The following is a 57,671-nucleotide window of genomic DNA, read 5'->3' as shown; positions in this document are numbered from 1 at the left end:
GCTTCTCGCGCATGATACCGTCTTCCCCGCGATGTGCCCAGAAGCGGCCGAGTTGCGGATCGGCCCGCAGCCTTGGCAGCAGATCATTCACCACCGCCGTGATGGCGTCACACCCACCTAGGCGCTCGTAAAGGGTCTTCGTCTCGCTGTTCATTTGCGTCCTCCTACCGTAGCAGGCCAACTACGCCTTTGGGTTGCCTATACCGACCGAACTTTTCATTGGAATCAACCCGGGTCATCCACGCTGATTCCGCGCTCTGCAGGGGACGTCTGGTGTTGCTTCGATTGCTGCCGTAAGCGGCATCCGCACTGCAACAAACAGCGCCGGGCACAACCCCTTTAGGCTCAATTGAGTACAACGCGATCACCAATCCGAACCGTTCCCGGCGCCGCGACCACGGCGTACACACCAGCGCAAGGGAACTGGCCGAGATCGCCAACTTGCATCCGATTGTTGCGAACGAGTGCCCGGAGCACATCCGTATCCTGCGGTAGACCGTCCTGAGCAAGCGTCGTCATCACACATCGCGGGTCGAGGAGTGCCACCTTGAGGCGCGCCCCCTTACCGAGCCCGAGTTCGTGACCGACCCAGTCATTCTCAGCAAATCCGGGGCGCTCGGTATTGACAATCACGTTCATGCGGAACCTGCGCTGGTCGAAGCGGCTCTGGGGCTGAACCTCGTCTAGTTGCGCTAGCGTCGACGTCGTCAGGACGGAGAGCGGAAACACATCGAAGAAAGAACCGACAGGGACCGGGGACTCCATTCCAAGCTCGGCAAAAAGAGCTGCTCCAAGCTTCTGCGCGACAACCGTATCTCTGTTGCCCGCGGGGTCTGCGCCCTCTACGTCGGGGTAGTACTGGTCGATGGTAAAGTCATCTGGCGCTACCCGCCCAAGCGTAACGTTACGTTTGAAGTACGCTGACAGCACGCGGTCAACCTCACCTGAGTCGCTCCTTACGGTCGTGCTGTCCGGAAACTGAATTTGCACCGGTGGTAAATCGCCGCCCCGGATTGGTGGCTCGACGAAGACTGCTTTGCAGTCGAGTAGCTTGGGGAAGAGCCTCACGCTCTTCGCGCTCACAACCTTGCCCGTGTCCCTGTCGATGAGCGCATATGCGCGGTCACCCAAGACTCCTCGTTCCGTCACTTCCACGTCATTGAGTTGTTCGCCCCCCATGGACTTTACCGGAAACCTCCACAGCGTTGCTACCGAGCCAACGTCTTCAACTATTGCACCGATTGCCATGTGATCCTCCTAAACCGGGATTGAGGACAACAATTTCGCTCTGACATCGAAAGTGGACGCCGCTTACGTCTTGGGGCGGATGCCAGGCTGCAATTCAACGCCCTAAGCTGAGGGCTCTAATCATGCGCTACGGCGTAGTTTACCTTGATGCCTTTTTCGGCTCGATAGTGTTGACATAGAAAGAACACGCGATGACGTTGCTCGGCCCGCCTAGGGCGTATAGCACCAAATTGCCCAAGTGGGGGCGATTAGTTGCGGAGGTTATAAAGATCGGGAACGTCGAATAAGCCCACTCAAATGATTCGGGGGCGCCCCGCGATGTCTCTTGTGGGTCATTCGCGTCGATTTGCTCGCGTCTTCCCGATGTCCGGTCTAGCCTCGACGGCTCCCGTGACGCCCTTGAAACGGGAATGTCTGTATTACCTCCGAGAGCAGACATCGATCAGACACGCTGCCGATTGCGATGTCATCGCCTGCTACGGCGGAGCGAAGTTCACCGACAAGCGCCTCGCCTCCAAAGATCCGCGCGGCGTGAGCAACGGCGTAGGGGGAAAGCAGCCATCGTCACGCTGCAGCGCGATAGATAATCCAGATTACGACGAGAGCCGCTAGAACGAGTATCCAATTGGAAATTTGGGTACCCGCTATCGATGTTTTCTGGCTGAACCATTCCATGGCCTTCCTCCCAGCTTAGACCACCTCACTTGGGCGGCCTCCCACGCTTTCAACACCTCGACGATATCACCGATTTCCCAAAGCCGCTCGGTCCGTTGCGGCCATGGCCTCGCATTCTGTCAGTGGCTACAGAGTTCGATCCCTGCGCGGTGTAAATCCGCAAATCCCATAGTCTGGTGACTTGGCCGGGACGATATCGCCGTTCAACTCGGCGCGATCCATTAGAAAAACGGCTTGACCGTTAGGCCCTTCGCTCGGGCGTCCTGAATGAAGGTATGCGCTTCCTCATTCGACAAGGTCAGCTCGGGACCACCAAGAAACTCCTCTCCCTGAGGAGTATTGGCGCGAAAGGTCGTCTCTCCTTGATTCACATGGACCGTATAATCAATATCGCCATGGGGCTCTGGCATGTTGGCCTCCTTATCCCCACCGGTGCATATTGCGTCGATTTCAACCCGTGAGACAAGGCGCTGATCGTCGCCAACCACTATCTCGAAACCGATCTGGAGAAACTAAAGGCAGCGGTCTCGATGGGTTATGCGCGAGGGAAGTTGTTCGAGGAGGCCAGGACGCTGCCGCGTGATCGTTAGGATTGGTATGATTGAGCCGGGTTGATTAGTCAGCGATTCTGACAGGAGCACAAGATGGCTCTCCTAAAGCGCGAATTATATCGTCATGTGACAGGCCCTGAGGTCACCCACGCGGATCGTTGCACACTCGTTTTCGATACCGACGCAAAGAATTTATACGTCGAGCGCGAGGTGGCGCATTTTGATGCCAGCGTTGTTGGCACGATTGAGATCCAATCATCAACGATGGATATCGCTGACTACCTCAAGCAGGGCGGTCAAACTGCTGGTCACCGCGAGCTATGGCGCTTGCTGCAAACGATCTTCAAAGAGGACAACAATTCGGAAGAGATGTAAGTTGGATCAGGGTTCAAATTTCCTCGTTGGCATCCCCCACATAGTGTCCGTGACCCAATGCAACCACCTAAACGCCCCCCAAAGACCAAGGCCGAGCTTCGCGAGATGTTGACCGGAGGCTGTCCGCAAAACGCAACTTGAGCCGAAGCGCCCGCCGCAGGCCAAGAGAGATGGCAGCGAAAAGGCGGCCTAACTCGTATCTGAGTGCAAGACCACAGGTGCCGTTTCTTGCGCTCTGGCCACACGCAAAAAGCCGCCAAGGTCTCCCTCGGCGGTTCGTGCCGTTGCATTTGCGTAGAGGTACTGCGTCGAGCGGTGCTCGAACGCAGCCCGTGCTCGCTCTTATTTGGACGCACGCGACCTTCAATGAGGCGGTGGGTGCGTTGCCAGTGTATCGGGCCAACGATCCCCGATCCTCATAACATGTGATAACATGTGACTGGCGGCGATGCTCTTCAAGCCAGCACTGCTGCCCCGTTCGATGAAATGGCAATGCAGGTTTTCGATTGAGCGCCCTTCACCGATTAAGGTCAGCAACTGATCCACCACAACCCGGATACGCGTTTCGAAACTCGTATCGGTGATGATTTCGCCGCGCTCGACGGGCCATTGCCAGATCGCCGACAAGCAGGATTGTGCGGCGAGCTCCAGACGCTGCCGGGGGCATCCTTCGTGGTCAACGGCGCGGCGCAGGTCGCCGATTCCGCGCTCACCACGGCCTCGGTCGAGATGAAGTGGAAGAACGGCTGGTCTGCGGCAGGCACTTTCGAGGGCGAGTTCTCCGACGTCACCCGCTCCTACGCCGGCAAGGGTGTGGTCAGGTACGCCTGGTGAGCCACGCGATGCACCAGGATTTCGCGTCGCCGGCTGCTTGCAGTCACTTTTCGAGAAAAGGATGCCAAGACCCATCACTCGCGCACGCGGTGAGTTGTCTGCTCTGGGTCAAAACGCGAAAAACTCAACGCGAGCAAATTCAGTCCGCTATGCTTCATTGAACGGACCTCGATGCGGCGTGCTGCCACTTCGCTGATGGGCCACAAGCGGAATTGTCGGCGCCGGATGCACGAGGCCCGCCAACTGAGGTGGCCTCAATCTTCCCCAATACGCTGCCCGCAGCACACGTCATTTTGAGACCGGCCCACTGCCGACCTCTGGGGTGCAGCCGCGATGGTATTCCTGCTGACATTTAGCGTAGTCGTCGTACAGAAAGTAAGCTCCGACCGCGATTATGATGACCATGCACGTGAGAGCAATTTTCTGCTTCATTGACCGATACCTGTCCATTCCCGCCCCCACAGCGGGCGTCGCGGCGATATTCATCCTTGGTCCGTTCGTACCCAGCAAGCCGAACCCAGAGCCTAAAGACAGAGAGGTAGCTCAGGGCCAACAACGGAAGTCAGGAGGTCAAGCATTATGAGACTGCTATGGCGTCACCCCGAGCTGGGCGGCCGTCAGCTTAAAGCTAAGGCACCGCGCCGCAGCTTCAAACGCACGTAGTTCTGCAAGTAGAGGAAGCTTCCGCATTCGCGAGGTGTAGATGAATTTGGTTCATCTGAACTGAGAATCTTCGACATTGCATCGACCCTGCGCCATCGCCGATTATCGCCTCGCTTCGCCCTCTCGCCGCGGGACAGGATCACATGTTGGCCATAACACCCTCCCGGATTGCAGGACACCTCGACGCCATCGAGAAGCTTGCCCCGTTGGTGGAGGAGCACCGTGCGTCCTTTGATCGCGACCGCAGGCTTCCGGAAGTCGTCTTTCGAGCGATGACGGACGCCGGGCTGTTTCGTCTGTGGTTGCCGGCGGCGATGGGAGGCCCCGAATTATCCCCCGTAGAGTTCATGAAAGTGGTTGAGGCCGCCTCGGCGCTCGAAGGTTCGATCGGTTGGATCGTGGCAAATGGCGGCGGCATGAGCCGCATCGCCGGATATCTGCCCGAGCCCATTGCGCGTGAATGGTTTGCGGACCCTTGCGCATTCGTCGTCAGCGCCACTGGCGCGGTTGGTTCGGCTACACCCGTCGCGGGCGGCTATAGCGTTACCGGACGGTGGCCGTTCGGCAGCGGGGCCAGTCATGCCACCCGATTCATGGGGCTGGCTGCCGTGAGTGACGGCAACAACATTAGCCGCCCCCCGAGATGCTACTACTTCTCGCGCGACCAAGTGACAATTCATGACACTTGGCATGTTTCCGGGCTTCGCGGCACCGGGAGTAGTGACTTCGAGGTGAATGACGCCTTCGTAGCCGCCGAGCATACCCACGACTTCATCGCGCCCGCGCCCACGCAGCCGGGGACAATTTACCGGATACCGGGCCTGTCGATCTTTCCATGGTCGATTACCGGCGCACCGCTCGGGATCGCGAGTGGTGTGATGGCGGCGTTCACGAAGTCGGCCACGCAGAAAAGGGCCCGACAGGGTATCCTGCTGATGGATCGCGAGATGGTGCAGTCGGCGCTTGGTCGGGCAGAAGCCATTCTCGGTGCTGCCCGGGCATTCCTTGCCGAAGCAATGACTGGGCTACTTGCCGTTCTGGACGACGATCGCGACCACCTCCAGCGAGCCCGCGCGCGCTTGCGGATCGCTTGCGCATACGCCGCGGAAGGATCCTCAAGCATCGTGCAAATGCTCACTTCGGAAGCCGGTGCAAGCGCAATCTTCGAAAACAGCGCATTGGAACGCGCCGGACGCGACATCAATGCCGCCGTGAAACATATCGCTGTAAGCCCTCAGAGCTACATCGTCGCTGGCCGATTGCATCTCGGTCTTGATCCAGGTGCCATGCGATTTTAGGGGGCCGTCGCTAAAGCCGAACGGTGTCCGCATGTCCGTTCTGGGTCATTCGCGTCGAATTGGCCGCGCCTCTGCAACGTCCGGTCTCACCTCGACAACCGACGTGCGAGACGCTATCGCGATCTTCGCCTTCGGGCCAAACTCAGACCTTCCCGTTCATGACGCGCCACTGGCAAAGTAAGTGACGTAGAACAGGAGGATGGCGCACCATTGTTCCGTCCGGAACTTGATTTAGCGCAAAGAGCTGAGGCGACTTGGGGCTAAGCTTTCTGAACCTCTCAATCGGTCGCCTGAGAATCGCAGCAATGATCATTGAGCGCTTAAGCCAAGAGCACCGCAATATTGAGAAACTGCTCGCCATCCTTGAGCGGGAACTTCAGGTTTTCGACCGGGGCGACCGCCCCGACTATGAGGTTATTGGCGCGGTTATTAGCTACTTCGAGCTTTATCCGGAGGTTTACCACCACCCTCAGGAAGACCTGGTCTTCGCTGAGCTAAAGATTCGCGATCCCGGTGCGGCAGCGAAGATCGGTGATCTCGCTCGCGAACACCAAAGAGGGGCCGAACGTTTGCGCCGCGTCGCTCATGCGGTCGACAGTGTTCTCGCGGGTCGCGAACTCCTTCGGCAGGAAGTGCATGCCATCGTTCGTGACTTCATAGAGCACGAGCGGCGCCACATCATGATGGAAGATCGCGATTTTTTTCCTGCCGCCCTGAAGGCTCTCGAGCCCCAAGATTGGACGGAGATCGCTTCGGCTATGACCAATCCTGAGGATCCGCTGTTCAGCGAGGCAGCCGAAGAGACGTTCGACGCGCTACGCGAGCGCATCTTGCAGTTGGAACAAGAAGCCGAAGCCGAACGACACTAGTCGAGCTCATCTGCATTGCGCTGATCGGGCTCAATATCCGAAAGGGGTCAGAGGCGTCGTTCTCGTCGCCGCTGGTAACTTCCGGTGTGCCACGATAGACGGACGATTGGGTGGGCCGGCCCGCCCATGAGCGTTGGGGTTGGATCTTGGGGCAGTCCAATCGCGTACCGCCTATTTTCATGTGTGCTACCTAGTTGGATAAAAAAGGTAGCAGGAGAAGCCAATCATGACTGACGATCAGGTCAATCTCGTCGTTCAGCACCTTTGCGAGCAATTGCACTTGGCGCTCCGATTGAAAGACACCGAAGCACATCCACCAAACGCCAAGGATATTGGATTTGATCGTGCCTCTGTGAGAACTGTATTGCTGACCGGGTTGCGTTCGGCGGGTGTCACGATCAACCACGAGGCACCCGGGGCGAGCGAAGAGCCGCCGTGGTCCTAAACGCAAAACGCGAGACAGAAGCTCGCGCAATGAACGTTGGCGTCATCTTGGCGCAAGCGACGCCGTTTCACCGGGTGAGGGGATGCTCCATCGTTCCCAATTGTCACGGGCGGACTTCAGCTTGCTGATCCCCTTGGCGGTTCATATCGGAAATCTGAGATGCCTGGGTTGGAGGTGGAAGCCATCGGCCATCCATGCGCTGCGATGATGGCATCCTGCCACTGTTTTGCCCGACGGATCAACCTGATTTCGTAAAATCCGCAGTTGCCGGGCGTTAAGCCATTGATATCGCTGTCACCGGCTACTGTGCATGGGGTTGTTTTCGCTCTTTTTATTGTGAGGCTCGCCGAGCCTGATCCAAACCGATTTTAGTGGCCGCCGAGATAGGCCGTGATCAACCGGGGATCGTGGATGAGGTCCTTGGCAGGGCCTGACTGCACGATCTCGCCGGTCTCGAGAACGTAGCCGTAGTCCGCCGTCTCCAGCGCGGCGCGGGCGTTCTGCTCGACCAGCAGGATCGACACGCCGAGATCGCGCAGCGACGCTATGGTGCGAAAAATCTCGCGCACGATCAATGGTGCGAGGCCGAGACTGGGCTCATCCAGCATGAGAAGTTTCGGCTTGGCCATCAGCGCGCGTCCGAGTGCGAGCATCTGGCGTTCGCCGCCGGAGAGCGTGCCGGCGGCTTGGCGCTGCCGCTCCTTCAGCCGGGGGAAGCGGCCATAGACCTCATCGAGCGTCTTCTGAACTCCGGAGCGGTCGCGCAGGCTGTAGGAGCCCAGCAGGAGATTGTCGGCAACCGACATGTCGGAGAACAGTTCGCGCTTCTCCGGGACCAGGCACAATCTGCGTTCGACGCGATCCTCGACCGACATCTTGCCGATGTCGCTGCCCTGAAACACCATGCGGCCTTTCGAAGAGAGCAGTCCGATTGCGGCCATCAGCAGCGTGGTCTTGCCGGCACCGTTCGGGCCGATGACGGTGACGATTTGTCCCTCCTCGACCGACAACGACACATTGCGGACCGCATCGACATTGTCGTAGCAGACGGTCACGTCCGACAGGGAAAACATCGAGCTCACGCGACGCCTCCGAGATATGCTTCTTGCACCCGTGCGTCGCTGCGGATTGCAGCCGGCGCGCCCTCGCACAGCTTCGAGCCGAAATCCAGCACGACGATGCGGTCGACCAGCGACATCACGAACTCCATGTCGTGCTCGACGATCAGGATGGTCAGGTGATCCGCCCGCAGCGAGCGCAGCAGCTCGGCCAGCCTGAGCTTCTCCTGGCGGCGCAGGCCTGCAGCGGGCTCGTCGAGCACCAGCAGGGTCGGATCCGCGGCGAGCGCGCGCGCGATCTCCAGGATGCGTTGATTTCCGAGCGGCAGGTTGCCGGCGAGCTCGAACGGCTTCTCGCCGAGCCCAACGCGTTCGAGCTGCATCAGCGCCTCGTGACGGACGCTGGCCTCCTCGCGCCGGTTGATGCGGAAAGCTCCGGCGAACAGGCCGGCGCGGGTCCGGGCATAAGTGCCGAGCATCACGTTTTCAAGAAGGCTCATGCGCGGCCTGAGCTTCACGTGCTGGAAGGTTCTCGCGATCCCGGCCCTGGCGATGCGCGATTGCGCCTCGCGCGTGATCGGGCGTCCGGCGAAGACGATATCGCCCTTGTTGACCCGGAGTGCACCGGTGAGGCAATTGAACATCGTGCTCTTGCCGGCGCCGTTCGGGCCGATCACGGCGAGGATTTCACCTGACCGCACCTCGAAGCTGACATTGTTGACGGCGACCAGGCCGCCGAACCGGCGCTCGGCGCCGTCCACCTTCAGGAGGAGTTCGCCCGGCGCGGGTTGCGCGCGGCGGGGCAGCGGCGGCGCGGGCTGCGGCCGTGCGCGCCTTGTTTTCGGCAAGGAGCGCGCAACGAACGGCACGATGCCTTGCCGCGCCCATTGCAGGAACAGGATGAACAGTGCGGAGAAGGCGACGATCTCGAGCTGCCCGGACGCGCCCTTGGCGATCAGCGGCAGATAGTCCTGCACGCTGTTCTTGAGCAGGGTAACGACCGCGGCCCCTACGACGCCGCCAAGAAGGCTGCCGGCGCCGCCGACCATCGACATCATCAGATATTCGATGCCCATGCCGGCGTCGAACGGGCCGGGGCTGATGAAGCGGCTCATGTGGGCGTACAGCCATCCGGAGAGCGAGGCCAGGAAGGCCGCGATCACGAAGGTCACGAGCTTGATTCGGAAGGCGTTGATGCCGAGGCTTTCGACCAGCGTATTGCCGCCGCGCAGCGCGCGCATGGCGCGGCCAAGCCGGGAGTCCAGCAGGTTATAGCCAAGGAAGAGGACGACGGTAACGATGCCCCAGATCAGGAAATAGATCTGCTTGCTGGAAACGAGGGCAAGCGATCCGAGGCTGATCGGCGGAATCGACGAGATCCCATTGAACCGGCCAAGCCCCTCGACATTGCCGAACAGGAAGCCGATCGCGAGGCCCCAGGCCACGGTAGAGAGCGAGAGGAAGTGCCCCTGAAGCCGCAGGGTGACGAGACCGAGAATGGTCGCAACGCCGCAGGTCAAAGCCACGCCGAACAGCAGGCCGAGCCAGGGCGAATGCCCGTTCAGCGCCGAGACCCACGCTGTCGCATAGGCCGCAACCCCGACGAATGCCGCCTGTCCGAACGACACGATGCCGCCGACGCCGGTGAGCAGCGCGAGCCCAATGGCGACCAGGGAATAGATGCCGATGTAGTTCATCAACGTGATGCTGAACGGGCTGAGGACGAAGGGAGCCACCGCGAGGCACAACACCGCCGCGGCGGCGGCTAACTGAACGTGAAGGCGCGTCATTCCTCGATCTCCTCCTCGGAATGCAGCGATGCGAGGGACCGCCAGATCAGGATCGGGATCAGCAGCGAGAACACGATGACGTCCTTCAGCGCGCTGCTCTCGAAGGATGCGAAACTTTCGAGGATGCCGACGCCGACGGCGCCGATCGCGGCTCCGGGATAGCTCGTCATGCCGCCGACGATGGCGCCGACGAAGGCCTTGAGGCCAATCAGGAAGCCGGAATCGTAGAACACCGTGTTGACCGGCGCGATCAGGATGCCCGATACGCCGGCCATGAGGGAGCCCAGGAGATAGGCGATCGTGCCGGCGCGCTCCGGTCGTATTCCCATCAGCCGCGAGCCGGTCCGGTTCACGGCGGTGGCGCGCAGGGATTTGCCGACCAGCGTGAAGTCGAAGAAGAGATAGAGCAGACCGCTGAAGACCAGCGCTGCGATCACGATCAGCAAGGTCTGGCCCGAAATCAGGACGCCGGCGAACTCCGTCGAGAAGGAGGTCAACGGCTCGGTGCGGACGCCTTCGGGGCCGAAGAACAACAGACCCAGTCCAACCAATGCAAAATGCAGCGCCACCGACACCGTCAGCAACAGCAGCACGGTGCCGTCGGCGATCGGGCGGAAGACGATCCGATCCAGCAGCGGGGAGATGGGCACGATGAGCATCAGCGCGAGCACGAGCCTGACGGCCAGGGGAGGATCCATGCGCATGACGAGCCAGGCTACGCCGACCACGGCGAACGGAAGCACGAGATAGAAGGACAGCGCGCGCGGCAGAAGCCGGAGCTCGCCGGAGCGCGCGAGTGAAATGATCTCGATCAGGGCCGCCAGACAGGCCAGGATGACGACCAGCGCCCCTGTCCCCGGAAAGCGCTTCGCATCGAGGGCCGCGAGCGTCAGCGCGGTGAACGCCGCGATGTCGCCGAAGGGAATGAAGATGACACGCGTCACCGTGAATATGAGGACGGTTCCGATCGCCACGAGTGCATAGACCGCGCCGGTGGCGATGCCGTCGATCGCAAGAATGGCTGCGATATCGCTCGTCATTGAGACGCTATTCCCCCTTCTGGTTTGTCCGCCCCTTGGTCCTTTCTTACGGCGCGTACTTCCAGGCACCGCCGCTCAGCCGCACGACGACGAGCGAGCGCTCATCGACGCCGGTCGCAGAACCCGGCTTGAAGTTGTAGACGGCATGCACGCCGGGCAGCTCCTTGGTGCTGAGGATCGCGTCCCTTAGCGCGGTGCGGAATTCCACCGTGCCGGGTTTTGCGGATTTGAGCGCGCGTTCGGCCGCGTTGGAGAAGATCAGCCAGGCGTCGAAGGAGTAGGCCGAGAAGCCGTCCGTCGTCGGCATGTTGTGAGTCTTCTGGTAGATGGCACGGAAATCCAGCGCGATCTTCTTGGCGAAGTGCTCGTCTGGAAGCTGCTCGGCGACGATCACCGGACCCGCGGACACCTGAATGCCTTCGGCAGCCTTGCCGCCGACGTTCACGAAATCCGGATTGACCAGTGCGACCGTGCCGTAGGTATTACCCTTGAACCCCCGCTCGGCAAGGCTGAGCAGGGGAAGCGCGCCTTGCGTGCCGGAGCCGCCGTCGAGCACAGCGTCCGGCCGTGCGGCCATGACCTTGAGGATCTGCGCGGTGACCGAAGTGTCGGTGCGGGCATAGCGTTCGTTGGTCTGGATCTTGATGCCGTCGGTCGACTCGGCAGCCTTGGCGCCGTTGTAGACGAGGTCGCCCCATGCATCCGAGAAGCCGATATAGCCGATATTCTTCATGCTATCGCGTTTCATGCGATCGGCGATGATCTTGACGAGCAGGGAAGCCGGCTGCGGCACCGAGATCACCCACTGCTCCGGCGAGTCCGGCAACTTGGCGATCGGCGAGACCGCGATCATCGGCACCTTCAATTCGCTTGCCACTGCCGCCATGGCGATTGTCGAGGGCGCGGTTGCCGTGCCGATCAGCAGGTCCACCTTCTCTTCTTCCACCAGCTTGCGCGCGTTACGCGTCGCAGCCGACGGATCGGACCCGTCGTCGAGCTGGATCAGGCGGATGGTCTCGCCATTGACTGACTTCCTGTATTCGTAGGCTGCCTTGATGCCCCGCCCGTAAGGGATGCCGATCGACGAGCCGTTGCCGCTCAGCGAGGTGACAAAGCCGATGGTGATGTCGGCCCGCGCCGCCGGCGCGACGACGACGCCAGCCACAAGTGTCAATAAGCTCAGGGTCTTGAAGCTCAGGGTCTTGCGCATTGCCTTCTCCTGCGTTGATTTAGGTGCGAATGACTGGAAGCTGCCGGGCCTGAACCCGAACCGCGAACAAGCTGATCGAAAACATTGCTGCAGCGCCGAACATCGGCGCGACTGAGAAGAGTTTGTCTGGTGCGCGGCGCAATCATGCCGACGCTTGCCGTTGAAGGTCTGCGCTGCCGCGCGAATTCCGCCCATATCGCGAAAGTGCAGACAATGCGATGGCCGGACCGCGCAGCGCCGCCGAGGACGCTGCCGCCGGTCGTCCAGCTCCAAAGACTGCCCACACGATCAAGTCTCTCAAGAACGGTGCCCTGCAACATCATTGTCAGGCGGCCAGGGTCGGCTGGCGAGGTATTACTTAAAGCCTAAAGTATATTCGGCGGGCGCGTCAACAGCACGTGATGGCCGTCTTCAAAAAAATGCTGGTGCATACAATTCTGGCAGTACGAGCCAATTTATGGGCTTTCTTATCCCTCAAAATGAGCATGCCGGCTGCGGAGTGCTGGACCACTCGCTTGGGTGCGCCGCACACATTTGACGGACCAATTAGTTTATGGTTGAAATATTCGCATCGACAGTCCGGCTACCGATCCTCCAATACCCGCTCGAGGAAAAGGACGATGCGCATCTTCTGGCAAAGCTTCGTTGATGCGAGTGTGAACGCGCCCTACATGGCGCAGCTGTCGGAATACCTCAACAACATCGCGGCGCAGGGCACGACCGTCCATGTCGAGGGCATCTCGCCGCCGGATCGGGAGTTCGGCAGGCTTGCCGAATTGCGCTGTGCAGTGCAGGCCATCGACAACGGCATCGCGGCGGAGGAGCAAGGCTTCGATGCCTTTGTCATGGGGCATTTCCAGGATCCGGGTCTGTATGAGCTTCGCGCGACGCTCGATATTCCCGTGATCGGGACGGGCGAGGCGACGCTGCTTGCCGCCTCGCAGCTCGGCCGGCGGCTCGGTCTGGTCACGCTCGATCCCGTCTTCGAAGTCTGGCACTACGAGCAGGCCGAGCGTTACGGCCTCGGCGACCGCGTCGTTCACGTGACGGGCCTCGGTTGCAAACCCGAGGATTTCGCAAGTGCCTTCGCGGGCGATCGGGCCGCGCACGCCCGCATGATCGACGATTTCGTCGCCTGCGCGTTGCCGCTCGTCGAGCGCGGTGCCGACGTCGTGATTCCCGCCGGTGTGTTGCCCGGCCTGCTGATCGGGCGGGAGCACGGCCTGAAGGTCGGGCACGCGCCGGTGGTCAACTGCGCGGCGGTGGCGCTGAAGAGCGCCGAGATGTGGGTGCAGCTCAGGCGTCTCAACGGCACCGAGCCAAGCCGCGGGCCCAGCTTCAAGCGGGCCAGCGCCGCGGCACGCAACGATTTCCGCGCGCTGCTCGCGCGCAACCACGGCTAGCGCCGCATGCACTGGTCTTTGGAGAAAACGCGATGATGACGCCTGAGAAGATCCTGTACGAAACCGAAGTCACGGCTACGGGAGGCCGGGATGGTAAGGCCGCGAGCGCGGACGGGCTGTTGTCGGTGTCGCTGTCGCTGCCGAAATCGCTGGGCGGCCCCGGGGGCGAGGGCACCAACCCGGAGCAGCTCTTTGCGGCCGGCTACGCCGCGTGCTTTCTCGGTGCGGTCAAGCTCGTGGCGCGAACCAGGAAGGTGGTGCCGGCTGCCGAGCCTTCGGTGACCGCGAGGGTGGCGATGGGACCCGTGCCCGTCGGATATGCGTTGGCCGTCGAACTGAAGGTCAGTCTGCCCGGCGTCGAGAGGCCGGTCGCGGAAGCCATCGTTGCCGGCGCGCACGAGCGCTGCCCCTATTCAAACGCGACTCGCGGCAATATCGACGTGAAGTTGACGGTGATCTGAGGCGGATGGACATGGCGGGCGAGCGTTGACGACTTCGCTGCGTACACCCTATGACGGCATCGTGATGGCGGCTCCCGTCACGATACCCTATGTGCGCTACTCCATCGATAGCGCGCAGTGGTGGATCGGTCGCGCGTTGAGCGCGCTCGTTGCGCAAGCCGGGATCAAGGTTTCCGACATCGATGGTCTCTGCGTGTCCAGCTTCACCTTGGGGCCTGACAGCGGGATCGGTCTGACGCAGCATTTCGGTCTTTGCGTGCGATGGCTGGATACAATCCCGCTCGGTGGCGCCAGCGCCATCGCCGCGTTGCGCAAGGCGGCACGGGCGGTCCAGGCGCGCGATGCCGACATCGTCGCCTGCGTCGCAGGCGACACCAACCATGTCGATTCCTTCCGCTTGACGCTCGAGAATTTCTCCCGCTTCAACCAGGATGCGGTCTATCCCTACGGTGCGGGCGGTGCCAATTCGAGCTTCGCACTGATCGCGCGCAACTACATGCGGGCTTTCGGCGTCACGCGCGCGGACGTCGGCAGGATTGCGGTGGCCCAACGCGCCAATGCCTTGCGCAATCCGCACGCGCTGATGAAGACGCCATTGTCGATCGAGCAGTATCTGGCAGCGCGTCCGATTTCAGATCCCATTCATCTCTTTGATTGCGTCATGCCCTGCGCCGGCGCCGAGGCCTTCCTCGTGATGCGGGATGAAACCGCGGCATCGCTTGGATTGCCGGCCGCAAGACTGCTGTCGACCATCGAGCGGCACAACGCTTTCGCCGACGATCCGATGCAGGTGCGGGGCGGCTGGGCGATGGATATCGGCGAGCTCTACGCGATGGCGGGCGTAAAGCCGGACGATCTCGATATCGTCCAGACCTATGACGACTATCCCGTCATCACGATGATGCAGTTCGAGGATCTCGGCTTCTGCGGCAAAGGGGAGGGGGCCGAGTTCGTGCGTCAGCACGATCTCACCATCGACGGCGACTTTCCGCACAACACGTCGGGCGGACAACTCTCGGTCGGTCAGGCCGGTGCAGCCGGCGCCTATCTGGGTCTCGTCGAAGGGCTGCGCCAGGTCTTGGGAACCGCAGGGCCGACGCAGGTCAGGGATGCAGATCTCTGCCTGGCCTCCGGCTTCGGTATGATCAACTATGATCGCGGTCTTGCGTCCGGCGCCGCGATCTTTGCCGGGACTTCGCGATGATCGATCCGATTGAACCGCCACGGCGCAAGAATCCGCTGCTGCGGACGCGCCTGCCGACGTCGCCGCCGCGAGCGCGCAGCAGGACGTCGCACGGCTTCACGCGCGCGGCTGCCGAAGGGCGCTTCATGCTTCAGCGCTGTGAAGGCTGTGGCGCCTTCACCTATCCGGCGCGAGAGGCGTGCCCTTGTTGCCTGTCGGACGCGCTCGCTTTCGTCGATGCGCCTCCTCGCGGCCTGCTGCTGGCCGAGACCACGGCGCACGTGCCGAGCGATGTCTATTTCCGCGAGCGGGCGCCTTGGCGCATCGGGCTCGTCAAGATGGATTGCGGCCCGACCATCGTGGCGCATCTCCACGGCGACTGTGTCGAGGGCGCTCCCGTCCGAATGTCGTTCCAGCTCGACAAGAGCGGCCAGGCGGTGACCTTTGCCCGACCCGAAGGGGAGACCCCCAACATGGCAGACGACAAGCAGTGGCGTGAAATGACCGCCGATCCCAGGTTTCGACGGGTGCTCGTGACCAACGGCCGCAGCGCAATCGGCCGGGAGGCTGCCTTGGCGCTCAAGGTCGCCGGCGCCAAGACGGTGTTCGTCGGTATCGCAGAGCCATGGCGGCCGTTTGCCGGCGAGAAGCTCTTGCAGGGGCAGGACGGGATCGAGCTCGTATCGCTCGACGCTGCCGATGAAAAGTCGACCAGAAACCTCGCCGCAGACATCGGCGGCAAGGTCGACATCCTCGTGAACACGACGGAGTATGTCAGGCCGGGCGGTCTATTGGATCGCGAAGGCACGAGCATCGCGCGCGACGAGGTCGACCAGGCTTATCTCGGCTTCATCAATCTCGCGCAGGCCTTCGGGCCGATCATGCGGATGCGCGGAGCAGACGGCATCAACAACAGCGTCGCCTGGGTCAACATCCTCTCGGTCTATGCGCTGGCCAATTGGCCCGCTTTCGGTGCCTACTCGGCCTCGCAGGCCGCCTGCCTGTCGCTCTCGCACTGTCTTCGTGCCGAACTTCGGCCCGGCGGCATCAAGATGATGAACGTCTTCACCGGCCCCGTCGATACCGAGTGGTTTCAGACCGTGCCGCCGCCGAAGGTGGCGCCGCGTGCAATCGGGCAGGCGGTCGTATCCGGGCTCAAAGGCGGACTCGAAGAGATGTATGTCGGAGACGTCGCCGAGGAGATCCGGCAGCGCCTTGCGGCCAATCCGAAAGCGCTCGAGCGCGAGCTCGACCGCTAAGTTGCTCATTTCGATCAAGCTGGAGGACGCGACAATGCAAGGCAAGGCTCTGCAAGGCAAGGCTCTCCTGGAACTGGCGGGTGCGATCGCTTCGGACGCGGTGCGCGTCATCGACCTGAGCTTCACGCTCAGTCCCGACTTTCCCGTAATCGTGCTGCCGCCCGAATTCGGCCAGGCGGCACCGGTGCGCATCCAGGAGATCTCGCGCTATGACGCGCGCGGCCCAGCCTGGTACTGGAACAACGTGACCTTCGGCGAGCACACCGGCACGCATTTCGACGCGCCGATCCACTGGTTCACCGGCAAGGACCTTGCCAACAACGCGGTCGATACCATGCCGCCCAAGGACATGATCGCGCCGGCCTGTGTCATCGACTGCTCCGCGCAGGCGGCGCAGGATCCGGACTTCCTGCTCACCATGCCGATCGTCGAAGCATGGGAAACACGGCACGGGCGAATTCCTTCGCGCCACTGGGTTCTGCTGCGGACCGACTGGTCCAAGAAGGGCTGGCGCGACTATTCCAGTCTCAGGGACGACGGCGCGCATACGCCGGGTCCCGACGCGGCCGTCATGAAGTGGCTGGTGGAGGAGCGCGGCATCATCGGCTTTGGCACCGAGACCATCGGCACGGATGCGGGACAGGCCGGACATTTCGAGCCGCCTTATCCCGCGCATCACTTCCTCCACGGCGCGGGCCGCTATGGCCTGCAGTGCCTTTGCAACCTGGATCAGCTTCCCGCCACCGGCGCCGTCATCATTGCCTCCCCGCTGAAAATCCAGAACGGTTCCGGCAGCCCGCTGCGCGTGATCGCGCTGGTCTCCTCGACCTGAAACACGCGTATGGCGCTTGCCCGGCATTGACCGACACGAACCACGAAAGACAGGTGCCATGATCTCGATGAAATCACTGCTCGGCTCCACGCTGCTGATTTTGGCCGTTCCTCGGGCCGCACAAGCCGATATCCTTGTCGGCTTCGTCACCGGTCTCAGTGGGCCGGTATCCTCGATCGGCATTCCGAACGCGAAGGGGATTGCCGCGGGAGAGACCTATGTCGGCGAGATCGGCGGCGAGAAGGTGCGCGTCATCCAGCTCGACGACGCCTCTGATGCCACCGCTTCGGCGCGCAATGCGCGCAAGCTCGTCGAGCAGGAGAAGGTCGATATCCTGATGGGTACGTCGGGCGCGCCGCAGACGCTGGCGATGGCGACCGCCGCGATCGAGATGAAGGTGCCCATGATCGCGGTCTCTCCGATCGCATCCGTTCCGGCCGGCGAGGGCGGACCCTGGGTCGTGCAGACGCCGCAGCCGATGTCGCTCCTGGTCCAGGGCATCGTCGACCATATGAAGGCGCACGGATTGAAGACGGTCGCCTTCATCGGATTCTCGGATGCGCTCGGCGATCTCTTGTACGATTCGCTGTCGCAGAGCGCCAAGGCGGCGGACATCAAGGTCATCGCCAACGAGCGCTACGCCAGATCCGATTCGTCGGTGACCGCGCAGGTGCTGCGCGCGCTTGCGGCGCGTCCCGATGCCATCATGCTCGGTGGCACAGGAACGCCGGGTGCGCTGCCCGCCATTGCCTTGTCCGAGCGCGGGTACAAGGGGCCGCTCTACGGCAACAACGGAATGATCAGCGCCGATTTCCTGCGCCTCGCCGGCAAGACCGCCAATGGCATCATCTGCCCCACCGGGCCGGTGATCGCGGCCGAACAGCTTCCGGCGAGCAATCCGATTCAGAAGGTCTCGTTGGCCTATCGGACGGCCTACGAGAAGGCGAACGGCGAGATGCCGACCGACTCGTTCTCCTCCTACTCCTTCGATGGCTGGATGGTCTTTGTCGATGCCGCCAAACGCGCGATGGCAGGCGGTGCCAAGCCGGGCTCGCCGGAATTCCGCAGTGCGCTGCGCCAGGCGTTGTTCGCCACCAAGGAGGTCGTGGGGACACAAGGGGTCTACAACTTCACGCCGGCGGATCGGCACGGCGTTGATGATCGCTCGCGCGTCCTCGTTCAGATCGAGGACGGGAAGTACAAGCTCTTGCCTTGATGGCTAGCGTGCCTGGTCGAACCGGATTTGACGGAGCAGTGAATGCAGGACAAGACCGTTGGGCAAGCCGGACAGCAGCAGGCGGTGCCCGACTGGGCGCGCGTGGTCGAACTGTTTCCGCCTTCTGACCGGGTGCTCTCGACCATCCTAACGCGGCAGGCGGAGCACTATGGCGATCGCGTCCTGCTGGTCGCCGGGCAGACCCGCTGGACCTATGCACAGACGGCGGCGATCGCGGCGGCATCAGCGCAGAAATTGATCGAGGCCGGCATCAAACCGGGAGACCGGGTGGCGTTGATGTGCTCGAACCGGCCGGAGTTTCTTCAGATCTATCTCGGCTGCGCCTGGCTCGGGGCCATCGCGGTGCCGATCAACACGGCGCTGCGCGGGGGCCAGCTCGCGCATATTTTCCGCAACTCGCGCCCTGCGCTTCTCGTTGCCGAGGCTGGGTTTCTGGCTGCGATCGAGGCTGTCGGTGCGGACGCCGATCTGCCGCCCCTTGTATGGACGATCGGCCCCGTCGCGGAGACGCGAAGGATCGCCTCGGTGCCGTTGCCGGCTCTTGGGTCCGGAGCGCCGGCTGGCGCCGTGCGGCCGGGTGATGCTGTCGCCATCCTCTACACGTCCGGCACCACCGGGCCGGCAAAGGGCGTGTGCTGTCCGCAAGCGCAGCTGTTCTGGTGGGGCGTCTGCTCTGCGCGGGCACTCGGCATCCGGGACGGAGACATACTGTTCACGACCCTGCCCCTGTTTCACACCAATGCCCTCAACGCGTTCTATCAGGCCGTCCTGAATGGATGCACTTACGTGCTGGAGCCGAAATTCTCCGCATCAGGCTTTTGGGCCGCCGCGCGAGCTCACAATGCGAGCGTCTGCTACCTGCTTGGCGCCATGGCATCCATGCTCTTGGCACAGGCTCGGACGGAGGAGGATACCGCGCATCGCGTTCGCGTCGCTTTGGGTGGCGGCGTGCCGCCGCAGGTCCACCGGCCGTTTCTCGAGCGGTTCGGCGTGCCGCTCGTTGATGGCTATGGATCGACGGAGACCAATTTCGTGTTCGCAGGCCCAGTCCCCTCTGATCGTCCGGGCACCATGGGGTATCTGGCCGACGGCTTTGAGGCCCGGATCGTCGATGAAGACGATTCTGAGCTGCCTGACGGACAGGCGGGCGAACTCGCGCTCCGCCCCAATGAGCCGTTTGCATTCGCCACGGGATATTTCGGCCTGCCGGAAAAGACGGTCGAGGCATGGCGGAATCTGTGGTTTCACTCCGGCGATCGCGTCGTCAGGGATGCGGACGGACATTATCGCTTCATCGATCGCATGAAGGATTCGATCCGCCGACGCGGCGAGAATGTGTCCTCTTGGGAAGTCGAGGAGCTCATCCTCTCGCATCCCGCCGTCGCTGCGTGTGCTATCTATCCGCTGCCGTCTGAATTCGGCGAGGATGAGGTTGCGGCCGCGCTCCTGCTGAAGCAGGGGCAGTCGCTCCAGCCCGCCGACATCATCAGGCATTGCGAGGGCCGGATCGCGTATTTCGCAATTCCGCGCTATGTCCGCTTCGTGAGCGAGATGCCGCTGACGGAGAACGGCAAGATCAGGAAGGGCGCGCTGCAACAGGCCGGCGTGACGACGGAGACCTGGGACCGCGAAGCCGCCGGCGTCCGGGTCCGGCGCTAACCGTCACGTCCGTTCGCGATGTTGCAGGGCATTCCTCACGGCGCCCTTGACGTCATCGAGCGTGCCGACCAGGCCCTCGAGGCGGTTCTCCGGGAATTCGGCCAGCAATTCGGCAAGCCAGGCGCCATGACTCTTCGCCATTCGCCTGAAGGTCTTCCGGCCTTCGACCGTCATGCATACAATCTGTACGCGCCGGTCCAGGTTCGACGGCGTACGGGTGATATAGCCATCCTCGACCAGCCGATCGACGATCGGCGTCAGGTTTCCTGCCGAGACCATCAGCCGTTTGGGCAGTTCCCCCAGCACCAATCCGCTTGGCTCCCGATCGAGCTGAGCGAGAACGTCGAAGCGCGGCATCGTAAAGTCGTATTCCTCGCGAAATCGGCGCCGCAATTCCCCCTCGATCAGGGACGTGCAGGCCAGAAGGCGGAGCCAGAGCCGCGTGTGAGCCCGGTACGCGGCCTCCGCATCGGCCGCGTTCTTGCTGGAAGCCGGTGGGGACTCCTTCGCGAGTGCCAAATCAAATCTCCTGGGCCTCGTGGGGTTGAAGGCGCAATCTTATGAACTTGCTATATAATAGTTCGTGCCAAAACTAAATTCAAGGCCGGCCTGGATCGCGCAGGAACGTCTTGCTCGGACGCAAGATTCGTTTGATTTCCTCGCCCGTTCCTCCGCACCCAACGCCGGATAATCATTCGTCGCTACCCGTCATTAGGCGATCCCAAGAGCGAGGAAATAATTTAGGCATAAAATAACTGGACCAGAATCAAAGGGAGGAGATTGCGATCGAAATTGCCAGCCGATGCAAACGGCGGTTCGGCGCATCAGCGGCATGCGCCAACAGGACGCGCGTGCGGGGGCAGGGCAACCGAGATAACCGGCGGGCGCGGTCAGCTGGCGGCGTACCGATTTGGCACCGACCGAGCGTCCCATTGAGCAACCCAAATACTCGCCTGCACCAAACTGGGAGTCGAACAGTTGATCAATAGGCAGTGTCAACCGATCGAAATCTCAGCGGACGACATAAATTCAATTGAAATTTCCGATTTAATAGCGTTTAATATAGAATAAAATTAAATGGTATTTCAGGGTTTGGGATCATGCCTCGTTCTCCCTCCATCGTGCCCCATGCAGATCCAGGTGACGTCTATCTTGTGCTCGAGGATTTTGGAGATGGGCTCGGACGCGCCTGGAGCGAAACCTCCGAGGACGACACGGGTCGAGCGACGCTGATGCGCCGGATAATGGAAGGCCAATACAAGCATCCTGCGCGGATCGTGGTCTTCAACACGGCAGAGGGATGGTCGCGTGACGTGACCGTGGAGATTGCAGATGCGCTGCGCCGCTGCTTTGTCGAGTTCGATGACGTTGCCCCGGCCGCGTTGGAATTCATCGAGAGAGTTAGAAGGAGTTGATTGTGGTGGCCTGCTCGTGCCTCAGTTTGCGCTAATCTCACAAGTTTATCACAGACGAGGATGATGAGCGGCAGCACAAACGAACAAGCTACGGCGGCGGGGTGTGAGACAACTGCCTGGTGCGAAATAGGACCAATCCGTTATTTGTGTTTGGAGTTGCCATGTCGGTGGGTTGTGGTCGCGCTGTTGAATGGGACGGAAAGATCCTGACAGGTTGGGTGGTCGTAAATGGCGTGGCCACCAAAGTGACTGCGGACCGAGCGACTATCCATGCGTGTGCCGCAGGGTTTAGCGATGCGCTTACCTGGGAGATTGATCGCTTTCGGACGGAAATCTTTGAAAAGCTGATGCCATTCTTCGTTCGTCAGAATAGCTGATAGTAAGCTATGACCTCGCCGCCTGTTCGGGATTTTTCCGCAGCGATTCTGATTGATCTACGAGATGACAAGCTTGTCATCGCGCAGCCTGGAAAGATTTCATTTTTCGGTGGCCGAACGAAAGAGGGCGAAACGCCCCTCCAATGCATCGTTGTGAAATCGCTGAAGAGATCGGCGTAACGCTCTCGCCAGGATGTAGCCGAAGGGCGAGCGCAAGGGCGTTCAGTTGTTCGACCTCGCTCTCCATCCGAACTCCTCATGCGGAATCGTTGCGGTGATCTCGGCGTCGTTGCCGGCCGACAGGCGCCAGGCCGCCACCCCGAAGCACAAGGTCAGGGTCAGGGCGAGGGCAAGCATAAGCATAGAGACGAAATGGCTCACGCGCGTGTACCCGCAAGAATCTGAAACTAGCCGAGAACGTGCACACCGGCCCGATTCGGAAAATGCAGGCGATCTGACCCATCGGCCGTTTTCCCCATCCTTACGCGGGGCCAAGAGCGCTCACGATCCCGATCGTGATCGGGACGAGCGCGACGACTGCCCACAAAGCGGGCGTGCTGGAGGACAGGCCAATGACCAGTATCAAAACACCGACACCCACGAGGGCCGCTGAGATTGCGTAGGCGACTGCCTTTTCCATCTGTCGATCCACGAACAACAAAGGATCGGTCGCACAAGCAGGACTCGGGGCGGACCGAAACGTTCCTTACGCTGACACGCGCGATATTCAGAATCGATCAGGATAGGTCGGCGATCCGCAGCGAGCCTGATTTAATATGGCCGTAAAAGTCTATTTAAATTGAGTTTTGCAACCTAATTCCGCCAAATTGCAAGACGCTTTCTGCGCGCTGGGGCAGGGCCATTAACCCGGAGTCCTGCATGTTCAGTCGAGTAGTAGTAGCGTTAGTGTTCGCTTTTGCGACCTCCATTTCTTCGGAAGCACGTCCTTTGCGCGCCGCTCCGCCACCTGAATGCAACGTGATTATGCCATGCGACTTCTCATCTTCGCTGGTGCAGGCGCAGAGATACACGGGACCGGCACGGGGCCTGCAGCGAAGTGCTGTTGCTAGCCTACGGATGTCCGTGGCCAGCTCGGAGACATCAAGGACTGAGATCGTCAGCGGTCGCCCGGCCGGTTGCCCTCAGTCGTTCTGTGGATGTGGTGCGGCAATACGAGTGTTTGGTCGCGTAGTACCCGAACTGAACCTCGCAGCCAATTGGCTGCGCTTTCCCCGCACCTCGCCAGCACCGGGAATGGTTGCAGCGCGACGTGGGCACGTCTTCGTCCTGGAGCAGCACATCGCCGGCGACATCTGGAAGGCGTACGACGCCAACTCAGGTGGGCACGCAACGAGAATTCACCCGCGCTCCCTGAGAGGGTACACCATCGTCAACCCTCATGCAGCCTAGCGCCATCGCGCAGCGTTTTCATTAGGTTCTTCTCACCGCGTTCCGGAGCATCGGGCTCGCGGCTCCTGCTCAAGAACTGGGTCGCAGCGGGATTCGCTGCGGCCCTGAAGTCACAACGTGATTCTGTGCCGGTCTATTCTCGCTATCTGCCCCGAACATCGAGGTTGATTGGTCCGCCATCATGGGAAGCTTCAATGCAGCCAAGGCGTTCCATGACGATCGTTCGTATCCACGTCAGAACGATAGAATTCGACGATGCGGTGCTTCATTGAAACCCGGACACGATAACCAGCGGACATCCACGCTTTCGCTTGAGGACCTGCTCTCTTCAGTGTGCTCCACCACGCGGTGAAGGTATAAGCTGATTTCGGCAGAGGCTTTCCCAAGATCGATTCAATTTCTGAAAAGGTCAGGCGGAGACGTTGACCGTTCTCCGTTCGCAGCCTTTCATGCAGTGGCTGGTAAATCGACCTCGGCATGCGAGCACTATGTCGGTAAAATTGGCCGGCTACCCGGCATTGGAACAGCAGTCTGGTGCATTTTCGAGCGCGAAGGCAAGAGGCATTATCATTTGGTCTGCAAGACCTCGCGGAGCCCGACGCAGGCTTCTTCAGTGTTTTTAGGTTTAGCCTCTCAACAGCACGTGGAGAAAATCGCTGGCGTGGTCATAGCGTGCACCACGATTCGCGAACTGGTGGGTGCGCGGCTCCAGTGTGCTGCTGATGGTGTTCCGAGCCGAGTAGCTCAGCTTCGTCCGACCACTGCTGCAACAACCGATCAGGAATGTATTGAGCGGATCCAAACAGCTTCAAGAGACAATATTCGCCATCATGCTTGTGGTCGTGACGAGCCCTCGCTGCATAAAAGCGAACAAGCTGCGGAAGGCATCGCGAGTAACAGCAGGTTTTGCCATCGTCACTTCCCCGAAAAAGGTAAGTCCTAATGCAGCGAAGTCTGAAGCCCCGATTCGGGAAAAGCGAGCAATAACTTAGGCGCGTGGTCAACAAATGCGACACCAGAACTTACGTTTGCTGTGGCTTGCGCTTCGTACGCGAAGAGCTTGGAACGCGCCGACGAGAATTATTTCGCCAGCGCAGCTGCCTTTTTCGTGCTCTTCCTTTGAAGAGAGCTTCGGTTTGGCGGAGGTATTCTCCGCCATTCGCTTGGTCTGCGCGTTTCTTCGGTTGCCTGCGCGATCTGCCGGGATTGTTTCTCGAGTTCGTCTCGCGTCGTCGCGAACGTCTCCTCCAGCTGGTTGGTACGATCGTGCTCCTGTCCGAGGCTCGCCTGCCTTACCCCTCTCCTGTTCCAGGGCCTTGCCGTGACTGCTCGGCATTGCTGATTGGCTTGTGCGAGCTGCAGAATTTTCGTGTCGGCGGATTGTTTCAGCTGCGCCGGGCGCCGCTCCCCCGAGCCCGTCGCGCCGCGCAAGTGCGTCGTAATGGCATGGGTATCGATCGCCGGCCGATTTGGCTGCCCCGCGGGAGCGGGTATCGCCAATACCCACATTATCGTCAGGATAGTCGGTGCAATCCACATCGACCCTTGTTGCGCACGTGCGCGCACAGCTACCACACGTCTCCGCGGCGAACGGGCGATCCAAGGCCCGACCGTGCCTGCATCGGCGCTTGTGCCCCCATCCGCGACATGAATGGGCCGCTCCGTTTTCCCAATCGAGATTATCGATAAACAAAATTGGGCCATATTATAAGTTAAAGTTAATTATTTATATTTATTAATCTAACTTTCTCGATCGGCCGTGGCGGCTGGTCACCTTCCCTTGAAAGGGAGAGGTCCAATGCTCCACCGAATCCCTTCGCTCATCGCTGCGATTATCACGAGCGTATCTGTGCTGGCCCTGGCCCAAGGAGGCGGTGCAATGGCGGGCTCCGCGGGGGCCGGCAGTGGGACGGGCACGAGCAGCGCCAACACTGGCGGGTCAGCGCCGTCCGGCATGGGCACGAATGCGAGCAGCGCCAACTCTGGTCCGTCGGCGCCTCCAGGAATGGGGACGCAAGACGTCGGCACCGGTGCAAACCTGAACCGCAACACCCAATCGAACAATCCAAACGTTCAACCCGCCACGTCGAAGTCGCGAGCGGCGGCGCAGGCCAAAAGAAATACCGGCGCTGGCCACGCTCAAAATGGTCTGCCGATCGGAGCTATTGGCTCCGGCACGAGCAACGAGGAGCAGATGATCATTGGACCGTCACCTAACCGAAAAAGATCGGCAGCGGAGGTCGACGGAAATATCGGTGGAACATTCGGGAGGGGCTCCAGCCTCTCGGACCAGGTCAGCCAGCCGCGCGCCGCACGAGCTGGGGAAAAAGTGCTGGACGCCAAAGCGCAGATCCAGCGGCGAACGACAGTTTCGCACAAGCGGATTCCCGACCTGAAAAACGGAGCTCCGTAGTTTGAGCGGCCGAGCCGGGCAGCGAGCGCGCTCCGGCATCGACCTGCTCAGGCCTCCATGGCGCCGGGCCGCTCATTCGAAATGAGCGTGCTGTCTGGTTGATCTGGACTGGCAACGACGGGACCGTCTGTTCAATTCCCGGCCGGAACGCCGCCGGGCCATGCCGAAAGACCTCAGTGCTTGAACCTTTGGCACTGTCGGTTGACCAGTACAACAATCTTCCTGTCCAGGGTCGGACTGCCGTTTTAGATGGCGGATGCTAAAGGGCGTGTGATGAGCAGCAACGATCGGAGAACGACCGGTTGTTGTGCGTCAGCGTGCTTTAGCCGGAAGACGCCGGCAGGGCTTGGTTCTCTATAACACGCCTTGAAGAGGGCTGAGGCCCGGCAGATGGCCGCGGAGCGTATGGAGATAGGCGAGAGCATTCACGCGGTGATGCGCGTGCTCGATTCCGCGGCATTCGGATCATCTCCGATTGGTGCAAGCGAGGAGCCGGCCGTGCATTGTTCGAAATGCTCGCGAAGGATGTCATTGGCCAAGTGCTCCCAGAACTCGGCTTCGGCGAGAAGCTTCCAGCTTCGATCCGGATGATGCGCAGAAGTCTGTCGGCACAGCGACGCCATCGCGCGCAAGCGGCGTACGGTCTCCATCCACTCCTCCCATTAGTTTTCCCCACCTTATTTTCTGTTTTGCGTCGGATTAATTATAATTATGTCGAAGAACTAAATTCGCCTTCCATGGCGTTACTACCGATACGATTAGGAAGCTCACGACTTCCGCTTTGCTTTCAAATCGTTCTTCAGATGAAGCGCTGCTTCATAAAACTAAATAGACAGGTAAAAAAGTCAGAGCTTAAACCCAACTCAGGTGCGGGACATGATCAGCAGCATGCCGCTCATGGCTGATCTCGGTCAGAGCCGGAAAGAGACGCAATGGCGGATCCAAGTGCAGCCTTTCACAGTCACAGGGCTTCACTCGCATTGGCCTGCCTTGAACCTCTGCTGAGCGCGGGCGCCCCATTGGGAGCGATCGAGCGGCTTGGAGCTGTGCCAAAGGGTGATCGGGGACTTCAACGTCGATCTTTGAAACGATCGCCTTCGAGCTCGCTGAAAATTGAGCGCGCCGCTCGCTATCATTGGACCCGTGTGCGGCAACTCGTCCCATATCGGGGCCTTCGCATCCGCGACGCCGACCCTAATCTCCCTCTTTCTCCGAGGCTTCGGCCCTCCGCCCTTCGCACTTGCTCTCGAAGCCTCTGCAATTGAGCAAGCAGGCTAACCAGCTCCATCGCCGTTTGACGCAGAACAGCCAAGCGGCTGCAACCCCCACTACTCACTACAACACCCCCAAACAGGTCTTTGCGGGATCAGCGACCGGAAGCTTGAGTTTGTGACGACCTGCCGGTGTGACGCTTAACGCGCGGTTCATGAGGCCGTCAGTTCGCTTTACGACGATAGGCCAGAATATTTCGCATCCCTCCGGAGCATCCCTCCAGCAAGCCGTGACAGAAATACCTGCCTCGAAAGAAGAATCTGGATGAGTGCTGCGACATGATTGAGCGCATCTAGTCCCTACGAAGCTCAGTTCTGAGCCAGTGCGGCGGCAATGCCGCTCCAGGTCAGCTCCGCACGCGTGGTGCCAAATGAGGCGGTCCGCCCGAATTCGTGTAATGCTAATCAGTTCGGCTCTGCGCTTGTACCGAAGCCCGCTACGCATCAGCACAGCGGCGCATCACCGAATATCTCCCTGGGCCTTACGACCGGCTCCTCGACCCAGGCCTCACGAGCGAACCAGCTGTGGTTGGCGCGACAGACCGGGCAATGAGTATTGCCATAAAACACAACGCTCCGCAGGAAAGTCTCACGGTCGGACCTAATACCAGTAGGAATCACGCGTCCAGTTTGCGGACATTTGACCATGATCATACCCATGTGAGCCTCCCTAGGAAATTATTCGTTGTTGAATCGAAGAGAACCGGCCGGCTGGAGTGCGTCGTCATCTCAGTGCGGGTTACTTGGGGGGCATCGCACACTGGGAGCGCTTGTTCGAGCAAGGGCGGCTTGCTCGTGACGGCGTTTTTCCAACCGGCCGGATCGCTGCTTGAGCGATTCCTTGGATGCTGCCGGTCTTTGGCTCGGCAGCGCGGGGTGTTGATTATGTGGCCGCCCTCGAAAGCTCCTGGAACGCCACTGAAAACGGGCCAATCTGAGCCGGTGGAGGTTTTGTGCGCGCTGTGCCGCTCGCGACGAAGACGATCATGCCGCCCATGATGGGCAAATTGGCTAACTCGATCACCGGCTTCACTCCACTCTCGTCAACGAAATATTCCTAGTTAGAATTTAATCCTGCAAATTAAGCCTTGCGCTGTCGGTCTGGTTTGCGACTCTAGGCAACTTTTATTTGGTGCTGTCCTGCACGCCGGTGGTAGTACCACTGAAGAGGCCAAGCCCATCGCGGCGAGGTCAACAACACCGTTCACCCGTTGGTCGTCGTTTCGACCCGGGGCGCGCTCTCTCTTGGTATTTGAATGATTGCATCCGGTTCAAACATGAAATAAATTTTTATTATAAATTACTGATATAAATCTCATTGTTAATTGCTGTCAATGACGTAAGCTATTTTCCTTGATTTTTTCGGTCGGAGGAGACGATGCGGGAATCAGTCCAGAAGAAGCACAACTCCACCTCGGCTGCGCAGCAGTTGGCCCAAATGCGCGAGGAATTGGCGAGCATCGGCGAGAAGGAGCGCGTTCTAAGAGAGCGGAGTGCTGATCGCGAAGTTTACCGGTATTTGCTGGACTCTCACCGGTTGACCGCGCGGGCGAGCTTTCTCGGAGAACAAGTGTTGAATATTTCTCCATCTGGGGTGAGCGGGGGTAGTCAGCTGGCGGCGTGACTGGGGCCGAATGGTCATTTCGAAACGAAGCGCAGTCTGGTGATGTGCACCAGCGCCGGATGTGGACTTGCATCGCTGCAGTACGGCGATCAAGCTGAATTTCCTTGGCAACTGCAGCTCGTTTGAACGCGCCGGATAGTACATCGCAGGATGTTGTCACCACCGACACCTTGGCGATATCGTCGATATTGGGCATGGCCATGCTGGAAAAAACATCGGCAGAGATGGTGTTGAGACCCGCCGCGGGTGCAGTCTTCGCGCTGCTGGACGGTCGATCAGTGCTTTTCAGCGAGACAAAGCAGAAGATCTATGAGCTGGACCAGGTGGGGGCATTCATCTGGTGCAAGTTGGCACAAGGCGCTTCTTTGGAAGACGTCCATCAGGAACTCGGCCAGCTAGGCATTGACGAGCACGCAGCACGCCAGTTCACGTGGCAGGCGATGAACATCTGGATCGATCGAGGGTTGCTCGACCTCGACTGGCGAATGTCGGCCAATTGCGCCTTCTCAACGGTGCTTGGTCAGCGCAGGATCAGTGTCCGGGCTGCAAATTTGGACCTCTTGCAACGGGTGATTTCGCTATTTTGTGTTCCGGACGACAGCGGCGGGCAGGAGGATATTGCGATCGAGACAATGGTGCTGGACGATCAAGTATTCTTCCGCGGGAATGACGCGAGCATCCATAGATGCGAAGCTGCAGCTCTGGCACCTACAATCAAAGCTCACATCACCGAGCGACTTATCCGAAGCGATCAGTGGGCGTTCGCGCTCCACGCCGCTTCTCTTGCGAAGTGCGGCATGGGCTTGCTGCTGTGCGGCCAACCGGGAGCCGGCAAATCGACCCTTGCACTTGAACTGGTGGACGCTGGATTTCAGTATGCCGGCGACGACGTTGCGCTGATTGGGGCTGACGGAACGATCTGCGGCGTCCCATTTGCTCTCACCCTCAAGAAGGGGTCGTGGGAGTTGCTGTCGCGACTGTATGGCGATTGGAACGGCGTGACGCATTGCCGGTCCGACGGCGCCGAGGTGCGGTATTTGCCGATCCCGGATGCGCACAATGGATGCCTTTCCGCCAGCTGGATCATCTTTCTGAACCGGGTTGCAAGCGGCCCAGTCGAGCTGACCTCGCTGGATCATCTTGATTCGATCAAACGGCTCATTGAGGGCGCATTTGCCGCGGACGGGAAGCTGTCGCAGGCCGGCTTTTTTGCTTTGAAGCGGATCGTTGCGGGCGCGCGATCGTTTCAACTTACCTATTCCGAATCGGCGAAGGCTCGGCGGCTGCTGGTGGACTTGTGCAATGGCAAGGCATAGTGCGGCACTGACGAGCCTTTGCAATTGCTTGCGGGGCTTGCCGCCCGTCGAAGTGGAGTGGACCTCCGTAATCGGGCTCGCAAACCAGACGTTAACGACGCCTGCGCTCATTGACTTCGTCGATCAATTTGCATCGGTGTTGCCGGAGGACGTCTGCACGTATATCCGCCAGATCTATCGCCGAAACGTGCTGCGCAACGAGCGGTTGGCCGACCAATTGGAGGAGGCCGTCATTGCGATGAACGGCCAGGGAGTTACGCCGGTGTTGCTCAAGGGTGCGGCAACGCTAGCCACCGCGCCTGTCGAGCGGCGAGGAGTTCGGCTGATGTCCGATCTGGATATTATGGTCATGCCGGACGAAGCTGAAAGAGCTGTCGCCGCTCTGGGCGCAATTGGCTATGAAATTCATGATCAAGCGCGCCCCGAAAGCCGGAAGTGGTATGTCGAGCTAAGTCGATCGCGGGATGTCGGAACCATCGATCTGCAGCGAGCCGCTCCAGGCCCCGCGCACCTCTATGCTGGCCGCGGAGATGCTCTGAAACACTGCGTCCCCGCGCTGCTGGGGCGGGGAAGCGTATACGTCCCGACGCCCGCTTATCGAGCGCTCATGTTGATCATCCATGATCAGTTTCAAGACTACGGTTATTGGCTTGGCGAGCTCGATCTGCGGCATCTCGTTGAGTTGCGCGACCTGAACAATTCCGTCGAGGGCTTGGACTGGCAGGAACTTGCCTCTCATGTCTCGGGCGAATTGATGAAGAACGCAGTCGAAACCCAGCTGCTCGCTCTCGCTGCGCTGCTTGGGGTCGAGATCCCGCACTCGATGCGCTCCCGACTGATTCCTCGTCTGCAGTTCATGCGACAATTGATGCAAGCACGCTTTCCGGCCACACGTGTGCCATTCCTCGCAATGACGGTCCTGGACCTCAGAAATTACCGGAGGCAGGCGACCTTTGACTACACGCAAACCGGTATGCGCCGGCCTGGATTGTGGTCCGTACCAAGAACGGGCACCTTACAGTTTCTGTTGAGGGCGGCCACCGCAGTTCGTGTGGGAAAGGTTTAAAGCTAGCAACGGTCGCACGAGCGCCCTCGCAGGGCCAAACATTTTCAGGCAACCGACATTTCTGCAGTTGCGCAGAGCTAATGCCCTTGACCACCAGCATTCCGATCGGACGACTCGCCGTTCTCGCGAATCCTGAACTCTTCGAGCGTGTGCCCGGATTGGAGCGCGGCAACTAGCCAGCGAGGCCGTTTACCGCGTCCCGACCAAGTCTCTGCCGGGTGGAGTGGATTGAAATATTTCGGCAACACCTTCGGGTATTTGCGGCGCGGCGGCTGGCCCGTTCCCGCCTTGGCCGCCCCGCTTTCAGCTTCACCGAATTGATCCGGCTGGTTGAGTTGCGCAAGACGTTTTTCGAGCTCCCGCTTCTCGATTGTGATCTTTTCAGCAAGTATTTTGGTCAGCTCTTCGTGAAGGAGCCAAAGTTCCTCAAAGTCCATGGCTTCGAGATCTTGCCGACGCAGCATTCTCGTCACCGTTCGACTGACGCCTGAGCCATCTGTCATCCTCAGCTTTCGAGCATCGTTCCCCGAGTAGCGAATCAACGATGGGCAAAGTCAGTGCTTCAAATTGACGTGACAAACAAATAAATAATATATTGTTTAATAATTATTGCGAGAGTTATTTTATTAAATGGGGATAGGCAGATCAACGACTTGCTGCAGCGCAAAAAGAGGGGATATTCAATCGAGTTCCCGGTTGGGCGTCTTCAAGATGCAGTCGGAGCATCCTTCTGCCGGCTGCACCGTTGGACGTTTGGACCTGAAGGCAAAATCGAGCTCAGGCGACCAGCGCTGGGGATATTGAGTTATTCGCGCCGGGGTACGCATTGCGAAGGCGCGCAACAACGAGACTTCCCAGAACGAAGGACAGCCTACGCGCCAACCATATTTATCGATAATACTGCGCTGCCGATTGCCCTGCGGCCGCCTTATGTGGTCCCCGTTTCCGTCACGTCCGGGGTTATCGCTTGAATGGTTCCATGGCTGCACGCAGCCAGTGTGAATTTACCCCGTCCGGCAATTAAATTATGCGGATAGCCCATTTTTTTGGCTTGATTGACTGTTGCGACGCAGTTATCTGGAAGGCGAATTTAAGTTCGGTTCCATACATTTTCCTGGGTAAATCGCAATCACCGTCTTGATTAATATCAATCCGGGTAATACTAAGTTGGGCGCAACTACAGGGTGCGAACATGTCAGCTAAGAAACTCGAATTAGAATCAATGTCCCTTGACGATCTCTGGTCGCTTCATGAGGAAATTAGCGGGATCCTGTCGGATCGGATCAAGGCAGAAAAGCACGAACTGGAGAAGCGCCTGGCGGTTCTTGGGGGCGGGATGGCTGTTTTGGCGGACTCAAGCGGGTCGGGCGTGTCTCCGACCGCCAAAGCGAGACGCAAATATCCGCGGGTGCTGCCGAAATACCGGAACCCCCAGACGTCCGAGACTTGGTCGGGGCGTGGCAAGCGGCCGCGATGGCTGGTTGCCGCCATGAAGTCTGGCCGGAGGATTGAGGAGTTTCGGATAGGAGATGCAAGTCCGAAGCTCCGTCAGCGCGCGTGACCTAATTCTGCACAGATCGACGGGATGGTTGAGGTCAACTGGTCGGCACAGCGCTGTAATCCTGTGCCCCTAATAGGCGTTGCGTCCCCGCAGCACTTCGATGGGAGTTCGCAGCAGGATTACGAGATCAAGCCGAAGGCTCCAGTTGTCGATGTACCAGAGATCGTATTGTACGCGTGTTTCGACCGTGACAGCTGTGGGGGTCGGACCGCGGCAACCATGGACTTGGGCCCATCCGGTCAATCCTGGCCTGACCCTGCGGCGAAGGGCGTAGTTCCGCACGAGCTTGTCAAATTCTCCGTCGTGAGCCAAGGCATGAGGACGCGGACCCACCAGCGACATGCTGCCGTCGAGAACATTTAACAGCTGTGGCAGTTCGTCGAAGCTTGTCCGACGCAGCCATTTGCCGACGCGGGTGACGCGACGGTCGACGCGATGGGCCTGAAGGATCGCGGGCCCGTCCTCGAGCACATGCATCGTCCGGAATTTGCGGATCAGGAAGATCCGGCCATTAAAGCCACAGCGCTGTTGCCGAAAGAATATGGGGCCGGGAGAATCCAGCTTGATCGCAAGCGCGGCCAGCACAAGCAGCGGGGCAAATATCGTCAAGGCGAGCCCCGCGCCGAAAAGGTCAATCATTCGCTTGGTCGCACAGTCCAGCGGCGTAAGAGGACCACGCTGGAGTTCAACACAAACGGCACTTCCAAGACTTCGCGTAGGATGTCGAAGCAGTTCGGATGTCGTACCGACCGGCACGAACACGACCGGTAACGGCAAGACCCGCAAGTCGGCAACGAAGGCCCGAAGTTCGGGCCATCGCTCCGGGTTCGCTTCCACCACCACCTGGTCGAGCTCGGAACCGCGAATGTAGTCAATCACGCGAGCAGTGAGCCGCCTTCGACAGGCAGGACCGAAGCCGACTGGAGGCAAGCTGAACCGGCCCCGGACACAATAACCATGCATCGCCAGCGTCTCAGACAGTCCGGCGTTTTTCGATGGCGGCTGGTCGCTGACCAGAACAATATTTGTGCTGGCGAATTTCCTGCCGCTCAGGCCCCTTCCGAGCAGCGCCCTGACTCCCCACCGCTCAGCCATAAGCAAGCCTAGGCCCAGGACAGCGAAAAGCGGGACTGCTTGCTGGGAAGAGTCCGGGCGAATGGCAAAGCCGTATACGGCCCAAACTAAGAGCAACGATGACGTCCAGGCCATCCAGACGGCGCGCATCTGACTTCGGAGAACGAGAAGCTCAGCTGGCCGATAAAGGCCGTGGGTCTTCAAGAGGCAAATGAGACATGCTGCGCTGACCAGCGCCAAGCCAAGTGCGTTGCTTAAGTCGCCTGCAGCCCACCCATTCTGGGCTTGGCACAGCCACGTCGAAACGACGCTCGCAAAAAGGATGGTCGCAATATCCGCACAGAGCGCCACGTATTCGATCGAGTCGTAACGGAGGGGCCATTTGTGCAGGCGGGATACTGACGGCCCGGGACTGACACGATCCGTAACCTCCCGATCAGGGAAATGTCGGTTCACGAAATTCATCGTCAGGACACCCGCGAATTAATATTTAATCTATTATTAAATAACCTGATTTATCAAGAGAAAAGTCCTGGTTTCAGCTATTTAAATATGTCGCACTGCTCAGAGGATCCTATCGAGATCCCTGTCGGGAGTTCCGCGCACGCATGCTGTCGAGGTACGACGGATCCAGCTCCGAAATCAGGCTCTCGAGATAGACCTTCCCGCCGGCTGAGGCTGACCGGTATGCGGCCAAAAGCGCCGGCCTGAGGGTAGGCCGATGCGTAACGACGAGGCTGACGTCGCGCTTGATCAAGTCACGAAATTCGAGCTCCCGTACCACAGCATCTGTAGCGAGCGCGACGGATAGCCTTAACGGAAGCAGATCCAAATCATTCGGCGCGGTATAGTAGGACATCTTGAGCATCGCCGCCGTGTCAGACTGGGTCAAATCGCGCTTCGATGCCGCCGCGAGCATGAGCCAGATGTCGCCGCGAAGCGGCGAAGAGCGTAAGGCACGGGCAAACGCTTTCGGAGCCACCGGAAGAGCCGTCTTTTGCTCGTCCGCGGATAATGCCGGATCCCAGAGGGATCTCGATTCCCCTCGGATCCATAGGTCTTCACGTGCTGCCGCAACTGAAACCGGCTTCGAGGTCGCATTCGGCCATGCTGCGGTCACTACGCCTGTCGGCAAAGAATGACCACCGAGATACCAGGCGGGCAAGACCATCCATATTGCCTGCACGAGCAGCGCGATACCAAGAACCATCAAGGCAACGCGGGGCCAGGCGGTGACAAGCGCTGACGCGAATCTTGGGCGAGATGCCGGAGCTGGACCGGCCATCCAATCTGAAGTCTCTTTCGATCCCGGGGATATGGCGTCACGGCCCGCGCTGGGGACGCTTTGACCGAATGCCAGTCCAAAAACCGCGGCGATCAAAAGCGATGCGCCCAAATCCAGAATTCCATGGTCGGCAAAGGCCAGTACCGTCAGTGTAATCGAAGCGCCGGCGCCCAAGGCTGGGTAGACGTAATCGTAAGCTCGCGACAGAGACCGCCTGATCAGAATACAAGTGCCGAGCATTGCTACAACCACGAGACCGCAAAGGAACGCCCACCCCATATCCACAACAATTGCCGCGGCGGCCGTTGGCCTTTCTCGCAGGGCACCGCTTCCGATGTCCCGATAAATCGGCAAAAGGACGGTCGAAGCGCCTGCACCGGATCCCGCCGGTCGGACGTCCTGTAGCATCCGTTCTGTCGCGATCTGGCTGCTCGTTGACAAAGCGATCGTCAGATCGGTGTTCGTCCTGAACGGAATGACCGTCACGCTGGCAATAAAGAATATTACGGCGGTTGCGAGAACGCCAGCGGTACCCCACAAACCCAAGAACCACCTGCGAATTGCGAACATCGAGAGCAGGATTCCTGATCCGAGGAGCGCGGCAACGACGGCGGTCAAGTTGGTCCGAATGAGCAGCGCGGCCATGCAGACAATCATTGCGATGATCGCGGCGGACAGAGCCGGGAGCGGGGCCGGCCCAATTGTTCCTGGCCGACTGTGGCGCCGAAATTGATCGATTGCGCGTATTGCCGTCGCGCAGGAGAGCAAGACGCCGAGCACTGCGACGGTTGAGCCATCGGGCCCGGCGACACCAGCAGTTTCCTTGCCGAACCACATAACTGTGGCGATCGTGGCTATCAACAGTAGGATATGCAGGACTTGCGCTGCGCGATATCGGTCAAGTGTGACGACCGCAGTGACGAGGGCAGCGGCGAGCACAGCGCAATACTGGGCGAACGAGAACATCGTCGCCCCGGTGTCGACTGTGATTATTTCGGCAAGGGGTTCGTTCAAGGCCGCCGATGCAGTTGCCCAGATGGCATTGCCGAGTGTGCCCATAGGCATCGGCACTGCCTGTGACGCCATCCAGAGCGCCGGAACCGCGAGTACAACGCCGAGACCAGGCCGGAGCAGCTTGGCGAGCCCGAGGGAGGCGGATGATGGAAAGATCGCTACAACTAGCGCGGCTGTTGCAAGTACGAACGATGCTAATACTCTGCTTTGCAGGCTTTCCGGCATTGCGAGCGCCGCGATAGTCGCCACTAACTCGGCTAACATGACAAGCCGGATAATCATGTAAACACCATCTTGTGGTGCGGCCACTCCGCCGATCCGCTAGCCGGAGGAACGTGGAGGCCGCTACGAGACAGCCTCAAGACCCAGAAAGACCATAACGGATGTAGTGGCTGTCATGATAGTAGTAGCTCCGGTGTCCGTCATATCGAGCCATGGCCTTGGTATCCGTTTTGCTGAGAACTGCCCCAATCAGCGATTCGTGGATGTTGGGTGCCGTGTGCAGTGCGTGCTGCACGACATCTATTTTGGTCCGGCCCCATTCAACAATGAGAATGTAGCAGTCTATTAGAGACGAAGTGGCTCGGACATCAACCAACGGGGTCAGGGGAGGAAGGTCGACGATGACGTAGTCATAGTCAGCTCGCAAACGGTCGAACAGCTTGCTTATCGCGTCGGCGCAAAGAATTTCGCTGGTGTGAAGCAGAGGTCCCCGCCGCACGGCAGGTAGAAATGCAAGATTGGTCGTCGGATCCCGCCAGATAGCGTCCGCGAGGGAGCGGCTGCCGTTCGCAACTTCGATGATTCCGGCGACAGCTTTGGGCGCAAAGATAGCAGATAGCGAGGGATTCCTGAGGTCGCAATCAACGATGATGGCCTTCTTGCCGGTGTGCCCGATCAATTGCGCGAGCGAGGCTGCAATCGTGGTCTTCCCCTCATTCGGTAGGGCCGAGGTAATCCCGATGACCTGGGAGGAGATTTTCGCCGGATTGTGGTCGATGGCTAGCTTGATGGAACGAATTGCCTCGGTATATCGAGATAGCGGCATCCCGACCACGGTCCGATGAACTGCGGTCGGCGACGAAACTATCCGTTGCTGAACATCATCATCGGTTTGCTGGGGACGAACTGATGGCTTCGGGGATTTGCGGGCCGGTAACAATGGGACCAAAGATATGCAAGGCAATTCCAGCACGGTTTCCACTTGTGAAGAGGTACGAAAGACGCGGTCCATGAGGTCTCTGAGCAGCGCCAAGCCGATGCCCAGCGCGAGACCGCCGAGGATGCCGAGCGCCAGCACCAGCCTTGTCTTAGGCTTGCTCTTGCTCGGCGGCGGCGAAGCGGGAAAAATGACCCGCGTTTCCGAGATGGGGAATGTCTCCTGCTGTGTGGAGCCCATGTAACGCTGCAGGAAAGTCTCGTACAAGCTCCGCAGGCCCTTTGCTCGGCTCTCCAGATCCTTGATAGTCAGCTCAGCAGAATTGACTGAACGGGACTGAGAGACGGCCTTGGACAGCTGCTTTTCGATTTCTTCCTGCCGCTGTTTGGCGAACTCGAATTCGCTTCGGCTGACTTCGGCAAGTCTCTTGACCTCGTCGAAAATGGAGACGCGAAACTCCCGGATCCGGTTACGGACATTGACAACGGCCAGGTGGTCGCGACCGACCCTGGCCGTCAACTCGGCCTCACGCCGCGTGAGTTCCAGATATTGTTGGCGTAGCCCCGTAATGATCTGACTGTTTGTCGCATCGGCCCCGATAGCATCCAGATTGATCATCGAGGACGGCTTTTTCGGATCGGAGGCAAGGAGAGATTCATACCGAGCCAACTTGGCCGTCGCCTCAGAGGTCTGGGCGCGTGCGGCAGCCAATCGATTGTTGATTTCCGTGATCTGCTGCTCGTCGATGGGCTTTCCATCCAAAGAGACGATATTGTTCTGGACCTTGTAGACGTCGACGGCACGTTGTGCAGCGAGGGCTTGGTCACCGAGATCGCGCAGCCTCTCCTGCAGCCAGCTTGTTGCCCTGCGATTGGCATCGAACTTTGCATTGAGCTGGTCCGCAACATAGGTATTGGCTACCGCGTTGACGATCTCCGCGGCTCGGGCTGCGTTGCTCGAATTGAAATTGATCTCGATGACGTTGCTGTACCCGACACGCCCTGCCGAAAGCCGACTCAGAAATGCATCTACGAGAGCGTCCGATGGTTCGCCCTTCGTATCGGGCGGGCTATCTTTCCTCGATCCAGTCGATGCCCATGACCGAATTCGCTGCCAGAGCGACTGTAGAGATAGCCCTGACCCATTAAAGTCCGGATCGTCCGCCAGCTTCAATTGGTCGATTACCGCGACTGCAGTGGCCTTTGATCTCAGGAGCTGGAGTTGGGTCTCGATTTGACTGAGATCGAAAGCCGGCTCGGCGAGCAGTGATTGCTGCTGGACAAATAGGGGCCTTGGATTAGCCAACAGGATCTGAACCTGCGCCGTATAGGTTGGAGTCACCAAACGGAGATAGAGCAGGCTGGCCGCAGTCACGAGTCCAGCAGTGACAAGGATCACGAGATATTGGCGCCGTAGAAGCCCGACCGCGAAATTGATGAGGTCGCTTATTCCTCCGCCGTCTGCCTGGGCGGGTTGAGCCAGCCCGTTCACCGGCAGCCGCAGTCTGTCCGTGTGTTGAAGATTGTTCTGGAGCATCGCGTACCTGTCCGACGGTGGGTCACGTTGGGGCCGCCCGCCCGCAGACCAACGTTCAGGCAGGACGTGCGGGGCGCTGGGAGATTATATACATTAAAAAAATCTACTTGCCAAATTAAATAAATCATCTATTAATTGAAATGAGATAAAAAATAAGGACGAGGCACGCTTCGACGCATGCGTCTGGAAAATGGATGATATTTCTGAAGCTTGTGGTCTGTCTGGCATTTGCATCGAAAATAATGTGAGCTTTTAGAGACGGATTGTCGGACGAAAAAATTAATTCTATCGAGGGTTATGGTCCACTGCGTGAAACCCGATCGAAATTGAGGACCGGCAGGAGGTACCCAATGCTGGAACTGCGATCCTTGGCTATCCCTGATGTCAAAATAATTCGAACAGATCGCTTTTCCGACGTCCGCGGCTACTTCTGTGAGACCTTCCAGCGATCGGCTTTTGCGGAGAAGGGAATCCTGCATGACTTCGTTCAGGATAATCAGTCCAGCTCGGATCGGGTCGGCACGGTGCGCGGCTTGCATTTCCAGCGACCGCCCTTCACCCAGGCGAAGCTCATACGGGTGTTGAACGGGGCCATTCTCGATATTGCTGTTGATCTCCGGCGTTCATCGCTCAGCTTCGGCAAGCACATCGCCATCCAGTTGGATAGTGAAAGCGGTGAGCAAGTGTTTATTCCGAAGGGGTTCGCGCATGGTTTCTGTACGCTGCAGCCCAAGACCGTCGTCTTGTACAAGGTCGACCAGGTCTACGCCCCGAGCCATGACGGCGGCGTCTATTGGGCTGATCCAGCATTGGGGATCAAGTGGCCCGTGACAACCGCAGAGGCTCAGGTCTCGCCACGGGACCAGACGCTTCCTGCGCTCAACCAGCTTGCTTGCGTCTTCGAGTAGTGGAGATGGGTAGAATGCGTATCTTGGTGACCGGCGGAGCGGGATTTATCGGTTCTGCGGTGTGTCGCCGTTTGGTGCAGCAGACCGGTGCCGCAGTGATCAACGTCGACAAGTTGACATACGCAGCCAACCTGGCTTCGCTGGCGAGCATCGAGGGACTGGAGTCTTATGCGTTCCTGCAGTCCGACATCTGCGATCGCGAGGTTATGGATCTCGCGCTCGCCGACTACGAGCCGGACGCGATCATACATCTGGCCGCCGAAAGCCACGTCGACCGTTCGATCACCCGGCCCGACGCCTTCGTCAACACCAATATAGTTGGCACCTATACGCTGTTGGAGGCTGCCAGGACTTACTACGAACGTCTGCCGTTTCCGCGGCGGAAGCAGTTCCGCTTCATCCACGTATCGACAGACGAAGTCTACGGCTCATTGGGCCCGGACGACCTGTTTCGCGAGGACACGCCCTACAGGCCGAGTTCGCCGTATTCGGCGAGCAAGGCCGCCTCGGACCACCTCGCACTCGCGTGGTTCAGAACCTACGGTCTGCCGGTCATCGTATCGAATTGCTCCAACAATTACGGGCCGTACCAGTTCCCGGAAAAGCTCATTCCGCTGACGATCCTCAATGCGATCGACCGGAAGCCTCTGCCGGTCTACGGCGACGGCAAAAATATTCGCGACTGGCTTCACGTCGATGATCATGCCGCCGGCTTGATAGGACTGCTGTACGAAGGAAGACCGGGCGAGAAGTACAATTTCGGCGGAGATGGCGAGCGATCCAACTTGGAGGTAGTCACCCAGGTTTGTGACGTGCTGGATCGATTGTCTCCGGGCGCGGGAGCGAGACGATCTCTCATTACTTTCGTGCCGGATCGTCCGGGACATGATGCGCGCTATGCAATCGACGCGTCAAAGGCACATCGCGAACTTGGCTGGGAACCGACGAGAACCTTCGAACAGGGCTTGGCCGAAACCGTCGGATGGTATCTCAAAAACCGTGCATGGTGGGAGCGTGCTCGCTGCGGTGTCTATGACGGCTCGCGTCTCGGTCTCCTGGCTGCCCAACACTGAGGTGAAGATGACAGATCGACCCATCCTCATTGCCGGACGGCATGGTCAGTTGGCAATGTGTCTTCGTGATCTCGCTGCAATGAGCAGTCTGCCTGCGGTGGCTCTCGGGCGTCGAGAACTCGATCTAGAGAACCGCGAAGGTGTCCACAAGCTCATCGCGTCGATCGCACCGTCTGCAATCATCAATACGGCCGCATATACGGCGGTTGATCAGGCCGAATCCGAACCAGCGAAAGTGTTCAGCATCAACCGCGATGGCGCGGCGGCGCTGGCAGATGTCGCGTGGCAGATGAACATTCCGCTGATCCATCTCTCGACCGACTATGTGTTCGACGGCGCAAAACCGGATGCGTACGAGGAAAGTGACATTCCCGCCCCGCTGAATGTCTACGGCGCGTCGAAGCTTGCCGGCGAAGCTGCTGTGTTGGCCGCGCATCCGCTCGCGACCGTGATCAGATGCTCGTGGATTTACAGCCCCTACGGCAGCAACTTTGTTCGAACGATGTTGCGGCTATCTAAGACGCAGCCGATTGTAAGGGTTGTTGGGGACCAACATGGAAATCCGACCTACGCATTCGACCTCGCGGAGGCCGTCCTTCGGATCGCAGAACGGTCAGTAACGGACGATCGGAGAACCACGGCCGGCATCTTTCATCTCGCCGGTCAAGGCGAGACAAGCTGGCACGACTTTGCGCGGGCGATCTTCGACGAGCTTTCCCGTCGTGGAGCGCGGATTCCGGCGCTCGAGGCGATCACGACTGAAGAGCTTCCGACCGCTGCGCGTCGGCCACGGAACTCGCGCCTGGATTCATCCAAGGCCGAACGCGTGTTCGGGATTCGATTGGCACCTTGGCGCCATTCACTCGAAGCCTGTCTCGACCAGCTAGTCGGAGAAGGAGAAACCGATGTTGAGGGGAATCGTGCTGGCCGGCGGCAGCGGAACGCGCCTCTATCCGATCACGCGCGTGGTCAGCAAGCAGTTGCTCCCGATCTATGACAAACCGATGATCTACTATCCCCTGTCGACGCTGATGTTGGCAGGGATCCGCGAAATTCTGATTATCACTACGCCTTCAGACCGGTGTCAGTTCGAACGGTTGCTGGGGGACGGCAGCCAGTGGGGCATTCGGCTCAGCTACGCGGAGCAAACCCGTCCCGCCGGTCTCGCGGACGCTTTCATTGTTGGTGCCGATTTCATCGGAAACGATCGTGTGGCGATGGTGCTTGGCGACAACATTTTCTTTGGCGATGGCCTGAGCGAACTGCTTTCCAGGGCGGCAGGACGTGAGGAAGGCGCAACAGTTTTTGCTTATCACGTGCGGGACCCGGAACGTTACGGCGTCGTCGCGTTTGATGAGGCGGACCGCCCAGTATCGATCGAGGAGAAACCCAGACGGCCAGCTTCGAATTGGGCAATCACCGGGCTGTATTTTTTCGATAATCGCGTTGTCCGCTACGCTCGACGCGTCGAGCCATCGTCGCGCGGAGAGCTCGAGATTACCGATCTTCAGATGCGCTACCTTGCGGCCAATACGCTACATGTTGAGCGCATGGGGCGGGGGTTCGCTTGGCTGGATACCGGCACGGTTGAGTCGCTCATCGATGCCGGGATGTTCGTGCAGACCCTGGAAAAGCGACAGGGAATGAAGATTGCCTGCCTCGAGGAGGTCGCCTTCAGACTTGGCTTCATCAATCGTGATCAACTTCTCGCGCTGGCGCAACCGTTGGAGAAGAGCGGCTACGGCAGATATCTGAACGAAATCACTCGGCTACCGCATTTCGCCTCGCAATGACGCCACTCAGTCGATGTTTGGAACTACGTTAAATGTATGCTCATTGAATTGACGAGCAGTTTAAAATAGAATTAAAATATAAAGCTAGTTTATTTAATCGGTATATCCATGCTGGTTCAAAAGGCGAGCGTCTTCAGTCGGGGAGCCCGGGCCGTTTTTCCAGGGGAAGATATTCCTGCATCTGATGTTTTTTGGCCAGAAGCGTCGTTCTGGAATGCGTTCGATGGCTCCGATCCGGTCGGCCGGTGGGTTCCGCCGTTTGCTAATCCGCCAGCAGGTGACCCCACTTTCTTCCCGCAGTCGTCTCGGGCCGGCGCGGGCGATCCGCCAGACTTGCGCGGCGTTACGCCCCGCGTCTTCTCCGCATCTTTCCAGTCGCGATTGTCTGCTCTGCTGTCTTCGACGTCTTTGACGAGCCGCTATCAGGGCTTGGTCCCGACATTCCCATCTGCGGCAAGCGAAGGGACGCCGCCGACTTCATCATCATCATCGGTTTCGACCTCGGGCACCACTCACTGGACCAATTCGAGGGGCGGAGTCTGGAATGTCGCTACGAACTGGAGCGCCGGCGTCCCGGGCATCATTGACTCTGCGTTCCTCGATGCGGCGGGAGCATACGTCGTCACTAGCAGCGCCAGTGTTGATATCATGAGCCTGGTCGTTGATGCAGGCGCGATGCTTTCGTTCGGTGCCGGGTCGCCATTTATCGTCGAAGGCGATGTGTTGAACAATGGGACTGTCGAAGCTGGGGCGTTCCTGGGCGATCGCATTGCCACAGGGGACTTTAAGGGCGACATCAGCGGCACAGGATCTTTCGAGATTTCAGACAAGGCCATCCTGGAGATCGGAGGTTCGGTTTCCGGGCAGTTCTTGAATGGATCGTTCTCCGGCACAACCGTGTCGTTCGACACGGGAAGTGGCACGCTTGTCCTCGATCAGTCGGCCAAGTTCCACGGGTTGATCGCAGGTTCGTCGCCGGGGACGCCGCTTTCGCCAGAGAACCTCATCGACCTGAAGGATCTACCCTTCACATCGTCGATGTCGGCGACTGTCCACTACGACAATAGCTCGAATATCAGCGTCGTCGATTTCAGCAATGGTGCGGCCAATGTCACCTTGCTGTTCTCGGGGATGGACTCGAATTGGAATTTCAAGAGCGATGGGCAGGGAGGCACCATTGTCTCCGATCCACCCACGAATCCCATCGTACTGGAAAACCAGAAGCCGGGTACACCGAAAAGTGTCTGGCAGATCCAGCCGGGAGACAATTCGACGCTGACCCAAGGGTTTGCGACAGCAATCAGCGCCAATGTCGGCGGGACGGTCCAGTTCAAGATCAACAACCTGACCGGCAACCCGAACTACCGCGTCGATGTCTACCGACTAGGTTATTACGGTGGCAATGGTGCCAGGCTGGTTACGAGCCTGCAGCATCAGGCCGGAGCTGCGGTCGTCCAACCCGCTCCATTAAGTGACCCGTCGACTGGCCTCGTAGATGCCGGCAACTGGAGCGTGACCGACTCCTGGAGCGTGCCAACCGATGCGGTCTCGGGCGTCTACATCGCCAGCGTCATCAACGGCACCCAGATTTTCCAGATCCCGTTCATCATAAAGAACGAAGCTTCACACAGCGACATCGTCCTGCAGACAAGTGATGAGGACTGGCAAGCCTACAACGGTTGGGGAGGGGCCAACCTTTATTTCGGGAACGGCCCGGGCATCAACGGATCAGCCTACGCGGTCAGTTACAATCGCCCCCTCGTAACGCGTGACGGCACCGGAACCTTTTCCGAGGGGGGAGACTCCCCGTTCACGGCTGAGTTTGCGGCCATTCAGTGGCTCGAGCAGAACGGGTACGATGTCTCTTACATTTCTGGAATCGATGCTGCGACAAACGGCTCGTTGTTGCTCAATCACAAAGTCTTCATGGACGCGGGGCATGACGAGTACTGGACCGAAGCTCAGCGCGCCAACGTAGAGGCCGCAGCGCACGCTGGCGTGAACCTTGCGTTTCTCACAGGCAACGAGATCTTTTGGAAAACAAGGTTGGCGCCCAGCATCAATGGCAGCGGATCAGCCAACCGCACACTCATTAGCTACAAGGATACGCACGCAAATGCGTTGCTTGATCCAACAGGACAGGCGACCGGCAATTACTCCGACCCGCGGTTCGGATCGACGCCTCTTCCGTCGAATGAGTTGACCGGTACATTGTTCGCGGTCAACGCATTTCGGTACGATACGATCACGATACCCTACCCAATGACCCAGTTGCGCTTCTGGCGTAATACAGCTGTCGGGCAAACGTCACCCGGGCAGACCGCCTCGCTCGTGCCTGGCCTATTAGGCGTTGAATGGGACACGGCACCGGACAACGGATTCCGACCAGCTGGGTTGATCAGTGTCTCATCTTCAACAGTGCAGGTGGACGGAAAGTATCTGCTTGATTATGGCAATACTTTCGGAGCAGGCACGGCGACCCACAATCTCGTGGTGCATCGGGATCCCGTTAGTGGCGCACTGATATTCTCGGCCGGTTCAATCAACTGGCCGTGGGCGCTTGCTAGCGACCACGACGGGCCGGCGACTCCGGTAGACCCGAATGTACAGCAGGCGATGGTGAACCTTTTCGCGGACATGGGGGTTCAACCGGCGACGCTGCAAGCGAGCTTAGTGGCCGCGTCGCAGTCGACAGACGGTACGGCGCCGACCTCTGGCATCACCAACCTCTCGGCTGCCAGCGTTGTCGAGGGGCAATCGATCACAGTGACGGGGACGGCCACTGACGCGGGTGGAAAGATTGCCGGCGTCGAAATCTCCACGAATGGTGGAACAACCTGGCATCCAGCCAACAGCAACGTCGGCGCGGCGAACGTGACATGGTCATATACGTTCGTCGCAGGCGCTCAGGGGACATATAATCTCAAGACCAGGGCGGTCGACGACAGCCTGAACTTGGAAACACCCGGTGCGGGCACTACCTACACGGTCACGCCGTCTTCCAACCTGACACTCTTCAGTACGACCGATACGCCTGCGGTGATCTCAAACGGCGATTCCGGCTCGGTTGAGCTTGGCCTCAAATTCGTCCCAGCCGCATCGGGAAAGATCACCGGTATTCGTTTCTACAAAGGGCCTGAGAACACCGGCACCCACATCGGTGACCTCTGGACCACGAACGGCACGCTGCTTGCGAGCGCCACCTTTAGCAACGAAGCCGCGAGCGGCTGGCAGCAGGTTGATTTCGCGACGCCTGTCAATGTGCAGGCCGGCGTCACGTATGTCGCCTCCTATCACACGAACACCGGCCACTATTCCTCAACCGACTACTACTTCATCAACTATGGGGGCCTTACGAAGGGTGCGCTCACCGCGCCTGGTAGCAGCCTCAATGGCGTCTATGCCTATGGCAGCAGCCCGGTCTTCCCCGGCAACGCTTCCTATATCGACGCCGCGAATTACTGGGTGGACGTCGTTTTCACCGATTCAGGCACGACGTCGCCGCAAGCTCACGAAGACAGCGGCTTCACGGTTAGCCAAAATGGCGTGCTGAACATTCAGGCATCAACGCTGCTCGCGAACGACACCAATCCGTCCGGGCTGGCTTTCTCGATTACGAGCGTCGGTAACCCGGCCAATGGCAGCGTAAGCTACAATTCGCAGAACCAGACCGTGACCTTTACCCCCACCAATGGCTATGCCGGGGCGGCGAGTTTTACCTACACGATCACGGACACAAGCGGCCAAACCGGGTCCGGCCAGGTGTCGCTCAAGGTCAACTATCCGGTCTCCGCGCAGAGCCTGTTCGGCACCAGCGATGCGCCAAACGTCGCCAATTCCGGCGATACCAGCCCCGTCGAAGTCGGAGTCAAGTTTACCGCATCCGTGAACGGGACAATAACCGGCCTGCGCTTCTACAAGGGATCGTTGAATACCGGCCCCCATATTGCGGATCTCTGGAGCTCGACCGGAGCCCTGCTTGCAACTGCTACATTCACGAACGAGACAGCCAGCGGCTGGCAGCAGGTCAATTTCTCCAATCCCGTGGCCATTACGGCAGACACCACCTACATCGCGTCCTATCACACCAACGGTAATTATTCCGGTACCCAGAACTATTTCGCGACATCGCTTATCAACGGCCAGTTAACGGCTCCGGCTGGCGCCAACGGAGTCTACAGCTACGGATCCGGAAGCGCGTTCCCGACGAGTACCTTCAAATCCTCCAACTACTGGGTCGATGTCGTCTTCAACGGATCCTCCTCGGCCACAAATACGCCGCCAACCGCGGTCGCGGATACCGCTGATGCGACCGAGAAGGGTGGCGTAAACAACGGCACGGGCGGCACGGCGGCCACCGGCAACGTACTGACCAACGATACCGATCCCGACCCCGGTGACACCAAGACTGTCACCGCAGTCAGCTTCGGCTCGACCAATGGCACACCCGGTTCAGCTCTCGCGGGCGCGCACGGCACCTTGATGCTCGACGCCTCGGGGGCCTTCACTTACGCGGTGAACGAGAACGATGCAGCTGTGCAGGCCTTGCGGCTGTCGACTAATACGTTGACAGATGTCTTTAGCTATACGATGCGGGACTCTGTGGGCGTCCCGTCGTCGGCCGCGCTCACTGTCACCATTCATGGTGCCAACGACGCGCCGGTGCTGGCGATTCAGACCGGCAGCCAGAGTGCGAGCGTTGGCTCCGCGTTCTCGCTAACGCTGCCCGCAGGCACTTTCACGGACGTCGATTCCGGCGACTCGCTCACCTACACCGCAACCGCCGCTGACGGTTCAGCGCTTCCCGCATGGCTGGCGTTCATTGCGTCGACCCGCAGCTTTAGCGGGACGCCAACGTCTTCGGACCTTGGCACGCTCAGCGTCAGGGTCGCTGCTGCTGATCTCGGTAACCTCACTGGCAGTGAGACGTTCGATATCGCAGTGTCGGCAGTTCCTTCAACGGTGAGCTTGTTCTCGAGTTCGGATACTCCGGCAGTGCCGTCCGGCTCGGATACCTCCCAAGTCAACCTCGGAGTGCAATTCGCGTCGTCCGTCGCAGGCACGATTACCGGCATCAAATACTACAAGAGCGCAAATGATCCCGGTACCCATACGGGCTCGTTGTGGAGCAGTACCGGCACGCTACTGGCGACCGCGACTTTCACAAACGAGAGCAGCAGCGGCTGGCAAACCGTCACGTTCAGCAATCCCGTGTCGATCGCGGCTGGCACCACCTACGTCGCGAGCTTTCACAGCAACGGCCATTATGCCTCCAGCACTAGCTATTTCACCACCGCTCGCACCAACGGTCCGCTCACGGCTCCCGCGAACATCAACGGCGTCTACACCTACGGAACAAGCAATCTGTTCCCGACCAGTGCCTATAACGCAAGCAACTACTGGGTGGATGTCGTGTTCAACAGCTCGAGTGGCGGCGCCAACCAATCACCAGTCGCTGCGAACGACAGCGGCTTCTACGCCACGCAGAACGTCCCCTTCGGGATTCCGGGCTCCGCACTGCTTGCCAACGACACCGATCCCGACGGCAATACGCTCACGATCACGGGCGCGAGCGGCGGTGTGAATGGCGTCGCCAGCTTCAACGCCCAAAGCAATAGCGTGACCTTCACTCCGACGGCCGGCTACACGGGACCGGCGTCCTTCAACTATGGCATCTCCGACGGCCATGGCGGGATCGCCAGTGCATCCGTCGCTCTCAATGTGAACGCTGCGTCTTCGACGACGGTGCGCCTGTTCAGCGCAAGTCAGGAGCCCAGCATTGTGGCGGCCAATGATCCAAAGTCAGTGGAACTGGGCATCAAGTTCCAGGCGTCTATCCCAGGCGATGTTGTCGGCCTTCGCTTCTACAAGGGGCCATCCAACACGGGCACCCACGTTGCGGATCTTTGGAGCAGCAGCGGGACTTTGCTGGCAGCAGCGACCTTTACCAACGAAACGGCCGACGGCTGGCAGCAGGTCAATTTCGCCACGCCCGTGACGATCATGCCGGGAACCACCTACGTCGCCTCCTATCACACCGCCGGGAATTATGCGGCCGACCCGGGCCTGCTGGCCAACGCAATTACCAACGGGCCGCTGATGGCCCCGTCCTCCGCATCGATCGGCGGCAACGGTGTGTTTGCCTACGGGACGGGTAGCCTATTTCCGACCAACACCTACAACGCAACGAGCTATGGCGTTGACGTAGTTTTTAGGCCGCAGCTAGCTGCATAGGAGACGTAAAATGCACGCCGAACTCTATACCGACGGAATCGAAGAAATTACCGTGAGTGGAACCATTGTCCGCATCGATCTGGTCAGCCTTTCACCAACGGAGCGTGACGCCAACAATGTCCCGAAACGCGTGTTTTCTCAGCGGCTGATCTTGTCGGTCGAATCCTTCGCCAATTCGGTCGATGTGATGCAGAAGGCGCTTCAGGGGTTGGTCGACGCGGGCGTAGTCCGGCGAAATCAGCCAGCTGAGTCGCACAATGGTGCGTCGGTCGTACGCGATGCGCTCGCGCCCAGCACGCCACGGTCTCATAATGTCTCTTCGAACTTCCGGTGAAATCGACGCCGCTGGTGGCGCGAAGGGCCGGGTTGTGGACCCGCCTGGATTGGCGACGCGGACGGCATTGGAATGCCTGTCCAAGATTGCCGGTTATCACGGCATCGACCTGCCGGTCGAGCGTCTGAAGCACGCCTATGCCGTAGCCGCTCCGCCCTCCTTGGATTTCCTGTTGCGCATGGCCAAGGATGCAGGTTTGCGCGCGAGAAGCACGAAAATGGAGTGGGGTGCGCTGATCCGTCTCGGAGAAGCCTATCCGGCGCTGACTCGGCTCGCCAATGGCAACTGGATCGTTGTCCTTGGTGCAGGCGTGGGAGCCGAGGGCACTGAGATCGTCAGCGTCTTCGACCCGCTCGCCGACCGCAAGGACGAGGTCTTGGTCGTCGACCGGGATCGATTCTGTGCCCAATGGGCCGGTGAAACCATCCTGATCAAGCGCGGGCAGTTGACACAGGATGGTCGAAGGAGTTTCGGCCTCCGGTGGTTCGTACCGGAATTGCTCCTTCAATGGCGACTGTTTAGGGACGTCGCGATTGCCGCCATCCTGCTCTACGCGTTGGGCCTCGTCATCCCGATCTTTTTCCAGCTCGTCATCGACAAAGTTCTGGTTCACGAGAGCTTCACCACGCTCTACGTACTCGCGGCAGGGGCGGCCGCAGCACTCGTCTTTGACGCGATATTCGGCTTTCTGCGGCGCTACCTGCTGCTTTATGCGACCAATAAGGTCGACATTCGGGTTGCTACAAAGACGTTCGGTCATCTCCTCGGGCTGCCGGTCACCTTCTTCGAGCACATGGCAGCGGGGGTCTTGGTCAAGCACATGCAGCAAGCGGCGCGGATCCGTGAGTTTCTGACCGGGCGACTATTCTTAACCACCCTCGACGCGCTTTCGCTATTCGTCTTCCTGCCGGTACTTGCGCTCTACAGCGTCAAGTTGACGCTTATGGTTCTGGCCTTCACTGCCGCGAGCGGCGCTGTTGTCGGCCTGCTCATGGGCCCTTTCCGGCGACGCCTTTACGATCTCTACCAGGCGGAAGGTGCGCGGCAGGCTCTCCTCGTCGAAACAGTTCACGGTATGCGCACGGTGAAGTCGCTGGGGATGGAGCCCGTGCAGGGCAGAACTTGGGATAGCCGCTGTGCACAGTCGGTGACCATGCGATTCGGTGTCGAGAAGATTTCCGCCGGCGCCCAGGCGCTGACCGGATTTCTCGAGAAGATCATGACGCTTGGGATCATCGCTGTCGGAGCCCTCGATGTCTTCGCTGGAGAAATGACAATCGGCGCACTGGTCGCCTTTAACATGTTGGCCGGCAGGGTCTCCGGACCACTGGTCCAGCTCGTGACCATGGTGCATGAATACCAGGAAGTTGCTCTTGCCGTGAAAATGCTCGGCGAGGTGATGAATCAGAAGCCTGAGCGTGATGGCAAGAAGGATGGGCTGCGGCCCGATCTCGCTGGCAAAATCGAGTTCGAGAGTGTCTCTTTTCGCTACGGAGCTGAGGGGGCGCCGGCGCTTGATGATGTCTCCTTCGCCGTCGAACCGGGTTCGATCTTCGGGATCGTGGGCCGGAGCGGCTCCGGCAAGACGACGCTCACAAGGCTGATTTCGGGCATGTATCCGGTGCAGCAGGGGCTGCTTCGTATCGACGGATACGATTCGAGGGAGCTCGACCTGGCACATCTGCGCCGAAACCTCGGAATCGTCTTGCAGGATAATTTTTTGTTTAAGGGGACGGTCCGCGACAATATCGCCTGCGTGAAACGGGACGCGACCTTTGCCGAGGTCGTCGCTGCGGCGCAGCTCGCAGGCGCCGACGAGTTCATCGAGCGGTTGCCCCGTGGCTTCGACACCATGCTCGAGGAAGATGCCTCGAACCTGTCCGGCGGGCAGAAGCAGCGGCTCGCGATTGCGAGGGCTCTGATCGTCAATCCACGGATCGTGATTTTCGATGAAGCGACGAGTGCCCTCGATTCCGAAAGCGAAATGATCATCAAGCGCAATCTCCGCCGTTTGGCGGCAGGGCGTACCGTCATCATCGTCTCGCATCGGCTGTCAATGCTGAGTGAAGCAAGCCAGATCCTGGTGATGGACCGCGGCCGAATCGTTGACGTAGATCGCCACGACCACCTCTTGTCGAAATGTACCATCTACAGGCATTTGTGGAACCAACAGATGAAGCAGATTGCATGAAGGAGACAAGGCAACCACGTTCGGATGCGAAGCCGGACGGTCTGGTCCTCGCCAGAACGGTCGAGCGACGGCGAAAGCTATTCAGGCCAGTGCCGAGGCGAGCGCCTGTGGTCGCCGAATTCCAGTCCGATGCAACCGAAGTCGAGCAGCAAGCGCCGCCGCGGCTGGCGCGTCTTACCCTCTACAGCGTGCTTGCGCTAATTGCCTTCGCCGTCACCTGGGCATCCGTTTCGCAAGTGGAGATGATCGTCACGGCGCAGGGGAAATTGACCACGATACGTCCAAACTTGGTCGTGCAGCCGTTGGAAACGTCGGTCATACGCGAGATCCACGTCAAGGCCGGTGATCGCGTCAACCGCGGTGACGTTCTGGCTACGCTCGATCCGACTTTCTCGCAGGCGGATCTCGATCAATTGCGCGGCAAAGTGGCTGGATTCGATGCGTCGATCGATCGCCTGGGCGCCGAATTGAATGGAAACAACTATTCCGTCACGGAGCTCTCGAATGCGGACCAGATCCTGCAGGGCAAGTTGTTCTTGCAGAGGAGGGCCGCTTATGAAGCGCAGATCCAGAACTACGACGCACAGATCGCTTCCGCTCAAGCCAATCTTGCGACAGCGCAGAACGAAGAGGTGGTTCTCCTTCAGCGACTCGACACGATGCGTGCAATTGAAGCCATGCGCACCACGCTCATGGACAAAGAGGTCGGTTCGAGGCTGAACTTCCTATTGTCTCGCGATGCACGGCTCGAGGTCGAGAGCAATTTGGCGCGCGTTCGTGGAAGTATCGTCGATAGTGCGCATCGGCTGGATAAGGCCCGTGCTGACCAGAAGGTCTTCGCCGAGGAGTTTCGTCGGACCACCTACCAGGAACTGGTGGAGACCGTGCCGAAGCGCAATAGCGCAGCAGAGGAATTGAAGAAAGCCGATCTTCGTCGGCAGCTGATCGTCCTGCAGGCGCCGGCAGATGCCGTGGTGCTGGAGATCGCAAACCGGACAGTCGGCTCGGTGGTTCGCGAAGCGGAAACGCTGTTTGTCCTGGTTCCTCGTGACGTGCCTCTTCAGGCGGAGGTCAATGTCGAGGGTCGGGATATCGGTCAGGTGGCGCTTGGACAAGCGGTCCGGATCAAGTTCGAAGCGTTTCCTTTCCAGAAATATGGAACTGCGACGGGGGAAGTCCGCGTCATCAGTCAGGACACGTTCTCGCCGGACCCGAAGGCCGAAGGTGCGCGCCGCGCGCCAGCTCCCTATTACCGCGTACTGGTCGATTTGTCCGACACGCACCTTCGGCTGCCGGCTGAGCGCATTCAACTGATTCCGGGTATGGCGGTGACGGCCGAACTGAAAGCTGGCAAGCGCACCGTGATCTCCTATTTCCTCTATCCATTGCTCCGCGGATTGGATGAAAGCATTCGGGAATACTGATCCGGCTTGGGACGGGGATTGACCATGATCATTAGTTCGAATTTTGGGGTGAAGCTCGTGGTGCCGACCGCGGAGAGTAAGCTCTCTCAGAATTCACCACTGGTGAACTACGCGCTCAATGGGCTGGAACGTTGTTGGCTACCTGAACACCGCCGGTGGTCGCATATTTACCACCTTGATGGACGTTCTTCGCCAAACGAGTCGATACCAAACAGCGACGTATTTTATACCCTCAACGTTCTGCTCGGGATGTCGCGCGTTGCTGGAATTCCAAGTGGCATCGATCTGCCCGAAATATTCCGTCGGAACGCTCTGCTACTCACGAGGCTCCCGGTACGCAAGTACGCCTTCGGTATGGCGCTATGGGCCGCCGCCGAGCTCGGCCTCCCAATACCGGAGCCGGTCAGATGCGAGACGAGAGCCATTCTTGCGGATGAGTCTGGGTGGAGGAGCTTCCGTGCGCAGGATCTTGGCATGCTGCTCACGGGAGTCGTGGCTCAGTCGAGGGCAGGCGAGAATGAGTGGGTGCGCTACGCCAAGCCGCTTTATCGTTTCCTGAAGGAACGCTTTCACAGCGAATCGGGATTGTTCTTCGATGCACCGTTCGGCTTTCGGCGCCGTTTCTCGTCATTTGCGACGCAGACCTATCTCTCAATCGCCTGCTATCAATATGGTGAATTCGCCGGCGATGCGTCCGCGCTTGTCATGGCCGATACTTGTGTGCGCAACCTGATAGCGCTTCAAGGCTCACAAGGCGAATGGCCTTGGTTCTTCGACGCGCAGAGCGGCCGCGTCATTGATTTCTACGAAATCTATTCGGTCCATCAGTATGGAATGGCCCCGGCACTGCTGGAATGGGCTGAGCGCTTTGGGCGGCGGGGATCGCGCGACGCGTTGGTTAAGGGATTCAATTGGGTATTTGGCCATAACCAACTGTGCCGGGTCATGCTCGTGCCTGAACTGAACCTGACCCTCCGATCGCAGGTTCGCAAAGGTGAATTGACAACAAAGGCGCCGCGGGTCATGCGCGCACTCAAGAACGCCTGGCTCGGAAACGGGGCGCGGTTGATCGATGACGCTGACGTGGAAGTTCGACTTGAGTGCCGCAGCTACGAACTGGGTTGGATCCTGTGGTCATTCGGCCGGCGTACCGACTTGCCGGAGCTGACCCACAATTGTGCCTTTGGCGGCGCCTGACGGAATTGCCGGTTCGCTAACGATTCCAAGCGACTGCTCGGCGGCCTCGTAGGTGCGAGAGCATCGTCATGGCGCGGTGCGCTCGGACAGCACACAATACGGCAATAGCTTTGAGGCGGATGCCGCTACCGTGTAGGCGGTCGCTGGTGAGCACAGTCACAGCGTTTGGCGCGAGTGACGCGAGGACGAGCAAAGCTTGCGCGATCCAGCGCAATTGCCAAATAGGTTTACCTTCCGCCATATTGCGATAGTGCGCGATGTGTCGATCCCATTTAGCGTAGAGCTCCTGGAGAGAGCCCCGGGCCGGATGGAAGACGATCATTTCCGGGGTGTATCGAAATCGAAGTCCGGCGCGCAGCGCACGCTCCCCCCACTCCATATCTTCGGCGACATCAATGCCAGCGAAAGGGCCGACGCGATCGAAGTCGCGGCGAAACACCGCCATATTGCCGGTGCCGGAATAACCGTGGCGCTCGATATAGAGTTTGAAGCGAAAAGCAAAGACGCTCTCGTAAGCCGCAATGGCGTCAAGCGTCGCATTTTCCGGCTGCCAAATGCGAACATCGCCCCCGAGAACTGTGCCAGCCGGCGACAAACTAGACCATTTCATCACGCTGCTCAGCCAATCCTGATGGGCCCTACAATCGGCATCGATGAAGGCGAGGATCTCGCCGTGGGCAGCAGCGACGCCCGCGTTTCGTGCCGGGCCGGGACCTGGATGCGGTTCGTGCTGAAGCTGTACGCCAGGATGACCGGCAACGACGTCCGTTGGGGGCGTTGCCGAGCCGTTGTCCACCACAATGATCTCGAATGCCTGACGCGTCAGGGTCTGTGCGTCGAGGCTACGCAAACAAGTTTCCAGGGCATCAGGCTGGTTGAGGTGGGGAATAATGACCGAAATCATCGGTTAATTCCTTTATTTAATTCATGTTAGATCTGCTGCCTGCCCGTTTGCACGGCGCCTCGCATATTCTACGGGCGCAGCGAGATTCGCTCGATTTAAATCTTGCAATTAAATATTGCTTGCGTATTATCTCAATAATAATCTTAAATGCAAACTTAAATCGGTCGAATCCTCTGGGAGATAGGTTCCAATGCGCGCCTCATTTCTGGGATGCCCCATCGACCTCCTGACAATGGCGGAAACCATCGAACTGGCGCGCGGGGCCATGCGCAGCCGCCGGCGGTTGCAACATGTGGCGCTGAATGTCGCCAAATTCGTCAATATGCGATCCGATCCCGTGCTCGCGGCCGATGTCGCCAACAGCGATGTTGTCGGCATCGACGGCATGGGGATTGTTTGGGGCGCTCGAGCACTGGGGCTTCCGGCGACGTCGCGGGTCGCGGGTGTGGATCTCCTCGCCGAGTTGCTCGCGGTATGTGCGCATGAAGGCTTCAAGCCTTATTTTTTGGGAGCCACTTCCGCTGTACTGCAGCAGGCGATGCAAGGCGCGCGCGAGAGGCATCCTTCACTTGTCTTTGCGGGCTGGCACGACGGCTACTTCAAACGCGAGCAGGAGAATGACGTCGTCCGGGACATCCAATCCAGCGGGGCCGATTGTCTCTTCATCGGCATGCCGACACCCCGCAAGGAGCGCTTTCTCGCCGCTTACCGCGATGATCTCGGCGTACCTTTTATCATGGGTGTCGGTGGTGCATTCGATATTCTGGCAGGCACTGTTCGGCGCGCGCCGGTCCAGATTCAGAGGCTCGGCCTCGAATGGCTGTACCGCATCTATCAGGAGCCTGGGCGGATGTGGTGGCGATACGCCACGACGAACACGCTGTTTGCGGGCGTTCTGGCGCAAGCCCTTATCAGGCAGGCGCTTCGGCACCCGTTTGGCGCGCCCGGCGCAGTTCCGCCTGGTCCGAGCCGGATCGGAGGGTGAGGCGTGCGCAAGCATTTTTTCATCCTTCTGGGAACCCGGCCGGAAGCAATCAAGCTCTTTCCGGTCATCAACCGGCTCAAGGCCGAGAAGCGCAAAGACATCTCCATAACGATCTGTGCGACTGCACAGCACCGGCAGCTGCTTGATCAAGTCCTCAAGCTGGCCAAAGTGGTCCCGGATTTTGACCTGAACGTCATGACGACCAATCAGTCTCTCGATCATCTGACCGCCCGCCTGCTCGGACAAATCGGCGAACTCCTCGAAAAGTTGAAGCCCACCAGGGTTATTGTCCAAGGCGACACCGCAACGGCGATGACGGGTGCACTGGCATCCTATTATCATCGTATACCGGTCTCGCACATCGAGGCCGGACTGCGCAGCGGTGACATCTTCGCGCCGTGGCCCGAGGAGGTGAACCGCAAGATCGTCGGCTCGATCGCCGATCAACATTTTGCCCCAACAGAGCGCGCGGCGCGCGCGTTGCGTTCTGAAAACGTCTCGGATGACCGCATTCACGTCACCGGAAACACGGTGGTGGACGCTCTCATCCTCGCGAAAGCCATGGTCGAATCCGATCCAGGACTCTCGTGCCGCTGGGATGGCATCAAGAAACGACACGGCAATCGGCGCATCATCCTGGTGACCTGCCATCGCAGGGAAAACTTCGGCGGCGGCGTCCTTAACATCGTGAACGCGTTGGAGACCATCCTGCGCAGGGAGGACGTTGCTGTAGTGCTCCCCGTGCATCCGAATCCGAATGTCCGCGACCTGTTTGCGTCTCGGTTTTCGGACCACCCGCGGGTCGTCCTTACCTCCCCTCAGGAATACACGGATTTTGTGAGCCTGCTCTCGTTATCTTATCTGGTCCTGACAGATTCAGGCGGCGTACAGGAGGAGGCCCCCACTTTCGGGAAGCCAGTCCTGGTGATGCGCGAGACAACCGAGCGTCCCGAGGGAATAGAAGCGGGAACGGCGCGCCTGGTTGGTGCGAACTACGAAAGGATCGTTGCGGAGACATTTCGCCTCCTCGACGATGACGAGACTTATGCAGCCATGGCGCGTTCGCACAATCCGTTTGGTGACGGGCACGCGAGCGAGCGGATCGTGAAGGTCCTTCTCGATGCCTGAATTCCAAAAGATCAATGTCGTTGGACTTGGCTATATCGGTCTGCCGACCGCAGCGCTTATCGCGAGTCGAGGTCTGCAGGTGGTTGGCATCGATACCAATGAGCGCATCGTCGACACCGTTGCGTCTGGCAAAATTCATATCGCCGAGCCCGATCTGGACGGTCTCGTCTCCAAGGTTGTGTCGAGTGGCGCGCTCACGACGTCCAAAAGGCCGCAGCCGGCCGACGTTTTCATCATCGCAGTGCCGACGCCGATCGATCACGAGAACCGCCCAGACTTGTCAAGCGTGAATGCCGCAGTCGACAATATCGTAGACCTACTTGCGCCGGGCAATCTTGTCATTCTTGAATCGACATCGCCCATCGGAACCACCGAAGCCATCGCAAAGCGGATCGTTGAACGCAGGCCAGAGCTGCACATAGGCGTCAACGGCAAGGAGGATGGAGCGATTTACGTGGCCTACTGTCCCGAACGCGTGTTGCCGGGACGGATTTTGACCGAGCTTATCAACAATGACAGGTGCATCGGCGGGATTACGCCGACCTGCACGCGGCGTGCTCAACGGTTCTACAAAATGTTCGTTCGCGGCGCTTGCGTCGGCACAACGGCGCGCGCGGCCGAGCTGGTGAAGCTGACGGAAAATGCCTTCCGCGATACCAACATAGCATTTGCCAATGAACTCTCGCTGATTTGCGACAGGTTCGACATCAACGTCTGGGAGGTGATCGACATCGCCAACCGCCACCCTCGCGTAAACGTATTGCGGCCGGGACCGGGAGTGGGTGGCCACTGTATTGCGGTCGACCCCTGGTTCATCATCGATTCTGCGCCGGACCTCGCGCGTGTGATGCGAACGAGCCGAGAAGTCAACAATGCCAAAACGCAGAAG

The 57,671-nt window shown here is 59.4% G+C and carries 50 protein-coding genes and 2 pseudogenes (2 of these 52 only partly in view); 33 read left to right on the top strand and 19 right to left on the bottom strand.

From position 1 onward, the window contains the following. The 3 genes from GWG65_RS13945 to GWG65_RS13935 all read right to left on the bottom strand — a co-directional run. Positions 1 to 154 carry the start of a group 1 truncated hemoglobin gene (locus tag GWG65_RS13945; RefSeq protein WP_148741510.1) on the bottom strand. It extends 224 nt beyond the left edge of the window, so the window shows 154 of its 378 coding nt (coding positions 1-154); the start codon lies at positions 152 to 154; the stop codon falls past the left edge of the window. Between the two features lie 191 nt (positions 155 to 345). Beyond that, positions 346 to 1,248, bottom strand: coding sequence for an MOSC N-terminal beta barrel domain-containing protein (locus GWG65_RS13940; protein ID WP_275196130.1), 903 nt, complete (start codon positions 1,246 to 1,248; stop codon positions 346 to 348). 896 nt (positions 1,249 to 2,144) lie between these two features. Further along, on the bottom strand, positions 2,145 to 2,333 hold the full coding sequence (locus GWG65_RS13935) for a hypothetical protein (protein ID WP_275196129.1): 189 nt from the start codon (positions 2,331 to 2,333) through the stop codon (positions 2,145 to 2,147). A 234-nt stretch (positions 2,334 to 2,567) separates the two neighbouring features. Between GWG65_RS13935 and GWG65_RS13930 the strand changes: the two genes are divergently transcribed. Next, on the top strand, positions 2,568 to 2,849 hold the full coding sequence (locus GWG65_RS13930; protein ID WP_148741513.1) for a hypothetical protein: 282 nt from the start codon (positions 2,568 to 2,570) through the stop codon (positions 2,847 to 2,849). A gap of 648 nt (positions 2,850 to 3,497) precedes the next feature. Continuing rightward, a pseudogene (locus GWG65_RS13925) lies at positions 3,498 to 3,683 on the top strand (hypothetical protein); the annotation flags it as partial. A gap of 591 nt (positions 3,684 to 4,274) precedes the next feature. Here the strand turns inward: GWG65_RS13925 and GWG65_RS13920 are convergent. Beyond that, positions 4,275 to 4,373: pseudogene (locus GWG65_RS13920) on the bottom strand (LysR family transcriptional regulator); the annotation flags it as partial. Between the two features lie 116 nt (positions 4,374 to 4,489). Here GWG65_RS13920 and GWG65_RS13915 point away from each other — a divergent pair. The 3 genes from GWG65_RS13915 to GWG65_RS13905 all read left to right on the top strand — a co-directional run bounded on the left by GWG65_RS13915 (position 4,490) and on the right by GWG65_RS13905 (position 6,958). Then, entirely contained in the window at positions 4,490 to 5,644 is a 1,155-nt protein-coding gene (locus GWG65_RS13915) for an acyl-CoA dehydrogenase family protein (RefSeq protein ID WP_275196128.1), read from the top strand. Between the two features lie 305 nt (positions 5,645 to 5,949). Next, positions 5,950 to 6,513: a hemerythrin domain-containing protein gene (locus GWG65_RS13910; RefSeq protein ID WP_275196127.1), complete on the top strand. Its 564-nt coding sequence runs from the start codon at positions 5,950 to 5,952 to the stop codon at positions 6,511 to 6,513. 226 nt (positions 6,514 to 6,739) lie between these two features. Continuing rightward, complete coding sequence (locus tag GWG65_RS13905; protein ID WP_275196126.1) at positions 6,740 to 6,958, top strand: hypothetical protein; 219 nt, start codon at positions 6,740 to 6,742, stop codon at positions 6,956 to 6,958. A 368-nt stretch (positions 6,959 to 7,326) separates the two neighbouring features. Here the strand turns inward: GWG65_RS13905 and GWG65_RS13900 are convergent, their stop codons facing one another. Genes GWG65_RS13900 through GWG65_RS13885 form a run of 4 tightly spaced genes read right to left on the bottom strand, consistent with a single transcriptional unit; the run spans position 7,327 to position 12,056 of the window. Beyond that, positions 7,327 to 8,040, bottom strand: a complete 714-nt coding sequence (locus tag GWG65_RS13900; RefSeq protein WP_275196125.1) for an ABC transporter ATP-binding protein — start codon at positions 8,038 to 8,040, stop codon at positions 7,327 to 7,329. Then, positions 8,037 to 9,806, bottom strand: a complete 1,770-nt coding sequence (locus GWG65_RS13895; protein WP_275196124.1) for a branched-chain amino acid ABC transporter ATP-binding protein/permease — start codon at positions 9,804 to 9,806, stop codon at positions 8,037 to 8,039. The genes GWG65_RS13900 and GWG65_RS13895 overlap by 4 nt, the downstream gene beginning before the upstream one ends. Further along, positions 9,803 to 10,846, bottom strand: a complete 1,044-nt coding sequence (locus GWG65_RS13890; protein WP_275196123.1) for a branched-chain amino acid ABC transporter permease — start codon at positions 10,844 to 10,846, stop codon at positions 9,803 to 9,805. The genes GWG65_RS13895 and GWG65_RS13890 overlap by 4 nt, the downstream gene beginning before the upstream one ends. Positions 10,847 to 10,892: 46 nt before the next feature. Beyond that, complete coding sequence (locus tag GWG65_RS13885) at positions 10,893 to 12,056, bottom strand: ABC transporter substrate-binding protein (RefSeq protein WP_275196122.1); 1,164 nt, start codon at positions 12,054 to 12,056, stop codon at positions 10,893 to 10,895. 620 nt (positions 12,057 to 12,676) lie between these two features. Here GWG65_RS13885 and GWG65_RS13880 point away from each other — a divergent pair. Genes GWG65_RS13880 through GWG65_RS13850 form a run of 7 tightly spaced genes read left to right on the top strand, consistent with a single transcriptional unit; the run spans position 12,677 to position 20,090 of the window. Continuing rightward, the gene (locus GWG65_RS13880) at positions 12,677 to 13,459 is read left to right on the top strand and encodes an aspartate/glutamate racemase family protein (RefSeq protein ID WP_275196121.1); all 783 of its coding nucleotides are present in this window, start codon (positions 12,677 to 12,679) and stop codon (positions 13,457 to 13,459) included. A gap of 32 nt (positions 13,460 to 13,491) precedes the next feature. Beyond that, the gene (locus tag GWG65_RS13875) at positions 13,492 to 13,920 is read left to right on the top strand and encodes an organic hydroperoxide resistance protein (protein ID WP_342760643.1); all 429 of its coding nucleotides are present in this window, start codon (positions 13,492 to 13,494) and stop codon (positions 13,918 to 13,920) included. 25 nt (positions 13,921 to 13,945) lie between these two features. Then, positions 13,946 to 15,124: a thiolase family protein gene (locus GWG65_RS13870; protein WP_275196120.1), complete on the top strand. Its 1,179-nt coding sequence runs from the start codon at positions 13,946 to 13,948 to the stop codon at positions 15,122 to 15,124. Beyond that, positions 15,121 to 16,362, top strand: a complete 1,242-nt coding sequence (locus tag GWG65_RS13865; RefSeq protein ID WP_275196119.1) for an SDR family NAD(P)-dependent oxidoreductase — start codon at positions 15,121 to 15,123, stop codon at positions 16,360 to 16,362. Before GWG65_RS13870 ends, GWG65_RS13865 begins: the two co-directional genes overlap by 4 nt. 49 nt (positions 16,363 to 16,411) lie before the next feature. Further along, the gene (locus GWG65_RS13860) at positions 16,412 to 17,194 is read left to right on the top strand and encodes a cyclase family protein (RefSeq protein ID WP_275196147.1); all 783 of its coding nucleotides are present in this window, start codon (positions 16,412 to 16,414) and stop codon (positions 17,192 to 17,194) included. A gap of 58 nt (positions 17,195 to 17,252) precedes the next feature. Next, positions 17,253 to 18,410, top strand: coding sequence for an ABC transporter substrate-binding protein (locus GWG65_RS13855; RefSeq protein ID WP_275196118.1), 1,158 nt, complete (start codon positions 17,253 to 17,255; stop codon positions 18,408 to 18,410). A 42-nt stretch (positions 18,411 to 18,452) separates the two neighbouring features. Then, positions 18,453 to 20,090, top strand: coding sequence for an ATP-dependent acyl-CoA ligase (locus GWG65_RS13850; protein WP_275196117.1), 1,638 nt, complete (start codon positions 18,453 to 18,455; stop codon positions 20,088 to 20,090). A 3-nt stretch (positions 20,091 to 20,093) separates the two neighbouring features. On the opposite strand, the gene GWG65_RS13845 is transcribed toward GWG65_RS13850, so the two are convergent. Continuing rightward, entirely contained in the window at positions 20,094 to 20,609 is a 516-nt protein-coding gene (locus tag GWG65_RS13845; protein WP_275196116.1) for a MarR family transcriptional regulator, read from the bottom strand. A 581-nt stretch (positions 20,610 to 21,190) separates the two neighbouring features. Here GWG65_RS13845 and GWG65_RS13840 point away from each other — a divergent pair. Both GWG65_RS13840 and GWG65_RS13835 read left to right on the top strand, forming a co-directional pair. Next, positions 21,191 to 21,505, top strand: a complete 315-nt coding sequence (locus GWG65_RS13840; RefSeq protein ID WP_275196115.1) for a hypothetical protein — start codon at positions 21,191 to 21,193, stop codon at positions 21,503 to 21,505. A gap of 161 nt (positions 21,506 to 21,666) precedes the next feature. Then, positions 21,667 to 21,882, top strand: a complete 216-nt coding sequence (locus GWG65_RS13835; protein WP_275196114.1) for a hypothetical protein — start codon at positions 21,667 to 21,669, stop codon at positions 21,880 to 21,882. A gap of 222 nt (positions 21,883 to 22,104) precedes the next feature. Here GWG65_RS13835 and GWG65_RS13830 read toward each other — a convergent pair whose 3' ends face one another. Then, entirely contained in the window at positions 22,105 to 22,263 is a 159-nt protein-coding gene (locus tag GWG65_RS13830; protein WP_275196113.1) for a hypothetical protein, read from the bottom strand. A gap of 100 nt (positions 22,264 to 22,363) precedes the next feature. Continuing rightward, positions 22,364 to 22,522, bottom strand: a complete 159-nt coding sequence (locus GWG65_RS13825; RefSeq protein WP_275196112.1) for a hypothetical protein — start codon at positions 22,520 to 22,522, stop codon at positions 22,364 to 22,366. Positions 22,523 to 22,761: 239 nt separating this feature from the next. Here GWG65_RS13825 and GWG65_RS13820 point away from each other — a divergent pair, with 239 nt between their 5' ends. The 3 genes from GWG65_RS13820 (at position 22,762) to GWG65_RS13810 (ending at position 25,705) form a co-directional block, all read left to right on the top strand. Beyond that, positions 22,762 to 23,292: a hypothetical protein gene (locus tag GWG65_RS13820; protein WP_275196111.1), complete on the top strand. Its 531-nt coding sequence runs from the start codon at positions 22,762 to 22,764 to the stop codon at positions 23,290 to 23,292. A 454-nt stretch (positions 23,293 to 23,746) separates the two neighbouring features. Next, positions 23,747 to 24,235, top strand: coding sequence for a hypothetical protein (locus GWG65_RS13815; protein ID WP_275196110.1), 489 nt, complete (start codon positions 23,747 to 23,749; stop codon positions 24,233 to 24,235). Positions 24,236 to 25,297: 1,062 nt separating this feature from the next. Continuing rightward, positions 25,298 to 25,705, top strand: a complete 408-nt coding sequence (locus GWG65_RS13810; RefSeq protein WP_275196109.1) for a hypothetical protein — start codon at positions 25,298 to 25,300, stop codon at positions 25,703 to 25,705. 425 nt (positions 25,706 to 26,130) lie between these two features. On the opposite strand, the gene GWG65_RS13805 is transcribed toward GWG65_RS13810, so the two are convergent. From GWG65_RS13805 to GWG65_RS13795, 3 genes are all read right to left on the bottom strand, one after another. Then, complete coding sequence (locus tag GWG65_RS13805; RefSeq protein WP_275196108.1) at positions 26,131 to 26,355, bottom strand: hypothetical protein; 225 nt, start codon at positions 26,353 to 26,355, stop codon at positions 26,131 to 26,133. A 1,065-nt stretch (positions 26,356 to 27,420) separates the two neighbouring features. Further along, positions 27,421 to 27,636 (bottom strand): hypothetical protein, encoded by a 216-nt coding sequence (locus GWG65_RS13800; RefSeq protein ID WP_275196107.1) that lies wholly within the window; start codon positions 27,634 to 27,636, stop codon positions 27,421 to 27,423. Positions 27,637 to 27,859: 223 nt separating this feature from the next. Next, the gene (locus GWG65_RS13795; RefSeq protein ID WP_275196106.1) at positions 27,860 to 28,009 is read right to left on the bottom strand and encodes a hypothetical protein; all 150 of its coding nucleotides are present in this window, start codon (positions 28,007 to 28,009) and stop codon (positions 27,860 to 27,862) included. A 345-nt stretch (positions 28,010 to 28,354) separates the two neighbouring features. On the opposite strand from GWG65_RS13795, the gene GWG65_RS13790 reads away from it, so the two are divergent. The 3 genes from GWG65_RS13790 (at position 28,355) to GWG65_RS13780 (ending at position 30,982) form a co-directional block, all read left to right on the top strand. After that, on the top strand, positions 28,355 to 28,600 hold the full coding sequence (locus GWG65_RS13790; protein ID WP_275196105.1) for a hypothetical protein: 246 nt from the start codon (positions 28,355 to 28,357) through the stop codon (positions 28,598 to 28,600). Between the two features lie 194 nt (positions 28,601 to 28,794). Next, positions 28,795 to 29,916: a serine/threonine protein kinase gene (locus tag GWG65_RS13785; protein WP_275196104.1), complete on the top strand. Its 1,122-nt coding sequence runs from the start codon at positions 28,795 to 28,797 to the stop codon at positions 29,914 to 29,916. After that, positions 29,903 to 30,982 carry a nucleotidyltransferase family protein gene (locus tag GWG65_RS13780; protein ID WP_275196103.1) on the top strand — a complete coding sequence of 360 codons (1,080 nt, stop codon included), beginning with the start codon at positions 29,903 to 29,905 and terminating at the stop codon, positions 30,980 to 30,982. Before GWG65_RS13785 ends, GWG65_RS13780 begins: the two co-directional genes overlap by 14 nt. A gap of 77 nt (positions 30,983 to 31,059) precedes the next feature. Here the strand turns inward: GWG65_RS13780 and GWG65_RS13775 are convergent, their stop codons facing one another. Continuing rightward, positions 31,060 to 31,446: an H-NS histone family protein gene (locus tag GWG65_RS13775; protein WP_275196102.1), complete on the bottom strand. Its 387-nt coding sequence runs from the start codon at positions 31,444 to 31,446 to the stop codon at positions 31,060 to 31,062. Between the two features lie 728 nt (positions 31,447 to 32,174). Between GWG65_RS13775 and GWG65_RS13770 the strand changes: the two genes are divergently transcribed. Next, positions 32,175 to 32,543, top strand: a complete 369-nt coding sequence (locus GWG65_RS13770; RefSeq protein ID WP_275196101.1) for an H-NS histone family protein — start codon at positions 32,175 to 32,177, stop codon at positions 32,541 to 32,543. A 69-nt stretch (positions 32,544 to 32,612) separates the two neighbouring features. Here the strand turns inward: GWG65_RS13770 and GWG65_RS13765 are convergent, their stop codons facing one another. From GWG65_RS13765 to GWG65_RS13755, 3 genes are all read right to left on the bottom strand, one after another. After that, a complete protein-coding gene (locus tag GWG65_RS13765; RefSeq protein WP_275196100.1) occupies positions 32,613 to 34,082 on the bottom strand; it encodes an exopolysaccharide biosynthesis polyprenyl glycosylphosphotransferase in 1,470 nt (489 codons plus the stop codon). A 109-nt stretch (positions 34,083 to 34,191) separates the two neighbouring features. Next, positions 34,192 to 36,225 (bottom strand): hypothetical protein, encoded by a 2,034-nt coding sequence (locus GWG65_RS13760; RefSeq protein ID WP_275196099.1) that lies wholly within the window; start codon positions 36,223 to 36,225, stop codon positions 34,192 to 34,194. 49 nt (positions 36,226 to 36,274) lie between these two features. Continuing rightward, positions 36,275 to 38,611 (bottom strand): AAA family ATPase, encoded by a 2,337-nt coding sequence (locus GWG65_RS13755; protein WP_275196098.1) that lies wholly within the window; start codon positions 38,609 to 38,611, stop codon positions 36,275 to 36,277. Positions 38,612 to 38,961: 350 nt separating this feature from the next. On the opposite strand from GWG65_RS13755, the gene rfbC reads away from it, so the two are divergent. The 9 genes from rfbC (at position 38,962) to GWG65_RS13710 (ending at position 53,765) form a co-directional block, all read left to right on the top strand. After that, on the top strand, positions 38,962 to 39,519 hold the full coding sequence (gene rfbC, locus GWG65_RS13750) for a dTDP-4-dehydrorhamnose 3,5-epimerase (RefSeq protein WP_275196097.1): 558 nt from the start codon (positions 38,962 to 38,964) through the stop codon (positions 39,517 to 39,519). 14 nt (positions 39,520 to 39,533) lie between these two features. Then, complete coding sequence (gene rfbB, locus GWG65_RS13745; protein ID WP_275196096.1) at positions 39,534 to 40,592, top strand: dTDP-glucose 4,6-dehydratase; 1,059 nt, start codon at positions 39,534 to 39,536, stop codon at positions 40,590 to 40,592. Positions 40,593 to 40,599: 7 nt separating this feature from the next. After that, on the top strand, positions 40,600 to 41,589 hold the full coding sequence (rfbD, locus tag GWG65_RS13740; RefSeq protein ID WP_275196095.1) for a dTDP-4-dehydrorhamnose reductase: 990 nt from the start codon (positions 40,600 to 40,602) through the stop codon (positions 41,587 to 41,589). Beyond that, on the top strand, positions 41,498 to 42,385 hold the full coding sequence (rfbA, locus tag GWG65_RS13735) for a glucose-1-phosphate thymidylyltransferase RfbA (RefSeq protein ID WP_275196094.1): 888 nt from the start codon (positions 41,498 to 41,500) through the stop codon (positions 42,383 to 42,385). Before rfbD ends, rfbA begins: the two co-directional genes overlap by 92 nt. A 108-nt stretch (positions 42,386 to 42,493) precedes the next feature. Beyond that, a complete protein-coding gene (locus tag GWG65_RS13730) occupies positions 42,494 to 48,619 on the top strand; it encodes a DUF4082 domain-containing protein (protein ID WP_275196093.1) in 6,126 nt (2,041 codons plus the stop codon). 10 nt (positions 48,620 to 48,629) lie between these two features. Next, entirely contained in the window at positions 48,630 to 48,953 is a 324-nt protein-coding gene (locus GWG65_RS13725; protein ID WP_275196092.1) for a hypothetical protein, read from the top strand. Then, positions 48,931 to 51,144 carry a peptidase domain-containing ABC transporter gene (locus GWG65_RS13720; RefSeq protein WP_275196091.1) on the top strand — a complete coding sequence of 738 codons (2,214 nt, stop codon included), beginning with the start codon at positions 48,931 to 48,933 and terminating at the stop codon, positions 51,142 to 51,144. The genes GWG65_RS13725 and GWG65_RS13720 overlap by 23 nt, the downstream gene beginning before the upstream one ends. Before the next feature lie 107 nt (positions 51,145 to 51,251). Further along, positions 51,252 to 52,568, top strand: coding sequence for an HlyD family type I secretion periplasmic adaptor subunit (locus GWG65_RS13715; protein ID WP_275196090.1), 1,317 nt, complete (start codon positions 51,252 to 51,254; stop codon positions 52,566 to 52,568). Between the two features lie 24 nt (positions 52,569 to 52,592). Beyond that, positions 52,593 to 53,765: a hypothetical protein gene (locus GWG65_RS13710; RefSeq protein ID WP_275196146.1), complete on the top strand. Its 1,173-nt coding sequence runs from the start codon at positions 52,593 to 52,595 to the stop codon at positions 53,763 to 53,765. A gap of 16 nt (positions 53,766 to 53,781) precedes the next feature. On the opposite strand, the gene GWG65_RS13705 is transcribed toward GWG65_RS13710, so the two are convergent. After that, a complete protein-coding gene (locus GWG65_RS13705; protein ID WP_275196089.1) occupies positions 53,782 to 54,669 on the bottom strand; it encodes a glycosyltransferase in 888 nt (295 codons plus the stop codon). A 190-nt stretch (positions 54,670 to 54,859) separates the two neighbouring features. Here GWG65_RS13705 and GWG65_RS13700 point away from each other — a divergent pair, with 190 nt between their 5' ends. The 3 genes in view from GWG65_RS13700 to wecC are tightly spaced (at most 3 nt apart) and all read left to right on the top strand, a layout consistent with a single transcriptional unit that may run on beyond the window. Then, positions 54,860 to 55,654 (top strand): WecB/TagA/CpsF family glycosyltransferase, encoded by a 795-nt coding sequence (locus GWG65_RS13700; protein WP_275196088.1) that lies wholly within the window; start codon positions 54,860 to 54,862, stop codon positions 55,652 to 55,654. A 3-nt stretch (positions 55,655 to 55,657) separates the two neighbouring features. Continuing rightward, a complete protein-coding gene (wecB, locus tag GWG65_RS13695) occupies positions 55,658 to 56,782 on the top strand; it encodes a UDP-N-acetylglucosamine 2-epimerase (non-hydrolyzing) (protein WP_275196087.1) in 1,125 nt (374 codons plus the stop codon). Beyond that, positions 56,775 to 57,671: the 5' portion of a UDP-N-acetyl-D-mannosamine dehydrogenase gene (gene wecC / locus GWG65_RS13690; RefSeq protein WP_275196086.1), read on the top strand. 366 nt of this gene lie beyond the right edge of the window; only the first 897 of its 1,263 coding nucleotides appear in the window; the start codon lies at positions 56,775 to 56,777; its stop codon lies off the right edge, out of view. The genes wecB and wecC overlap by 8 nt, the downstream gene beginning before the upstream one ends.

Source organism: Bradyrhizobium sp. CSA207 (assembly GCF_029051685.1).
In the GTDB taxonomy this organism is placed as follows: domain Bacteria; phylum Pseudomonadota; class Alphaproteobacteria; order Rhizobiales; family Xanthobacteraceae; genus Bradyrhizobium.
The sequence above is the reverse complement of the archived record's forward strand: the minus strand, read 5'-3'. Positions and strand labels throughout refer to the sequence as shown.

Bases quoted from the DNA above. Each gene is read 5' to 3' on its own strand.
- GWG65_RS13725 (WP_275196092.1), top strand. From the start codon at position 48,630: ATGCACGCCGAACTCTATACCGACGGAATCGAAGAAATTACCGTGAGT.
- GWG65_RS13775 (WP_275196102.1), bottom strand. From the start codon at position 31,446: ATGCTGCGTCGGCAAGATCTCGAAGCCATGGACTTTGAGGAACTTTGG.
- GWG65_RS13800 (WP_275196107.1), bottom strand. From the start codon at position 27,636: ATGGGTATGATCATGGTCAAATGTCCGCAAACTGGACGCGTGATTCCT.
- GWG65_RS13910 (WP_275196127.1), top strand. From the start codon at position 5,950: ATGATCATTGAGCGCTTAAGCCAAGAGCACCGCAATATTGAGAAACTG.
- GWG65_RS13780 (WP_275196103.1), top strand. From the start codon at position 29,903: ATGGCAAGGCATAGTGCGGCACTGACGAGCCTTTGCAATTGCTTGCGG.
- GWG65_RS13805 (WP_275196108.1), bottom strand. From the start codon at position 26,355: ATGGAGACCGTACGCCGCTTGCGCGCGATGGCGTCGCTGTGCCGACAG.
- rfbD (WP_275196095.1), top strand. From the start codon at position 40,600: ATGACAGATCGACCCATCCTCATTGCCGGACGGCATGGTCAGTTGGCA.
- rfbB (WP_275196096.1), top strand. From the start codon at position 39,534: ATGCGTATCTTGGTGACCGGCGGAGCGGGATTTATCGGTTCTGCGGTG.
- GWG65_RS13855 (WP_275196118.1), top strand. From the start codon at position 17,253: ATGATCTCGATGAAATCACTGCTCGGCTCCACGCTGCTGATTTTGGCC.
- GWG65_RS13915 (WP_275196128.1), top strand. From the start codon at position 4,490: ATGTTGGCCATAACACCCTCCCGGATTGCAGGACACCTCGACGCCATC.
- GWG65_RS13880 (WP_275196121.1), top strand. From the start codon at position 12,677: ATGCGCATCTTCTGGCAAAGCTTCGTTGATGCGAGTGTGAACGCGCCC.
- GWG65_RS13765 (WP_275196100.1), bottom strand. From the start codon at position 34,082: ATGAATTTCGTGAACCGACATTTCCCTGATCGGGAGGTTACGGATCGT.
- GWG65_RS13810 (WP_275196109.1), top strand. From the start codon at position 25,298: ATGGGGACGCAAGACGTCGGCACCGGTGCAAACCTGAACCGCAACACC.
- GWG65_RS13940 (WP_275196130.1), bottom strand. From the start codon at position 1,248: ATGGCAATCGGTGCAATAGTTGAAGACGTTGGCTCGGTAGCAACGCTG.
- GWG65_RS13835 (WP_275196114.1), top strand. From the start codon at position 21,667: ATGTCGGTGGGTTGTGGTCGCGCTGTTGAATGGGACGGAAAGATCCTG.
- GWG65_RS13890 (WP_275196123.1), bottom strand. From the start codon at position 10,846: ATGACGAGCGATATCGCAGCCATTCTTGCGATCGACGGCATCGCCACC.
- GWG65_RS13785 (WP_275196104.1), top strand. From the start codon at position 28,795: ATGGCCATGCTGGAAAAAACATCGGCAGAGATGGTGTTGAGACCCGCC.
- GWG65_RS13770 (WP_275196101.1), top strand. From the start codon at position 32,175: ATGTCAGCTAAGAAACTCGAATTAGAATCAATGTCCCTTGACGATCTC.
- GWG65_RS13755 (WP_275196098.1), bottom strand. From the start codon at position 38,611: ATGCTCCAGAACAATCTTCAACACACGGACAGACTGCGGCTGCCGGTG.
- GWG65_RS13895 (WP_275196124.1), bottom strand. From the start codon at position 9,806: ATGACGCGCCTTCACGTTCAGTTAGCCGCCGCCGCGGCGGTGTTGTGC.
- rfbC (WP_275196097.1), top strand. From the start codon at position 38,962: ATGCTGGAACTGCGATCCTTGGCTATCCCTGATGTCAAAATAATTCGA.
- GWG65_RS13820 (WP_275196111.1), top strand. From the start codon at position 22,762: ATGTTCAGTCGAGTAGTAGTAGCGTTAGTGTTCGCTTTTGCGACCTCC.
- GWG65_RS13865 (WP_275196119.1), top strand. From the start codon at position 15,121: ATGATCGATCCGATTGAACCGCCACGGCGCAAGAATCCGCTGCTGCGG.
- GWG65_RS13790 (WP_275196105.1), top strand. From the start codon at position 28,355: ATGCGGGAATCAGTCCAGAAGAAGCACAACTCCACCTCGGCTGCGCAG.
- GWG65_RS13730 (WP_275196093.1), top strand. From the start codon at position 42,494: ATGCTGGTTCAAAAGGCGAGCGTCTTCAGTCGGGGAGCCCGGGCCGTT.
- GWG65_RS13840 (WP_275196115.1), top strand. From the start codon at position 21,191: ATGCCTCGTTCTCCCTCCATCGTGCCCCATGCAGATCCAGGTGACGTC.
- GWG65_RS13935 (WP_275196129.1), bottom strand. From the start codon at position 2,333: ATGCCAGAGCCCCATGGCGATATTGATTATACGGTCCATGTGAATCAA.
- GWG65_RS13720 (WP_275196091.1), top strand. From the start codon at position 48,931: ATGTCTCTTCGAACTTCCGGTGAAATCGACGCCGCTGGTGGCGCGAAG.
- GWG65_RS13905 (WP_275196126.1), top strand. From the start codon at position 6,740: ATGACTGACGATCAGGTCAATCTCGTCGTTCAGCACCTTTGCGAGCAA.
- GWG65_RS13825 (WP_275196112.1), bottom strand. From the start codon at position 22,522: ATGGAAAAGGCAGTCGCCTACGCAATCTCAGCGGCCCTCGTGGGTGTC.
- GWG65_RS13710 (WP_275196146.1), top strand. From the start codon at position 52,593: ATGATCATTAGTTCGAATTTTGGGGTGAAGCTCGTGGTGCCGACCGCG.
- GWG65_RS13930 (WP_148741513.1), top strand. From the start codon at position 2,568: ATGGCTCTCCTAAAGCGCGAATTATATCGTCATGTGACAGGCCCTGAG.
- GWG65_RS13850 (WP_275196117.1), top strand. From the start codon at position 18,453: ATGCAGGACAAGACCGTTGGGCAAGCCGGACAGCAGCAGGCGGTGCCC.
- GWG65_RS13875 (WP_342760643.1), top strand. From the start codon at position 13,492: ATGATGACGCCTGAGAAGATCCTGTACGAAACCGAAGTCACGGCTACG.
- GWG65_RS13885 (WP_275196122.1), bottom strand. From the start codon at position 12,056: ATGCGCAAGACCCTGAGCTTCAAGACCCTGAGCTTATTGACACTTGTG.
- rfbA (WP_275196094.1), top strand. From the start codon at position 41,498: ATGTTGAGGGGAATCGTGCTGGCCGGCGGCAGCGGAACGCGCCTCTAT.
- GWG65_RS13700 (WP_275196088.1), top strand. From the start codon at position 54,860: ATGCGCGCCTCATTTCTGGGATGCCCCATCGACCTCCTGACAATGGCG.
- GWG65_RS13705 (WP_275196089.1), bottom strand. From the start codon at position 54,669: ATGATTTCGGTCATTATTCCCCACCTCAACCAGCCTGATGCCCTGGAA.